Source organism: Varibaculum cambriense DSM 15806 (assembly GCF_000420065.1).
GTDB classification, from domain to species: domain Bacteria; phylum Actinomycetota; class Actinomycetes; order Actinomycetales; family Actinomycetaceae; genus Varibaculum; species Varibaculum cambriense.
This window is the reverse complement of the sequence record NZ_ATUF01000002.1, coordinates 1035992-1093662: the sequence shown is the minus strand read 5'-3', so window position 1 is coordinate 1093662 and position 57671 is coordinate 1035992. Positions and strand designations below refer to the sequence as shown.

Genomic DNA, 57671 nt, shown 5'->3' with positions numbered 1-57671 from the left:
TTGCCGCCGCGGCAAAACAATCACCACCGCGTAACCTCGCCAATCCTCACCAAACAGCGTCAACAGCACGCTGCCTCGCAACCGCGCAAAGCAACTCCGCGTTACTACTGATCGACTATCCCGTATAAACGATCGCCGGCATCACCCAGACCCGGGCGGATATAAGCCTGCGGGGTAAGCCCCTCATCCAGAGCCGCCACCACCACGGTAACGTCCGCCCGCTGGCCGATATGCTCTTCTACGTGCTTAACCCCTTCCGGAGCTGCCACCAGACAGATACAGGTAACGTCCCGAGCGCCTCTCTCCAGCGCGTAATCTATGGCCGCCACCAGGGTGCCGCCGGTCGCCAGCATGGGATCAACCAGGAACACTTGCCGATCAGTTAAATCCTGAGGCAGACGATTCGCATAGGTTTCGATTGCCAAAGTTTCTTCGTCCCTTTTCATTCCCAGGAAACCGACCTCTGCGGTGGGCAGCAAGGAAGTCATGCCGGACAGCATCCCCAGACCGGCTCGCAGAATCGGAATCACAATCGGACGAGGTGTCGAGATTACCTCGCCTTCCATGGGCTGAATCGGGGTTTCGATCTGTTTGGGAGTTACCCGCACATGCCGAGTGGCTTCATAAGCGAGCAGGGTAACTAGTTCATCAACCAGTTGCCGAAACACCGAAGAGGGGGTGTCTTTATCTCTAAGAATGGTCAGTTTATGTTTCACCAGCGGATGGTCAATGACTTTAAATTCCATACTTTAAAACTAGCTTGTTTTCCCTTCGCCTGCCTACTCTTTACCACTCCTTCCTCAAAATATCTTTCCCGTTTCACCCCCACATAGCGTGACCCTGATCTACGCTAAGGATTACCGCCGAACCAGGAGATACCGATGAAGCAAAGCGAACATGGGATCAGTGAAGCTGACGAAATCAAAGTGCAGAAAATCCCCAATAAAGTTTATGAGGCCGAGCTCTACCGTTTACAGGGCGAATTAGGCAAGCTGCAAACCTGGGTGAAAGCTACCGGAGCCCGGATCGTAGTTATTTTTGAAGGACGCGATGCCGCTGGTAAAGGCGGCACTATTAAACGGATGACCGAATATCTTTCTCCGCGAGTTGCCCGGATCGTGGCGCTACCTAAACCGACGGAGCGGCAAGAAACTCAGTGGTATTTCCAGCGCTATATCGAACATCTGCCCGCAGCCGGCGAAATCGTCCTCTTCGATCGTTCCTGGTACAACCGGGCTGGGGTAGAAAAAGTGATGGGATTTGCCCGCCCTGACCAGGTGCAATTGTTCATGCGCCAATGCCCCATCTTCGAACAAATGTTAGTCGAAGACGGTATTTACCTGCGTAAATATTGGTTTAGTGTGTCAGATAAAGTGCAGTACAAGCGTTTCAAGTCTCGCCTGGGTGATCCTTTACGTCAGTGGAAACTCTCCCCCATGGATTTAGAATCCATCACTCGCTGGGAAGATTATTCGCGTGCCAAGGACGACATGATGGTCCATACGGACACTTCGGTGGCGCCTTGGCATCACGTGCTTTCTGACTCGAAGAAGCAGGCGCGGTTGAATATGATTCATCATTTCCTTAGCTCGATTCCCTATACGGAGATTCAAAGCGATGAGGAGCCGATCCAGCTGCCTCCGCGTCCTAACTCCAGTGGTTATGTCCGCCCCTCGGTGGCAGTGTCCAAATACGTGCCGGACTTTGCCGGAGAAGCGGCGCGTATGCACAAGAAGAAGAAGCTGGCAGGTACTGAGGAAGATTTAAAGCAGTACCGCGATAACGAGAATTGATTTCCGGGCAATAGCCGCTAGGGTGACGGCATGGACAAAGTAGCATTGGTAACTGGCGGTTCGCGCGGAATCGGCGCCGCCATCTGTAAGGAACTATCTCGTGACCACCACGTTTTGGTGGGGGCAACTACTGAAGAGGGAGCACGGGCAGTAGCCGACTCCCTCCCCTCCGCCGAGCCTTGGGTGGTTGATATTTGCGACGAGGACGCCCTCGCCGCGAAAGCCGCCCAGCTTAGTCACCTGGATGTACTGGTGAATAATGCCGGGCGGCTGCGCAATGGAAATGTTGCTGATGCCTGCCGTCAGGATTGGCGCGATGACCTGGAGCTAAACCTGGTAGCTCCGATGGATTTAACCCGCCTATGTATTCCTTTGCTGCGCGCCCGCAAGGGGCAGGTTATTTTCATGAACTCGGGTTCGGGATTTGATTCCCGCCTAGGTTCCGCGATTTATGGAGCTAGCAAGTTCGGTTTGCGCGCCCTCGCCGATCGTCTGCGTGAGGAAGAGCGCGGCAAGATCCGGGTCACCTCTATCCACCCCGGGCGAGTCGATACCGATATGCAACACGTTTTGCAAGAGGACGCTGGCTACTATGATCCCGCCGATCACATGACCGTGGAATCTATCGCCAGAGCGGTTCGTTTCGCTATTGATTCTCCCGAAAACGCGATGGTGGAAATGGTATCGATTCGCCCGGTGCGGCAGGTGCGGCGCTAGGCGCTCTGCGCGGCGATCAGGTTTTCTGCCCCGAGGCGGATGCCTTCTAGCTGGTCGTAGGCGGCATCCTCGTGCTCGATGTTGATGTTCATTTCCGGATCGATCTTGGCGATCGCGGCTAGGAACTCGCTCCACCAAGGCACGTCGTGACCTTCGCCGATGGCAACGAAGCGCCAGGCGGGATCAGAGGGCCAGGAGGAGCAGTAGTGATCCATCCCTACGGGGGTGCGCGCGGATTCGTCCTCGGGAACCGGCCCGAAGGAAGGATCTAGTACCCCGCGAGTGGCTACCCCGGGCTCGATCTTGGTGTCTTTGGCGTGCACGTGCACGATCTTGTCACCGAGCAGTTCGATCGACTTCATAATGTCCATCCCCTGCCACATCAGGTGGGAGGGATCCATGTTTACCCCAATGTTCTTGAAGCCGCCGACCCGTTCGTCGAACTCTAGGAACTGGGTGGGGGTGAACACGGTGTTGGTGGGGTGCAGTTCCCAAGCCAGTTTCACGCCTGCATCTTGGGCGCGTAGATCCATTTCTTTCCAGAATTTCTCTAGCACCGAGTACTGGTATTCCAGGACTTCTAGCTGTTCACCGTTCCAGGGGTTAACTACCCAGGCGGGATATTTGGCGTCTGGGTCGGTGCCGGGCAGCCCGGACATACATACAATTTCCCCCACCCCGAGTTTTCCGGCCAGTTCAATGGCACGTTTGAGGTCATAGGTGTGGCGCGGCCCCACATCGGACAGCGGGTCGGCGACGTTACCGGAGGTGTTCAGGCCAGCAAGACGCATTCCTTTTTCTTCGAAAATCCCCAGATAGTCTTCGCGAGCGGTTTTCGAACCGATCAGCAGGTCAACCGGGCAGTGCGGGGAGGGAATGAAGCCCCCCACGTTTACTTCCGCGCCGGTCAGCCCGAAGGATTTCAAATGATCGAGCGCTTCGGACAGGGTGAAGTTGTGTAGACAAGCGGTGTAAGCGCCTAGATTCATAGCCATGATTTTTCTCCTTTTCGTTATTTTGGTTATTTGATTTCCGTTTCGGCGCCACCGTTGGCTGCGCACTTAGCAACAGTGTCGAGGATCCGCATGGAGCGGTATCCATAGGCAAAGTCCGGGGTGGGAGGCAATCCGTCTTTAACCCCGGCCACCTGCTCTAAGAAGGCGTGTGCCTGGTAAACGAACTGCTGGATTTGGGTAACGCCCACTCCCCCAAAGTCCATCGAGGATCCGCCCTTGAAGTAAGGGAAGTCGGGGTTGACGAGGACGCGGCGCGGCCCGCCCAGTCCGGCCGGAGCGCTTTGGTCATCAACCATGATTTCGCCGGCACGCGCCATATCGAAGGAGACCATTCCTTTGGTACCGTTCACGGTTATTTGCATCGAGTTGGGAGAGTTGAACGCTACCCGCGATACCGAGAAGGTTCCGATGATCCCGTTTTCAAATTTCAGGGTGCAGGTGGCAACGTCATCGTTTTCTACGATTTCGGTCGCTTCTGCCTGCGAGGAGGCACCGCGTCCGCCTGCTACTCCTTCTAGAGCTGGGGGACGCTTCTTAATCACGGTGGAAAGCTGGGCGCCCGCAATTGACTTTAGGGGACCGCAAACGAATTCGGCAGCGTCAACCAGGTGGCTGCCCACATCACCTAAAGCGCCGGAACCCATCGGGCCTTTATAGCGCCAGGCGATCGGGGTGTTGGGGTCGCAGCCATAGTCGCACCAGTAACGCGCGTCAAAATGGGTGATTTCTCCCAGCTGCCCGCTTTGTACCATTTCTGCGATTTTTGCTAGACCGGGGTTACGGCGGTAGCAGTAACCCAGACCGGTAACTACTTTATCGGTTGCCCCAAACTCGGCCATCGCTTTGGCGTCCTCTAGGTTATCGGTCAGAGGCTTTTCGCATAGGACGTGTTTGCCAGCTTTGACTAGTGCCTCGGCCATTTCGCGGTGTAGCTTGTTGCCCACCACAATGGAAACAATGTCGATATCGGGATCATCGACAATGTCTTTCCAGTTGTCGGTGGCTTTCTCATAACCGTAATCGCGAGCAGCCGCCTGGGCAAAAGGCAGATAGGCGTCAGCGATAGTGGCTAGGCGCAGCCGGGGTAGCTCTGACGCGAATACCGTGTTGGCCTGGCGCCAACCATCCGCATGGGTACGTCCAGCCATACCTGCGCCGATCACCGCTACTGACAGGGTTTCTTTAGTCATTTTTTCTCCTCTTTGAGCTTTAGTAGTGCCTTGATTCCTGGCGAAAGCGTCCCCGCAAACCAGTGTTAACACGCGTTAACTACTGTCCATACTAAAGGACTTTTTTCCACCAATCAAGGCCTATTTCAATTTTTTTCTGAATATTTTATTGTTTGCGTTTCCACGCTGCTGGGAAGGCAATAGGGACAGACATCATCAGTCTCCTAGTCCCGTAGCTCCCTGGTGATTTTAGAGCCGCTTTGCGGCCTCTTGGCTGAGAGGCCTACGAGTAACGCTCTTCAAATTCTTCTTCCAGTTCCTCTAGTGATTTCCCAGAGGTTTCCGGCATGATTTTCCACAAGATAATACCGACCAGCAGATTAATCACTGCGAATACCCCATAGGTACCAGCTCCCCCCAAGGACTCCATCATCTTTGGGAAAGAAACCGTAATAATCGCGTTTGCAATCCACAAGGTACAGATAGCAGCACCCGAGGCAACACCGCGAACTTTCTGTGGAAACATTTCGCCCATAACAGTGAACATCACGGGACTAGATCCGGTCTGCATCACCAACATGAACACTGCCATCAGCGCCAAGATCACCAGTGCTGACCACACGGGTGGATTAACTTTTGCTGCCATAGCTGGCTCGATAAATATAGCGAACATGATGGCAACTGTTCCCAAAATCAAGAAGATTAGGAACTCTGTGGTGATGTAAATCTTCCGGCGAGTAAATTTCATAATGATAAAAACTGCAATAGAACACCCTATTACGCTCATCACCCCATTAGCGATTTGAGCGGTAATTGCCGCCTGTGTGCTCATACCCGCATACTGCAGCACTTTCGGCGCGTAATACATAATGGTATTTACGCCGGTCAGCTGATTAGCTATGGCAATAAAACAACCAATAAATAGCAGTTTACGAATCCATGGGGTGCGGAACACATCACCTAAGGTTCCCTTTTCCTGCTTTTCTGCTTTCCGATTATTCGCCATCATTTCGTCGATTTCTTCGGCAAGATCACCATCTTTTTCCGGAATTCGCACGCGCTTAAGGGCAGCTATCGCCTCGTAATAGCGATAGTTTGCAGCGTACCAACGTGGCGACTCCGGCATGAGCCGCATCCCAATCCACAAAGCGATTGCAGGAATGGAGCAAATAAGCAGCATGTAACGCCAGGCCATTCCATTGCCTCCAGATACCTGAATGGTCTGGTCGACGAACCGATACCACTCACTTGAGCTTAGGCACCCGCCTTTGGATTTATTAAGGCCGTCGATTACATCCCATTTAACAGTTTCGCCGCCCTTAAGGGTTAAGCCACAGACACTATAGGTTTTTGCCAAGGTCAACTGCGGACCACCATGTAGAGCCGAAATAATCGAATTAAAGACGAACGCCATTAGCTGTCCAGTTACGATCATCACCTGGTCGACGGCAACGATCGAACCTCGGATACGTTTGGGGGCAGTTTCGGACAGATAAACCGGAACCGTTGCTGAGGCGGCCCCGACCGCGAAACCTAAAACAAAACGAAATGGGTACATCATCCACACGTTAATCGCGAACGCTGTACCTAGTGAACCGACGAAAAACACTACTGCCAGCAATAAAATGTTATGCCGTCGACCCCAGCGATCAGAGAGCCAGCCACCCAATACTGCGCCCAGCGCTGCTCCAATTAGTAAGGTTCCCCCTACCCAGCCTTCCTCAACAGCCGTAAGTTGCAAGCCTTGCGCCCCGTACGGCATATACATGAAGGGGAGGGCACCTGAGATCACTCCCGTGTCATAGCCGAATAGAAAAGACCCCAGGGTTGCCACGAAAGCAACAAATCCGATGCCCCGCTTCTTCCCGGAGGAAGGAATTCTAGTTATCTCTGCGCGTAGCTCTGCAATTTCCATACCGGGGTGAATGGCTTGCTGAGCTTTGCCACCATTTTTTTGATTCATTGACTACCTTGTCCTTGTCATAAGTACCTACAGAAGCCCATCTCCGAACTACCCGCATCGCTGCATATCACCATCTTTGGTGAGTGACACAGGCAACAATGGCTTCCGATTTTGTAATTTAACACGTGTTAATAAAGCCGTCAAGAGCGGAATGTCATTTCCAATAGCGATTTTTTAGGCGGCCACTCCTCCAACGTCAGCAAGAAGTGCCCGCAATATTTGTGCGCGTTATTTTATACTTGGGCTATGAGTTTTCGCCCTACGCAAGCAGATGTAGCCCGCAAGGCGGGAGTGTCACGCGGGTTAGTTTCCCTGGCGTTATCTGATTCCCCGCGGGTTAATGCGGAAACTAAAGCCAACATTCTGCGCGTTGCCTCTGATATGGGATACGTGCGCAATCAAAACGCTGCATTCTTATCGACCTCCGGAACCGACCTCCTCGGGGTAATCCTGCCCGACCTGCAAAATCCGTTTTTCGAAGAGGTCGAGGACGCGCTGCGGCTTTCAGCAGAAGAAAACAAATTTTTATCTCTGGTTTCAACTGCACGTCAGGATCCAGAAAAAGAATGGAACCTAATAAACCGCTACCAGGAAATGCAGACTATCGGGGTCATCCTCATCTCTCCTGCCTCCTCCCAAGAGCGCCTGGCACACCTATCGGAAACCTTCCCCCTGGCGGTGCTGGGGTTAAAGTACGTCGCAGGAAAAATAGACTCTATCCATATGGACGAGGAAGCAGCAGCCCGGCTAGCGATCACTCACCTAGCCGAGTGTGGATACGACCGTATCTTTTCTTTATCCAGTCCGGAAAGCGTTGATCAAGCAGTAGTGACCCGCCGCAAAGTGCAGCGGACTGCTTTTGAAGCTTTACGAAAAAAGCATAAAAGTTTCCCGGGATTCCAAGCCCTGCTGCCTGACTTGGAACCGGGTGAACAGATCCGGCAGTGCCTAGAGGGATCGGTGGCCAAGCGACCGGCATTCATTGCCCACAACAATCTGATAGCGATCGAAGCCTGTACCGCGCTGCGCGCCCTGGGGATGGAACCAGGTAAAGACTGCGGATTAATTACCTACGACGACACCTACTTGGGGCAGTTAGAGGAGTTTTCGATTACCTCGATCGACCAACATGCAAATCAGTTGGGGGCGCAAGCCGTGAAAGCTGTAGCTAAGCGCTACGCCGCTCCGGGCGCTCCCGGGCAGGAAATAACTATTCGTCCCTCGCTGCTGCAGCGCGCCACCACCTGCAAAAAGCCGCGCTAAAAGACTGTGAATACCGCGCACTCAAGCTCCCCCTCTCCGGTAACAGAGAGAAACTTACCCTGCTAAGCGCACCCCTCGCCCCGCTCCCGCGAGAATCTAGCTTTCGTTACCTAACCGTGCAAGTGCCGCACCGATCCCCCACCCCCAAAAGAACCTCGCGCTCGCCCTCGTAAATTTGAAAATAAATCCGGATACCAAAAACCCTGGCCTGTCAGCGAACTAACGAATAGTTCACTGGCAGGCCAGGGTGATAGCTGGGTATATAGCTATTACTTGGAGTACTTAGCCTCCAGGTTCTGTTCCACCTCTTCCAAGGTGTAGATCTTGGTTTCCGGAACGAACTTAATGTAGAAGCACAACGCAATCACGTTGATGAGTCCGAAGACCAAGTAGGTACCGGAACCACCCAGGTTCTCGATCATCCAGGGGAAAGTCCCCGCAACAATGGCGTTGAAAATCCACAGCGCGCAAACCGAGATTCCCTGCGAGACCCCGCGGATCTTAGCCGGGAAGATTTCGGAGAGCAGCACCCAGTGAATGGTTCCCGACTGTTTGATGAACAGGAATACCGACACCAAAATCAGTACCAGCCACGGCAAGAAATTGGGAATATCGCTGGCCACGTTGCCGTGGGCATCCATATGGGGCTCAATACCCCAGTAGAACACTCCGGCCAGTACCAAGAGGGAAATCGCGACCCCGGTTTCTTGGTAGATACCTACGGTACGGCGGTAGAGTTTCGCAATCAGCAAGAAGCCTACTGCGGAACCAACTGCGGAGAAAGTACCGGTTACCACGTTTAACATAATGCCCTGGCCAGTATCGAAACCGGCGGCGGTTAGAATCTTGGGCATGTACCACATAGCGGTGTTAATCCCGGTAGTCTGGTCGAAGATTCCCAGGAACACCCCGATGATTAGCACTTTACGTGTCCAGGGGGTACTCCAAATCCGGGAGAAGTTCCACTGTTCTTCTTCCTCTTCTTTACGGTGGAGTTCGATCATTTCGTTGGTTTCGAACTCTACTTCTTCGTCGGTGTCACGCACGCGTTTCAAAGCGCCAATGGCTTCATAGTAACGCTGGTTAGCGGCGTACCAACGCGGGGATTCCGGCATGACCCGCATACCTACCCAGAGGCAGACGGCGGGGATAGTGGCGATTACCAGCATCCAACGCCAGGCGTTACCGTTACCACCAGAAAGCACCATGGTTTCGCGGACGGTATCGGAGAGGCCAGATAGACAGTCCCAAGTGTAGGTACCACCGGCCTGCACGGCCTTACCGGCATCCGGGGAGCCTTTAGGACAAATAACGCCGGCACTAATGGCTTTCACGGTTGCTTCGGGAGCGTTATGCGCCTGCGAGAGGGCAGCGTTACAAATATAGGCAACTAGCTGCCCAAACACGATCATGAACTGGTCTACTGCTACCAGCGGACCGCGGATTCGTTTCGGCGCAGTTTCCGCTAGATAGAGCGGAACCGAGGAGGACGCGCCGCCTACTGCCCAACCAAGAATGAAGCGGAAGGGGTAAATCACCCACACGTTGGGGCTGAAAGTACAACCCAAGGTACCGACCAGGAAGATGACCGCCAAGACCATAATGTTGGTGCGACGCCCGATCCGGTCAGTGAGCCAGCCACCGATCAACGCACCGAAGGCTGCCCCGATGGCGAGCATGGCATTTACCCAACCCTCGTGCAGGGCATCCAGTCCCAGCCCTCCGGCTATATTGTCCATATACATATAGGGCAAAGCGCCGGCGATTACTCCGGTGTCGTACCCGAATAGCAGCGAGCCAAAAGTGGCGGTAGCAGCCAAAATTACGGTGCCGCGATGCGGCCCCGACATGGGGGTCTTGGCCACCATCTCTTTAACTTTTGCGGGAGAGGGCGGGGTTGCCAGCTTCTCCTTATAAGCATCATTGCTCATATTATGTTTTCTCCTTTAATGGGGATCCGGGTTATTTGTAGAACTCGGGCTGTTCAATTAATTCCACGGAGACCAGTTTGGACTCGCGTGATTCCAAGGATTCTAGGGCGGCATCCACTACGCAGGTGGCCGCATAGCCGTCCCAAGAGCTGGAGCCGGTGTGGCGATCCTCGCTGGCGGCGTTAATCCACTGCTGCACCTCGCGGTTGAAGGCACCATGGAAACGGTCGATATGGGACTGGCAGATGGCGTTGGTACGTTCTTGACTAGAGCGCACATACACTTTTTCCTGATCCCCCAGGTAAGCGGTGCCCTGTTCCATTACCGCTTCGCACTGAATGTCGTAGCCGTAGCCAATGTTGACGTTTACTTCGTCATCGATGCGGATCCCGGATTCGGTGTACATGACCACTACGATCGGGTCGGTCAGGTGCTCAAACTTGTAGCTGGTGGAGCGGGGAATATCTACCCGCACCTTCACGATTTCTTCCCCGGTTAGCCAGCGGCAAGTATCGATTTCGTGAATGGCGGTGTCATCAATCGCCATGGAAGACAGGTAGTTTTCCGGAACGGTGGGGTTACGGTGACGGCAATGCACCATGGTGGTTTCGCCCAGCTCTTTGGAGTCCATCTTGGCTTTCAAGATGCCATAAGACTGGTCGAAGCGACGCATAAACCCGACGGTTACTAGCTTCTTCCCCGCCTTTTGTTCGGCCTCCATAATTTCGCGGCAATCTTCCGCCGTGGTTGCCAGCGGCTTTTCACAAAGCACGTATTTTCCGGCCTCAATCGCCCGGATTACATCGGGCTTGTGTACCCGGCCGAAGGTGGCGATCAAGACGGCATCTACGTTCGGATCGGCGATTAGCTCTTCGCCGGAGCCGTAGGCTTTGCCGCCAACTTTTTCCGCTACTTCTTTCGCGGCATCTAGGTTTAGATCGGCGACCGCTACAATCTTGCCGCCGGTCAACTCATTTTCGATCCGTTCTACGTGAGCACGTCCCATGCCCCCCGCACCGATCAATCCAATATTTAATGTCATTTTTCTCCCCTATGAGTGATTTGCCCGGTGGCCTCAATGCGACCAGGCGCGACTTCGCAGCCGCTGAATGGAGATGCCGGCGGGAGCGGAATAATCACTCCGCTCCCGCGGCATCAGGTAAGTGGTGGATAGTTACTTCAATCCCAGTCCGCAGCTGGCCAAGTATTCACGCATGTTAATGGCATTCTGCTTCGGGAATGAGGGCTCGCACGGGTAGCAGTCCTGCTCGCAGATGCAGTAGATTTCGCGATCTAGTTCCGCGAGGGCGTTCACGAACTCATGCATTTCCGGCAGTCCCGCAGGCGGACATACCGATGCCCCCTTAGCCACGGCCTCGCCGAAGGGCCAGTCCTTTTCGTGCGCCTCTTTGGTGATGACTTCATCGAAAGCCTTGATGTGTACGTAGGTGATCCGCTCCGGGTATTTCTTGATTAGTTCTACCGGGTCGCCGCCGCCGTAAACTACGTGGCCGGAATCGAGGCAGAGGTTTACGTACTTGGGATCAGTGGCGTCAAAGATACGCGCGATTTCCTCGGGGGTTTCGATATGGGAATCGCCGTGGGGGTGCAGCACCATCTTCAGGCCGTATTCATCCAGCAGCATTTGCCCGAGGGCGTTGGCGTGTTCTACATAGAGCTTCCAGGCATCATCGGATAGGACGCGGTCATCTGTCCATTCCCAGGTCTTGTCATCGCGGTACAGCGGAGGTAGATGCACGATATATTCGGCGCCGACTGCCGCGTGGGTTTCGGCGATGGCGCGGAAAGTTTTCAAAGTTTCCGGCCAGGCTTCGGCCTTGTGGAGAATCCCCCAGCCAGTGCCGGCAACAACTTTCATTCCGAATTCATCGCACCATTTTTGTAGTTCTTTGGGATCGGTGGGGAAATAGCCGAACGGCCCAGTTTCGATGATTTCGAAGCCGGCTTCTGCCATTTCTTCCCAGGCTTGCCGGGGATCCATCTGCTTTTCGTCCTCGGGGAACCATACGCCCCACTGGTCGGGGCAGACCCCGATGGACAATTTGGAATATTTAGGATCGTTGGTATTTATTGCTTTGCTCTGCGCCATCGCAGTGTCCTTTCCTCTGCCTTACCAGCTGCTCCGCCGGCGTATTTGGCTGCAGGATCCCCGATAGTGCTACCGGTTACCCCGCTATCTACTCATTTAGCAAAAACCTTACCGAATCGGTTCGGTATTGCTACGATAGCCGACAAAAACGTTTCGGTCAAGAGGCTTGACAAAATTGTTACAACAATTGTTTGAGCAGTTGAACTGACATTAGAACACCTTTGTGAGCTTCCGCAGGTAGCGAGGCGTGGATTAGGAGCGGTTGGTGGTTACCTCTGCAAGGGCTAAACGTAAGAGGGCGGGGGCTAGTAACTTCAGAGGTTCCTGCCCGAGCGGTAGACCCAATAGTGCATGATCGGCAGATTCCAGGCGGTAGTCATTGCTGCCGCCACGATTTTCCCAACGTAATACAGCTGCCAAAGGTTTTGGAAAAGCTCCACAGTCAGGGAAGTGAATAGGGTGTTGAATCCCAATAAGATCAGGTATCGCAAAATAGATCCCCCGAAGTCACCTTTGGCGGAAAAAGTAATATATTTTTGCGCCAGATAGGCGTAAATCGTGGAGATAATAAAGGCGATTGCCGCCGATATTCCCGCATTTAGATGCGCAAATTGCACCAGGACAACCAGGAGGGCGAAATCTAAAACGAATGCGGATCCACCGGAGAAGAGATACTTCCCCAGCTTTACCCATTTGGCTTTATTCATTGGCGTTAGCTGTTCTCGCTGGGCTGCTGAGGTACGTTATCACCGCTGACGCGGGTAACGGCTTCAGTAGGGTTACCAGTTACAGCGGAGATAACTCGTTTCTCGTCCTCCCCGAGAACGGTGTGGGTGATTGCTACTTCCCGGGCGAGTTTTGTAAGGCGGCGCTCCGCGGCATTGCGCTGCTTGGCCTGCATCAACATATTGTAAAGAACCACTATTACCAGCCCATAGAGCAGAAGATCAGCTCCGCGTCCAACCCCTACAAAGCGTGCAACCGTAGTGGTAATCCCGGGAAAAATCACCACTACTACCGCAGCAACCGCAAAAGCTAGTATTCCCAGGCGGCGCCAGGCGGTCTGTTTTGCCCCCAAGTTGGCCTTAAACATATAGAGGGAAAGAAGCAACACCAAAACAATCAGTAGGATTTTTATTAGCATCATTCGCCCCTATTTGATCAACAACTCGGTGAGGATATTTATGGAGTTAAGCAGGGATTGCCCCTTAGCTTTGGAGTAATCGGTGTAGCGGATATACACACTATGCTCTGCCCAGGGCAGTCCGGTTTTCGCCAGTTGCGCCACTATTTCAGAGGCATGCGCCATCCGATTTTGCAGCAGGTTTACTTGCTCGAAGGCATCTCGGCGGAGTACCCGCAACCCATTATGAGCATCGGTGAGCTGCAATCCGGTACGGCGGGCAGTCACCCGCGCCGCAGTTTTTAGCACCAGGCGTTTCATCCACCCCACCTGGGTTTGCGAAGATAAAAACCGCGACCCGAAAACTATCGCCAGATCCTCTTTCTCGGCCTGCTCCACCATCGCCAGTCCGTCCTCTACCCGGTGTTGCCCATCTGCATCAAAAGTCAGCAAATACTTTGCCGGGGTAAAACCCCGCACGTATTCGATCCCAGTTTGCAGTCCCGCACCTTGCCCCAGGTTCACCGGGTGGCGGATAACCGTGGCACCGGCAGCCGCCGCGACCGCGGCTGATCTATCCCGGGAACCATCATCTATGCAGACCACATGGGGAAAGGTGGATATCAGGTCTTTAACTACTTGTCCGATCACCTGGTCTTCGTTATATACGGGAATGATGACCCAGGTGTCATCTCTAGCTGTCATAGTCTGCTGCTACCTTTTCCGCGAGAATTCCTTACTTTTCCTAGAATAACAAGCATTCAGGACTTTTCTTATAGGCGCCAGGTGCGCTCGCCCTTATAATAAGAACCGACAAAGGGAAGTCATCTGAAAATAATCAGGATTATAAGGGCTGCCCCGCATTAGACCCAGGAGGTTACTTATTCTTATGGCTGCAGAGTTTATTCCCGCCGCGAAACCGATTATTGGTGATAAAGAGCGTGCCGCCGTGGACGCGGTTCTAAAATCCGGCATGGTGGCGCAAGGCCCGCGGGTTGCGGAGTTCGAAGAAAAGTTTACTGCCCAAATGGCTAGCGGCGATGGCCAGCAGTCAGTAATGGTTAACTCCGGGACTTCCGCTTTGCACGTGGGACAGCTGGCTGCCGGGATTAAACCTGGTGACGAAGTAATCGTCCCCTCCTTTACTTTTGCTGCCACCGGGAACTCGGTAGCCATCATCGGTGCTACCCCAGTGTTCGCCGATATTGAGGACGACTACTTCTGCCTGGATCCCGAATCGATTGAAGCCTCCATTACCCCGAAGACCCGCGCTATCCTGCCGGTTCACCTTTACGGACATCCGGCAAATATGACCGCCATTATGGATATTGCTAAGCGTCACGACCTCCTAGTATTCGAGGACGCCTGCCAGGCGCATGGCGCTACCTGGAACGGCAGGCAGGTAGGCACTTTCGGGGCTTTCGGAGCTTTCAGCTTCTACCCCACCAAGAATATGACCGCCGGCGAGGGCGGGGCGATAACCACCGGGGACGCGGAACTCGCCCGTGAAGCCCGAATGATTCGTAACCAAGGTATGGAAAAGCGCTACGCGAATGAGCTAGTGGGGCTTAACAACCGGATGACCGACATTAATGCCGCCATCGGCCTGGCGCAGCTGTCTCAGGTTGCAGGTTGGATGGAAAAGCGCCGCGCGAACGCCAAGTTCTTAAACGAAAATCTGCAGGGAGTTACGGTTCCGCCAGTAGCCCCAGAAGCTGAGCACGTATATCACCAGTACACTATCCGGGTAAGCGAAGATCGCGACGGTTTTGCGGCCGCCCTCAAGGATGAATACCAGGTTGGTTCCGGCGTGTACTACCCGATTCCTAACCACCGCCTGCCCTCCTTGGCTCCCTACGCCAAAGGTCTGGAACTGCCGCACACCGAAAAGGCCGCGAAAGAATGCCTGTCCCTGCCGGTTCACCCCTCCCTCTCGCAAAGCGATTTGGAGCGGATTGTGGAAGCGGTAAACAAACTAGCCAAGGCGGGTGCATAAAGCATGGCGAACCTGCGATACGGGATTATCGGTATCGGCTCGATGGGCCGGCACCATGTACGTAATATCCGCGAGCTGCCCGGCGTTGACCTGGTAGCGATGGCGGACCCAGCTGGGGACAAGTTTGGGGTTTCCAAGGGGATGGAAGTCCTCCCCGACATTGATGCCCTGATTGAGCAAGGTTTGGATGCTTGCGTAGTAGCGGTCCCGACTGTTTTCCACGAGGAAACCGCGTTGAAACTAGCCGAAGCCGGGGTACATACTCTGGTAGAAAAGCCGCTTTCTACCGACGCAGAATCCGGGGCACGGATTGTGAAAGCGTTCGCGGATGCTTCTTTGGTAGGAGCCGTCGGGTATGTGGAGCGCTGCAACCCTGCCCTCCTGGAAATGAAGAAACGCATTTCTGCCGGGCAGCTGGGTGAGGTTTACCAGATTTCTACCCGCCGCCAGTCTCCATTCCCGGCCCGGATTTCGGACGTGGGGGTAGTCAAAGATTTAGCTACCCACGACGTCGATTTAACTGCTTGGGTAGCCGGATCAAACTATGCGTCCGTGTCAGCGGTAACCGCTTACCGGTCAGGCCGCGAAAATGAGGACATGGTCAATGTGGTTGGCAAACTGGAAAACGGGGTGCTGGTAAACAACCTGGTGAACTGGCTTTGTCCTTTCAAAGATCGCAAGACTATTGTGATTGGTGAAAAGGGTGCCCTGGTGGCCGACACTATGATGGGCGACCTCACCTTCTACCGGAACGGATCAATTCCGGTGGAATGGACCCAGGTTGCTAACTTCCGGGGAGTTTCCGAAGGTGAAATGACCCGCTACGAGCTCACGAAACGGGAGCCACTACGAGTTGAACACGAGCATTTCCGCGACGCTATTTTAGGTAAAGGCAGCGAGCACGTCTCCATGTCCGAGGCCCTGCAAGCCCTGAAAGTGGTAGAAGAAATTCTGGATTCTGCCATAAAGATTTAGGAGTAACGTATCTTTTACGGTGTATGAATCATCTTGCATAGATTATTAGAGGCACTTCTCCGACCGGTGAGGCGCAGCAAGTTTATTAGCCAGGTTCTTACCCTGGTCACTGGAACAGCTTTGGCTCAGGCGGTAGGAATCGCGCTGTCTATTCCCCTGGCACGTCTTTACACCCCTGATGATTTTGGACATTTTGCTATATTTACCGCTATCACTAGCTTTGCGGCGGCCTTTGCTGCCTTGCGCTATGACCTGGCAATCGTTCTGCCAAAATCAGATGCAGTGGCGAAACAAGTTCACCGCCTGGCCCGCAGATGCATTTTCGTAATCTCGGTTCTGACTTCGCTGCTATGCATCGCCGGCTCGGGATGGCTTGGTAGCACCTACCACTCCCAGCAGTTGACAATTTGTCTCTTCTTTTCTGGTATTTCAGTCTATGAGGTAGCAGAACTTGCCAATGTGCAGTATTGGCTCACCCGTAAAACTGACTACAAGTTAATAGCCCAAAACCGGGTCATCCAAACTACTGGGGTGGCTGTACTACAGCTGGTCTTCTTTTTCATCTTCCCCTCGGTGGTGGGATTATTCCTTGGAACAATCACTGGACAGGCTCTGGCGCTGTTCATACTACTCTGGAAAACTCGCAAAGAACTGCGTCGTGCTCCTTCAGAAGATATCCCGTCTATGCGCAGCCTCGCGGTTCGCTATCGAAAAATGCCGTTACTAAATGGCCCCAATGCGCTCGTGGAAGGTATTCGCAACAATGGAATGAGTCTTATAGTTGGTCTAGCAGGTGCTGGGATTTTGGGGCAATTCACCAAAGCGCAGGGAATCTTGCAAGTCCCAATGGGGTTTATAACCGCTTCAGTTACTCAGGTGTTTTACCAACGTTTATCTACTGCCAAGCCTGGAGAAATGACACCTCTGGTAAGGGCAGTCAGTAAAAAACTAATACTGTTTGCTATTCCGATTTTTGCCCTCGTTTTTCTACTGGCACCGTGGCTATTCGTGTTTCTCTTCGGTCCGCAATGGGATCAAGCCGGATACTATGCACGTGCCCTTACCCCTTGGATCTTGGTAACAGTAGTTACTTCTCCTGTCTCTAATATCTATTTAGCAACAGAAACTCAGGGACGAATGTTAGTTTTCTCCATAGTTTATTGCACTATTCCCTTGTTAATTTTAGCTTTCTCTCCTCTCCCCATGCTGCAAACCGTAACCATCATGAGCCTAACTATGGCCGCGATGTTGCTCTTTATGCTGGGAATGGCGTTTGACGTTGCTAAGAAGTTTGATCGCGGTCTGTTGAAAACTAAACCCGCCACCTAGTCTAGATTCTCTCCTGGTACAGTTAAACATAGAATGGCCCTATGAAGGTTCTGTCTATAGTTGGTGCACGCCCTCAGTTCGTTAAACTTGCCCCCATCGCGAAGGCGATGGAAAAGCAGGGGGTGGAACATATCATTGTCCACACCGGACAGCATTATGACCCGATGCTATCGGACGTGTTCTTCCGTGACCTGGGTATCCCCTCCCCAGATGAGCATTTGGGGATAGGCAGTGGAAACCACGGTGAGCAAACCGGAAAAATGTTGATCGCAATCGAACCGGTCTTGCAGAAATATCAACCGGATTGGGTGTTAGTTTACGGGGACACGAACTCTACCCTGGCAGCAGCGGTGGCAGCGGTGAAACTACATCTACCGTTAGCCCACTTGGAGGCCGGGCTACGCTCTTTTAATCGCCGAATGCCTGAAGAACACAACCGGGTTTTAACCGACCACGCCGCTGACCTGTTACTGGCTCCCACTACTGTCGCAGCCGAGCATTTACGTAACGAAGGTCTAGCGGAGCGCACCGTAGTCGTCGGAGACGTAATGACCGATGTGGTTTTGCAGGTTAAGGAACAGGTCAAGGATAAACCATCCCCGATTATGGAAGAGTTTGGTTTTTCTGAGGGCGCCTATAGGCTGGCCACGATTCACCGCCCTGATAACACTGACTATAAAGAGCGCCTCGAACGGATTCTTGATTCCTTGGCTGACCTGGATCTACCGACAGTTATTTTGGCGCATCCGCGGCTGGTGGCGAAGTGTAAAGAACATGGCATTGAACTGGGACGCAGGAATCTACTTGCACATCGTCCTCTCGCCTATCCGGAACTGGTAGCCTCCGCCCTTCATTCGGCGGGAGTAGTAACAGATTCGGGGGGGCTACAAAAGGAGGCATTCCTACTGGGAACCATGTGTACCACGGTGCGTCCGGAAACCGAGTGGGTAGAAACCGTAGAACTTGGGTGGAACCAGCTAGTTGAGCCCGGTGCTCCCCTGATAGAGGCCGCACAACGGCCTCAAGCTGAAACTACAAGTGCAACTCCCTACGGGGATGGTAAAGCCGCTGAGAAAGTTGTGGATATGCTGTTTAATAGTTACTCTGCATGAGAAGCCCCCCCATCACGGGGAACGTGTCCTTAGCTATAATTAGGCGCAGGAATGTGCGCCTAATTATTTTTAAGAGATAGCTTTGTTATGGAATTGTAGAATGGGGAATCCCCTACTGCGGAGAAACAGGGAAGAACGTGATTATCCGCCAACCAATAAGTTCTAGCCTGCATCTTATAAGGTAGGCAATACAAGAATTCCTAAGTGCAACACGCGATCCGACTGGAAGAAAAGTGCGAAACACCGAACTGATATTAAAATCTCCACATTGGCACACTACAAACGCTGGCAAACGACATGTTTGGTCGATGATTGCTCCTACCCCGCAGCAAGTTGCAGCGCTCCCCGCGGAACTGACCGAAGATTCTTTAGTTGGTTTACCAGGGCATTGGACAATCATCGATGAGCACGATGGGAAAATAGTGATAGCAACCGACCGCACCCGCTCCCACCCTCTATGTTTCACCTACCAAGATGGGCGTTGGCTGATTACCGACGACATAGAAACTTTGCGTTACCAGATTCTTTGGGAAAGCGACCGTGAGCAAAATACTGTCTTTGAGTGCACCGGTTTCACTCTAGGATCGTCAACTCTTGTGGCTAATGTTTCAGCTACCCAGGCAGCCGAATGTTTATCTCTCTCCTCAGATGGGCAGGTAACGCGCAGGCCTTTATTCTCCTATAACTACTCAGAACATCCGGTATCCACTCCTGCAGAGTTGGAGAAGATATTTTCTGATTCTCTGGATACAGTTTTAACTCGGTTACTTGAAAATTCTAAAGGACGCCAACTAGTTATTCCCCTATCTGGTGGACTTGACTCGAGACTATTAGCAGCATGGCTGAAAAAGTTAGAAGCCCCAAACATAAAAACCTTTACCTACGGCAAGCCTGACTCCCCCGAAACCTCTATTTCTGAACAGGTAGCTCGGGCTCTAGAACTTGAGTGGTTCAACGTGACGCTTAATCCGCAGAGAGTTCGCCAGGCTTGGCGCAGCCACTCAGGTGATTTCTTACGTGCCACCTGGAGGGGCACTTCACTCCCCCACGTTCAGGACTGGTACGCCCTATCGGTTATGCGTCAAAACGGATTAGTCGACGAGGACGCAATCTTCCTACCTGGGCATACCATAGTGGGGAATACCCACAATGAAGAGTTGATTACCAATCACGCTGATTTTTCCCAAATTCAGCAGGCGTTGCTGGCTCATCACACCTTTCTTCAAGGACGCAGCTCTAAGGTAGGCAAGACTAGTGCTTGGAGAGATGCCTTACAGGAAGCAATTGAGTATGTAAATTACCCAAAGGGCGCACGCAGCACTCAGGAACTCATTGAATGGTTCAACATTAAAGAACGGCAAGCCAAATATATAAACAATTCAATGTGCAGTTACGAGTATTTCAATTATTCCTGGGCTCTGCCCATGCTAGAACCCGAAGTTTGGAATGCGCTTTTACAGGGAAGCGAGACCCTAACCATTGACCGCAAATGGTATGCCGACTTCACCAGTAGGATTTATGCCGAGCAATCGGGTAAGGAAGTGAACTACTTTCACGCTTCTGAAACCCAGATGAATGCCCGTTTAAAAGATGTTCTATTGAAAATTATGCGCTACAGCCACGCAGATAAAGTTCTTAACCGATACCGCTCTATTCAGGTAATGCTTGATCACCCAATGGCTTTTGAAGCCCTCACTCCCTCTCGAAAAACCGGGCAGCTATGCAAGATGCTAAGTGGTGCTTCCACCTTAGGCCTGTGGACAAAAGCATTTACTAGCGGAAACTGGGGGGAAGACACCCTCATCCCGCCAAGATGTAATGGGTAATTCATTATTAACTGTTTCTTCCAACAGCAAATGTAGCGGCAGGATTGCTGTTAACAGCTATCTAATACCTAATAAGCATATTGGTTCGATATATTTGAAGATATGAGCGAAAAACAAATACTGGTGATTTCCTTTTCGAACATTGCCAAGGATGCTCGGGTGCTACGGGAACTAAGCGCAATCAGCCCTTTCGGTCACGTGACCTCTATTGGTTATGGATCGAAACCAGCCTTTGTAGATGAGCATTTACAGATAGCTGACCAGTATCCCTCGCTGCCGCAAACGCCGCTAGGCGTTTTAAAATTGGCGTTGCATATGCATAAAGCGGCCGAATTAGCGGCTCCCGGCAATAAAGAAGCGATCCGTCTTTTAGGGGATCGCACGTTTGATGCTGTAGTCGCCAATGACGCTCGCGCGCTACCTCTAGCCTTTCACGTGGCTCGCGGAAAGCCTATTTGGGCGGATATGCATGAGTGGGCGCCCGCAGAACGCACACACGTTACCTCTTGGCGGTTGTTAGTTGCTCCCTTAATGACTCATATTTGCAAGAAATATCTTCCCAAGTGCCAGGCAGTTAGCACTGTTGGACGCGAGATCGTTAAGTTATATGACAAAAATTTCGGAGTACGTCCGACCTTAATTCGAAACGCGGCACCTTTTGCAGACCTAACTCCCTCACAAAACCCGAGCGATGGTCCGATTCGGCTGGTTCACTCAGGTGGTGCGGTTCCAGGGCGGGCTCTAGAAACCACTATTAACGCTGTTGCTGCTGCCGGAAAACGCTTTACCCTGGATCTTTATTTGGTGCCCGCAAATGATGGAGGAAAATATTTACGCAAGCTGAAAACTCTTGCGCAAGAATCTGACAATATCTTTTTTCGTGATCCGGTGAAACCTGCAGAGCTTCCTCAAGTTCTAAATCGATATGATGTTGGGGTGTTCTGGATTCCGCCCTTTAATATGAATGCACGTTACACCTTGCCTAATAAGATTTTTGACTTCATTCAGGCACGTCTAGCTATTGCAGTAGGCCCGACAAAAGAGATGGCAGATATCGTAGAGGAATTCCAGGTAGGCGTAGTATCCTCTGGGTTCTCAAAAGAAAATATTGTCGAAACACTTCGCTCGCTTGAGCGAGAACAGATTATTAGGTTTAAACATAATACGAATGCTGCTGCCCGGGCTCTCTGTTTCGAAAATGAAGCGAAAAACATTGAACAGATTATGGAATCGCTACTCTAGGCATATCTAAGGATATTTATATATGACTTTGCAAACCTTAACCCAAAAAGATGTACTCACGACGGCGGTTTTCACCTATTCGCTAACTTCTAGCCCCGACCCAGATTTTTCACGTCACCAACCAATATCCGATAAAGCAATCCTAAATTACACACCGAATACTTCGGTATTGACTGGTGCGGATGAAAAAAACGGAACAGAGGTTTTCATCGTCGGGTTATGTATTGATTCGCGTGCTCAGCTAACACGTGAAGAAATCCCCAATTATCTTGCGAATATTTCCCCCGAAAAAACAGTAGAAAAAATATATGCTGCGGCGGGACGCTTCGCCGGTAAATACATTGTTATCGTAAAAATTAACGACAGGCTGTGGCTGTGGGGAGATGCCTCCTGTACGCTGGCAACCTACTATGCAACTGATCGCAACTCTTTAGCTGTTGCTGTCACTAAACCATTAGTAGAGCGACAAGTGGTGGCATTAACTGATGAAAGATGGAATAAACTTTCTGCTGGTGTTCCATCTGGTCAACCCTATCCTGCGGATTCCACCGCTGCGAAGAATATCAGGATGCTGTTGCCAAACCATCTACTAGATTTACAAACTATGCGAGCAATTCGCCAACCCTGGCCGTACAAGCCACACCAGAATAACGCGGAAGAAATAATTGAAGACACCTTTATAACCGCACAGAATATATTCAAGGAATATTCTCACCACTACGACCTGGTATGTCCCTTGACTGCTGGCTATGATAGTCGACTAAACATGGCGATAGGGAAAACGGTAAATCCAGAGCTTCCATGCTTCACTTTTCGTCATGAAGGATTCAGCGCAGATACTCCAGATTTGCTTAGGCCACAACATCTATGCGCTCAATACAGGCTATCGCACAAGGTGATACAAGATCTTGAAATGCCACTTGAAGAACGAAAGATTCTTCGAAGCTTAGCTGGCGAAGATGCAACTGACTATGCCTTTTCTCTGGCATACACGTACAGACAAAGTTTCGGTTCCAGCGCTTGGCTCAACGGCAATATCATTGATCAAGTTGGTAAAAGCGTAACCGGCAACGCCATTCCTACTCGTTTAGCAGGACCTCGTTTTATTCGTGCGCGCCTTTACAATTCGAGCAACACTAGTCTACAAATTCTTAAAAACTACCTTAACGGTATTCCCCAGTCGATGCGTAAATATACTTTCGATTTAGTAGCTCTGGAGAATGATTGCTGCCGCTGGGGAGTGCAAAGTGATATTGCCTACGGTCTAGCCGGGGTCAATATGCTAAATATTTTTAACTGCCGTGATCTAATCGCATCGTGGTCGGGTATTCCCCGGAAAATGCGGATAACTAAAGTGATACACACCGGAGTATTAGCTCGAATAGATAAACAACTGCTGACTATTCCTTTCACTCCCGAAACCACTGCGAAACGCATGGTACGGACGCATTGGCCGCTGTTTTATGTGGCTTCCTTCGCGTATGCCCGTTATAAGCGACATAGGTAGATATTTGAAGTGCCTAAGAGGGAATATAAAACTAGAGAAAGAACCTAGCTAATGTCGAAAGTTATGATTTTTCACGCTCCCTATCCCATGGAAACGAACCCGACTTCGGCCTCGCGTTTGCGTCCTTTGCGGATGAGAGAAGCATTTAAGACCCTCGGCTATGATGTCATCGACGTTTCTGGAACCACGCCGCAAAGGAGGCAGGCCTTAAAGTCCTTGCGGAAAACATTGCGGTCAGGGTTGCGCCCAGATTTTCTTTATTCTGAAAACTCCACCCAACCAAACCTCTTTGCTACCAGTATTAAAGATGGCTTTGCGCCAACTCTGGATTATCAAATAATGCGTCAGGCTCACCGGCACAATATCCCTATAGGGGTCTTTTATAGAGATATTTATTGGCGTTTCCCCCAGTTCGCGGCAAAAGATCTAATCGGTCGAATTTCGCCGCTATTACACCGCCTAGATATGTGTGGATATCAACGAAATAACGCTCACTTATTCTTGCCATCTCTAAAAATGGCGGAGGTAATGGGGCTGGATGCGTCCGACTCATTCAGTGCTCTACCGCCAGCAGGAGACGATGACAGCGTCCTCCCTCTTCCCGAGCCACTTCACCCATTGCGTCTGTTTTATGTGGGCGGGATAGGAGGTCACTACCGCCTAGATAAATTAATAAAAGCCGTAGTGGACAGCCATACTATTCAAATGGATTTAGTTACTAAAGAGCTACAATGGCAGACAGCTATCCAGGCTGATTTGAACCTGAAATCAGAAAATATCCATCCACATCACTTGGATTCTTGGCAACTGGCACCCCTGTATGCACAATCTCATATTGCGGTGTTATTGGTTGAGCCTACCACCTATTGGGACTTTGCAGCCCCAGTAAAGTTATTTGAATACATTTCCCGAGGACGCCCTATTCTGGTCAGTGCCGGAACCGAAGCGGCTCGGATAGTCAGTAAATACGATGCCGGCTGGGTAGTTGACTATGAGGACGAAGCTATTGCCAACATTTTGAGACATTTGCAAGAACATCCAGAAAAAATAGCAGAAAAAGCAACTAAAGCAGCTGCGGCAGCCCAGGAAAACACTTGGACAACCCGTGCTCATCTGGTTGCACAAACCTTATGTCCTCCTGGGGCTGCTGAATATGTAGGCGCGAAAACAGGAATCGACTGATGGCTATCAATATCACCAGAATTAGGGAAAAACTTATCTCAAAACTTCCGGCCTCATTTATATATGAGGTTGTTAAAGCCGCTGGCCCCGGCTCCTACTTATTCCCGCTGGCTACAAGGTTGCGTGGTTATCGCGCTGAACAGAACCCAAAAACTGTTACTGTCCCTAAAGCTCCAACCCGTGTCCTCATTGCCCCTTTTAATATCGCTGGGCAAGGATGGGAGCTGGCGCGAGCGTTAGAAGCCAACCTTAGTGATGTGGCGGCTCATGCGATGACCGTTGATTTTGGAGGAGTCTTTAGTTTCACTGCAGATAGCAAGGTAAGTTACGGAACCTACGCGCTGTCTAAAGAATGGGCTAAGAAACAGTTTGAGCGAGTATGCGGGTTTACTCATGTATTAATCGAGGCAGAGAATTCGCTATTTGGGCGGTTATTCAATTTCGACGTACGCCGGGAAGTACGTGCGTTGCAGGAACAAGGCATAGCGGTTGCCTTTCTATCTCACGGATCTGACACTCGCAGCCCGATTGGTCACGCCAAACGCCACGAATGGTCGCCTTTCGCAAATACAAATCAACAAACCGTTTTGCTGCAACGCAAAGCAGATGCCAATCGCGAATTAATCGAGTCCCTAGGGCTACCGATTTTTGTGACTACTCCCGATTTGTTGGACGATCTCCCAAATGCTCACTGGTGTCCCCTAGTAGTAAAACCAGAACAATGGATAACTAGGCAAGCCGTTCCCACAGTGCACTCACCCCTCAGAGTTGGGCACATCCCCAGCAGACGATGGTTGAAGGGCACCGAGTATATTCGTCCTATTTTTGATGAACTTTCAGGCTCTGGGTTAATTGAGTCAAAGCTGCTTGAGGGAATTCCACGAGCAGCTATGCCCAAGATTCTCTCAGGTTTAGATGTCTTGGTTGAGCAATTAACTTTAGGCTCCTATGGGGTAACCGCACTGGAAGCTATATGTTCAGGATGCCTAGCAGTTGCAAATGTTAGTCCGCATGTGCGAAAAGTTATTAAGCAACAAACTGGCATTGAATCAGCTATCGTCCAAGCAGATCCAGATACTCTTGTCGAAGTATTAAAGTCACTCGCGGATGATTCCATGCGAGAAAACTTGCTGAAAGCCCAGAAAGAATACGTTGCCAAGGTTCACACTGGGACTATGAGTGCTAAAGTATTGGAAACTGAGTGGCTGAAGCGCAGATAGGTTTTAACCAAAATTACTTGACAGAGTTATTTTTTAAAACTTGAGCAACTTTCTGGCTACTCTTAGCTAAAGATTTGTTTTCTAGCACCCATTTTCTCAGTTGTACGGGACTTACAATACTAGAGCTTGAATTAATGATTTCCTGAAAGGTCCTTGCCACGCTGATAGCAGAGTAATTTGCGCAAATTCCGAGGCTATGAGCCTCAATATCTTCGCGTGCCGGTCCCGGTCCCGCATAAATCACTGGAGTTCCACACGCTAAGGTAGAGAGCACTTTCGTGGGGTAAGCATGGTCATATCCAGCTCCGGCTTTAATGGAAACCAACCCAGCGTCCGCACCCGCGATCCAGCGCGCAGTTTCACCTGGAGGCAGCGTTTCCAGGACATGCGCCCGTCCATTTAGTTCCGGTTTTGCTGCCTGTTCTCTTAGTAAATCCCAGTCACTGCCTTTACCGAGGAACACCAGATGGTGAGGAATTTTGTCGATGACCTGAGCTAGAGCAGATATAAAGATGCTAGCACCTTGCCATTCGGAGGCGGTGCCCGTGTAAATAAAATAGGGTGCGTCCCCTAAACCATTATCTTCTCTCTCGACACGGGATAACGGCTCAACTTCATTGGTAAAGGTATCGGTATCTATTCCATTAGGAATCAGATGAACCGATTTTGCACCCATTGCTCGCGCAGTCTCAGCGATCTCTTCATTAACTGCGATGACAGCCACTGCTCCCCGCACCGCAAAAGCCTCCAGAGCTTTTACTGCTTTCACAACTATCTTCGGGGCGAAAGACGCACTGGCTGCTCCCCATAGATCTGGCAGATAATACACATAGGGAACACCCAGGAGTTTACTGGCAATCCGCATGAAAAACCCTGTGGTAGGCGGAGGTTCCACTAAGGTCACGGTAGCGCGAGGTGAAAATAAGACTCGAAAAAATGCGGGAATATCGAAACTAAGGTACTGCAGGTATCCACGTACGTAACCTTCTTTATCGCGCAGTACCGGGAAACGCCGTACCCGGTCGTGATCGGCAACTTGCAGACCCGATGGCGCTGTAGTGGTCACTACCTCGACTTCTATGCCCTTTTCCCGTAGAGCCTTGGCTACCCCCGCCAAGCGAAACGAGGCCGCTGCTGCTTCCGGCAAATAAATCCGAGAAACTATCCGAATGAAGTTACAACGTCTATTCACCATAACACTCTCTCATATTTTCCTTTGCGGCTAACTATTATGCGTCCCACTCTCCATAGTTTTAGAATTAAGAATTACTGGATATCCGAAATATTATCCAAATGGAAGTAGCCCGCTAATTTTTACCTAATGAGGCAATATTCTAAATGAATATTTTTGCGTTTCCCCCTTGAGATAGGTTCCCCCATGGCTTGTCATTGTACGTCATCCATTAAACAAATTGGTAGAGAGTTCATCATGCTCTATACAGGCATTAGACCATTAGCGTAACTACGAAGCCCATAGAGAACGATGTCTCTCCATTGTAGACTGATTAACAAACGAATTTCTTAAATGATAAGTGGAGCGGATGGCAATACGCCTATTTAAAAAATTTCCTTAGGAATAACAATGACTGACGATTCTTCAAACCGGTTAATCTGGGCTGATGCCCTCAAGGTATTTGCGTGTTTGTTTGTTGCCTGTTTACACAGTAGCGCATTGGCACTCACCGCTTTTTCAGCAGCTCCTCCCCTAGTAGGAACCGCCAACTGGTGGATGCTAGTAATCCTCAACTCAATCTCTAGGTTTGCTGTACCCGTTTTCTTGATGGTAACTGGAGTTTTTCTCCTTTCCCCAAAAAGAAAAATTGCTGGGAAAAAACTGTTTTCCTATATTCGCCGGATCTCCTTTGCACTCATTGTTACCTCCCTAGCCTGGGCAACAATTGAACTCAGCTGTGGACTACCAAATCAAGAACAAACATTTCATTCATTTCTGCGCATTACGCTCGAAACTCCTTATCATATGTGGTATTTGTGGGCGCTTCTTGGCATATATGTAATAACACCCGTCTTGAGGCAGATAGTAAAAGACAAAGTCGCCTTGATGACCTCGCTAATTGTAGGAGGCGTAATTGTTTTTGGCCACGGACTTGCGAACCAATTGGGTAACGAGGGCGCGCAGTTACTGAATCATAAAGCTATATCTTTATTAGAGCTGATTGATTCAAAGGTTTCCATCAGTCTTGCTGTAACCTTTCCTTGCATCTATGTGTTGTTAGGATACTGGTTGGCTAACACTGAATTTGATAAACGCTTCCGCAGAACCGTTTACGGCTTTTGCTTGTTTGGTTTTCTTGTAGCTGGGTGGTTAATTTGGCGAACTGATAATTTAAGTGGTTCGCACACTGCTGATGTGGGAAACAGTAACATCTTTGTTGCAGTTTATTCTGCGGCGCTGTTCACCTATTTTAAGGGAAAACAAAAATTCAGTTCACTGGTGATACTTGTAACTCGCTCGGTAAGTCCCTATCTCTTGTGGACCTACGCGATTCACGCGGTCGTGTTAGAAATGCTCCGGTTGCTAACCCCCTTAGACGCCTTCTACCGATATACAGGGATAGCCGGAGCCGGGGGTGTCGGCATACTTGTATTCGTTATAAGCGTGTTTCTAGCAAGAGTTATCAAACTGTCAAAATTTGTTCTAGGTAAATGTTTCGACAAATTGAAATAGGAATAATCCACCGTCCGTTTAAGATGGTTACTAAATAAAACTCTACAGATTAAATTTCCTGTAGCTTATTTTCGGAGACTTCACGGAAACGCCTTCCGGACTGGGGACACTCATATACGCCGTCTTCGCCCGCAACTGGCTGTAGCTTTACTCCTGCTGGCCCTACCCAGCCAATGCGGCGCGCAGGAACCCCGGCTACCAGGGCATATTCGGGAACATCTTTGGTGACTACTGAACCTGCCGCCACCAGTGACCAGGCGCCGATGGTTACCGGTGCTACGCAAACTGAGCGGGCACCAATCGCCGCTCCCCGCTTAATAGTGACCCCCACCTGTTCCCAGTCAGAAGCAGACTTAATTGAGCCGTCCTCGTTAATCGCACGCGGGAAGTGATCATTGGTCAGTACCACTGCCGGCCCGATAAACACTCCGTCCTCTAGAGAAGCCGGCTCATAAACCAGGGCATAGTTTTGCACTTTGCAGTTATCACCCATATGCACGCCCTCGCCGATATAGGCGCCGCGCCCAATGATGCAATTTCTCCCCAGCTGCGCATTTTCGCGCACCTGCGCCAAATGCCAGACGCTGGAGCCCTCCCCAATCCGGGCTTCGGGAGAAACATCTGCACTATCAACTATGCGGGTCATATAGTTACCTTTCAGTGGTTTTTTATAGGTAGTTTATCTACAAAAGTAAGCGAGCATAAAACTTCCTATCCATAGAGAACTGGCCAGGTGGGCATACACCAACTGACTTGATCCAACAGTTTATCTAGCTGCTCTGACTTCTTAACATACTCTGGGTTTTGTTCGGGAGTTTTACCTTCTTCAAGCTGCCGTTGCGCCGCCGGCCCATCGGTATATTCAGGAACCTTCCCCGAAATCAGCTGCGGTTCCAAGTCAACAATCTCGCGCATATTCTTTATTGCCTTGTTGGCTGCGTCATCTTTCCCTGCCGCTTTTTCAAACTCCGTGTAATGCTTCGGAAGAATCTGGAGAAACTTCGCCCACTCAGGTCCAGCGTTTACAGTTCCAGAGTCCGGGTCTTTTTGCTGAGACTGTATCTGGGCTACACGCCCTGTGAACGCTTTACCCTCCGGCGTTTGCTGCAATAGATTACTCAAAACCTTATCCAGGGCAGCGCACCCCTGCGAGCCGGCTCGTATATCCGGCAAGTTGGCGTTAGGTCCCACAGATGCTTTAATCTGCGGTCCGGTTGCCTGGGGAAGGGAATCGTCTGATCGAGACCACAAATACCATGCCGTTAAGAGCACCACCAACGTGAGGATGGCAGCTGCGGCGAGGACAAGACGTTTTTTACCTTGCATTGCTAGCAATAACAGCCTCCAAAAACTAACTAGGGCTGGGAATTAAACTTAGCTTGCCAACGGCCGTACAACGTAGGGAGCGATGCTACCCCAATTGTACAAACCTCGTTGCCGGGCATAACCGTAGTTAGACTCGATGATTTGGTTCGATCCTAGATAGATAGCTACGTGATAAATACCGCCACGTCCTTGCCAAAAGATCAGATCTCCTGGCTGGCGGGAGCCAAACCTGACCTTCTGCAAACGCGGGTGCGCATATAATTCTTTGGAACTGCGATAGGTAGGCGCTGCATGGGCAATGACGTTAATAGGTTGCGGATCAAGTCCTGCCCGGTAAATCGCTTGGAGAGCCAACCCGGAACAGTCGTAGCCATCTCCGTAACCACCAGCACCTCCCCAAGTATAGGGGCTTCCAACTTGGTACCTGACAAAGGAAAGCATCGCGTTAAGTCGTTGACTACGGTTGGCGTTTAAAGGCATTGGCGGCATACGGAAATTATCCATAGTCCAAGAGCGTGAAGTCATCCTTACCCAAGTCCGATAATCGACAATTCCGTTAGCTCCTACTCTAATCCGTCGCTGAAAACGCTTGACCGCATTTTCGGTACGTCCATCAAAAGTCATTCCAGCATTCAGAGGTACCCCCACGCCCATACGAGCCCGCACTTCGCGCACTTTGGTGCCGTTCCAGCCGCGGCGCGGTACCACCGTTGTTCCCGGAGCGCGAATTGCGCTGACAGGTTGCAAATACCGAGCCGGGGGACGCCAGCCGACGGCGGACGATGAAACCCTTAGAGGATACCGATACATTAGGCCAGACTGATCGACAGCAATAATCCCACCGCCAAGGGACATATCAATTGTTTGAATCTGGGACATCATGTTCCACCCAACGCCGACCATCGCAGACGAAAAAGAGGTTCCGATACTACTCGCGCGATATAAATACAAATATCCTGCGGAATCAGTCGCCAAGAAATCTGATTTACCGTTGCCATCAACATCACCCGGGCTCATGACTCTGGTGCAACTATCCCATCCATACCCAAGCCTTACTGGGGAAGAGAACTGTCCTCGAACATTTGCAAAAGGATAGATATGCATACGCCCGGTATCATCAACCGCTAAAATTCCTGGTTTATTACCGACGGTACGAGACACAAAGGTTAGGGAACGAAAACCATTCCAACCAACACCAACCTTGACACCGGCGTTGAAAGTATGCGAATTATTACGTGCCGCATAAAAGTATAAATCACCCTCTGGAGTTCGGGCTATAAGATCGGTTTTCCCATCTAGATTGACGTCCCCGGCAATAACTAAGTCAAACATTCCCCAACCGTTACCGACATCACCTACGGTGCGAAGTCCACCACTGGGAGTACCGGCGTAAAGGCGAATGATAATGTCACTATCGCGCTCAAGGAAATATAGTACGTCAGCGCGGCCGTTTCTCATGAAATTATTCATCATGAGAACCCCGTTTTTCTCCCAACCAACCCCTATCGGCTTGGGATTCCCAATCTTAAATCCGTTATAGGATGTTTTTGTCAATGGGCCTTTATCGTTCGGTGGCAAAGAGCCTGGCATTACAGTTGATCCTGTGTACGGAATCTGCAGTGGACTTCCCGCCGCCTGGGGAGTGGAGGGGTCTGAGCCAGAATCCTGCACTTCGAGACCACGGTTATCGTTATTATCGGTCGCACTGTTCGCACCTTGGGATGGATCTGGCGTGTTTACACCGTCCGTACTAGCACTTTCTGTAGATGCAGGAGGTTGCGGAGCTGGCGGAGTCGTTACTTCCGCACCGTAGGCGGGTACTGCCGCCAAGGCTAAACTTGCAGCTGCAGTAAAACACGTCAGCCCTCTAATCATTCTGCTTTTACCAGTCATAACCGAGACCTCAATCCACTACCTGTATGGGGACAATATGCAGTACATACGGTTTAGATTATATATTTTACATCATCAAGTAAAAAGGGGTACCTTATACATATTGAACACAAGATTGGATTGGTGCCTCGCGTAGTTTGTACGCATAAATTTTTGTGTTGAAGCGTCCTGGACTTCCTTTTGAGTATGTGGATTGGAAGGATCATGGTTATGCCAAAGAATTCTGATCAGGAAACCAAAGATTGGATGCTGGGCTTGGCAGAGACGCATATTTCCCCTGATGGAGAATCCTTGCGGGCTGCGCGCCAAGAGATTTCGCTTAAGCTGGAACATCGTGACGTTCAGCTCGACACTGGCTTCACTTATCGCGCCGACAAGGCAAGAGGCATGAAAATAGCGAGGAGGGTGGTCTGGCAGAGAATGATAGATTGCGTACCGAGGTTGCCGAACTACAATATATTAACCAACTTCTTTGACGCGTCGACTTTTTCGCAGCAGAACTCACCCTGAGCGTCGGAAATAAGTGTTTTTATCGATGACACAGGGATCGTTGCAGTGCCGCATTCGTTTGCGCGACGTTATTCCGGGAACGTGAAGTGTATCCCTTAGTTCGAGAGGTTATCGAGATAACACACACCGTGGTCTTCACGCAAGCACCTTACGCGATATTGTACTGGTTCAGCGCATCAAAGAAATCCTCACAAACCGAAGCCTGGCTCCTGTTAGCATTAAATCAGGCGCTTGCTCGAGCCTGTAAAACCTGGCAGTTCGTGCACCACTTAGATCCTGGTTTCCAATACGTAAATATCATCTATAGCGAAAAACTCAAAGATAAAAAGATTACATCATCAACAGTTAGTATCGGAGATTCTTACGATACTGCGCGGTGGAAAATGCTAGTGGCTCCTACAAGAACGAGCTCACTCACACTCAAAGCTGGGATGATCTTCTACCAGTCGAAATTGTAATGTATGAACGGGGTACAAGGCGGAATGAGCATCGACTCCACGAAGCATTAGTGCGCAGGACACCCTCAGAAGCCAAGACCGCGTATCGGGATCAACAGAAACACCCGCCAATAATAGAAAACAAAAGAAACGACTGAAAGCAAAGCCTAGGACAGTTCAGAGTATTACTGACCGGTTTTTATCGAACCTGAGAAGACTAACAATCCTACTGTGACTTAACCTTATCGAACTCGTGTATCACCCGTCTGCTGATTATACTGCCGAATTGTTTCATTTCGACATGGGAACCGTCGAATCGAATAAACTTTCCATCAATAGAGTCGTCACACAAGCTATCCGACCGCTGAAGTTGCTTTTTACTGCAGAATAACGAGTCTCCATCAATGGTTAAAACATCATCTCGCGTTGAAGCTACTTCTTTAACTATGCTATTGAAGTGTCGTCTATATTCGTCGTGGTAAACCATATTGACAAGGATCGGTGCTTCAAGTTCAGCTTTGCTGCGCTCGCGAGTCTTTAACCCCGGTCTTTCGGTTAAAATAACAACCACCTTAGAACCATTTTTCGTCATCCTGTCCACAGTCGCCACAAAATCTTTTTTCTGCACTTGCCAAAACAACTCAGTGTCTGGCGAAATAATTTGTCCACCGTAATATCTGTCAAGAATTTCGTAGCGCGACCACCAAAGCACATAACCTGGGTTGTAAGTGCTGATAGTTTTATCTTGAATCTCTTTCACTGAAGGGCACTCGCTATGTGTTGGTTTATCTGGATGGTAGACAAGATCAATTCCCATAGGCGAGCAAGATCCCCGCGCGGCACTGACCACTGATAGACCTTGCTCTTGCGCTTCTACTGTCAAAGTCGGCATTAGCCTCAATGGGACTGAATCGCCTACTACCATAACCATGTTAGGATCCGCTGTAGTTCCGTATAACAAGTTAAATATAGGCTTTGATATAGGTGTTCCCCCTGTAGCGCCCGCAAACACGGCTACGACTATCATTGATGCAATTCCGCTAAGTATTGTTCTCGTATCTGTCAACAACCTAGAAACCGCGCCCTCTCGAATGGGCATTTCAAGAAAGTGGAAAGAGATCGATGCAGTAGTTAACGTTAGAGAAGCAACAATGAGCGCCTTACAAGGTTCAAAACCGTTCTCCGGATTCAGAATCCAAACCGCGTAGGGCCAATGCCACAGATAAAGCCCATAAGATATCCGTCCCAGGTAACTTATTGGGGTCCAGGCTAGAATCTTCGCTTCAAAGTTATCTAGACCATATCTAATTCCCAGAATCAACGCTAGTGCAGACAAACTAAATAGCGCTGCCCCTCCTTGAAAATACAGTGTTGATGGACCATCCATGAATGAAAACAGCAGAATCATGGCTATACCGCCAATCCAAACCATGAGACGAGAATGTTTAGAAAAGACATCTTTTAATTCGGGATTGTGAGCTAATACCGAGCCCAGAGCACCGAGCATGGGCTCAAAGGCTTTTGCATCGGTACCCATGTATGCCCGATCAACCGAACTCTGTGAAAATATCGCTAACAGAATTATAGAAATAGCTATCGCTAAACATGCGAAAATACCCAATCGAAAACGGAAAACCCGCAACTGGTGATGCTCCGACTGCTGCCTGACAGCCCAAAAAACAGCTACAATTATCAAGGGCCAAATAAAATAAAACTGCTCTTCTACGGCAAGAGACCACATATGAAGTAATGGAGAGGAGGTACCATCCGATTCAAAATATGATCCGGATCCCATAAAATGCCAATTAGCCAAATAAAAAATCGTATACCAGGCATCATTGCCGATCTCAGCTTTTACATACAATAGGCCGCTTGCCCAAGACATAACAAGAACAGCGATGATAGTTAACAACGCTGCGGGCATTAATCGGGCTATACGTCTACTCCAAAAACGTTTGAGCCTCACCTTATTATGTTTACCGATATCGGATAACAGACTACTCGTGATTAAGAATCCGGACAAAACAAAAAATATATCCACGCCTATGTAACCAGCTGCCATTCGTGGTGCTGAAACATGAAATGCAATCACAAGAATGACGGCTACCGTGCGGATTCCATCCAGAGCGTCGATACGTGGTCGAGTTACCGCAGATTTTTGCATATTTGACAGTATAAACGGGAAATGAAATCCACTGGAACTCAGTAGATAACTTGCAAAATTTCCAACAAATTGAATTATCGCTATGCGGACATAGAATAATGATAATAATCCGGTTACTTAGAAGGGCTCTTGAAATGCGCGTAGCGGTTGTAGCAATGGGAAAAATCGGCTTGCCCCTGGCGGTACAGTTTGCCTCTAGTGGACAGGACGTGATTGGGGTTGATGTTAACGAGAAGACCGTTGACCTGATTAACCAAGCTAAAGAGCCCTTCCCGGGGGAAACTCACCTACAAGAAAAACTCTCTGAGCTAGTGCCTGCGGGGAAACTGCGCGCCACTACCGACTACGCGGAAGCTATTCCTAATGCAGATGCCATCGTTTTGGTGGTTCCGCTCTTTGTTAATGACGAAACCTGGCAGCCAGATTTCGGGTGGATGGATCAAGCCACCCGTTCCTTGGCGGAGCACCTGACCCCAGGAACTCTGATCTCCTACGAAACCACCCTGCCGGTGGGCACTACCCGGAACCGCTGGAAGCCCCTGATTGAAGAGATCTCTGGTTTGAAAGAGGGCGACAATTTCCACCTGGTGTTCTCTCCCGAACGGGTACTAACTGGGCGAGTATTCCAAGATTTGCGCCGCTACCCCAAGCTCGTAGGTGGACTAACTGAGGCGGGTACCCAGGCAGCCATCAAGTTCTATGAAAGCGTGCTGCAATTTGATGAGCGCCCCGACCTGCCTCGCGAAAACGGGGTTTGGGACATGGGCAACGCCGAGGCCGCAGAGATGGCAAAACTGGCAGAAACCACCTATCGTGACGTTAATATTGGGCTTGCCAACCAGTTCGCCGTCTACGCAGACAAAGTCGGTATTGACGTGCAAAAAGTAATTGATGCCTGCAACTCGCAACCATATTCCCACATTCACCGCCCCGGGATTGCGGTTGGCGGACACTGCATTCCGGTTTACCCTCGCCTGTACCTATCTACCGATCCCGATGCCTCCGTGGTTCGTACCGCGCGTACCTATAACGCCAGGATGCCCGAATATGTAGTTTCCCGCGTAGAGGAAGTGCTAGGGGATCTCAAGGGTGTCAAAGTGGTGGTACTGGGAGCTTCCTACCGGGGAGCAGTTAAAGAAACCGCATTCTCCGGAGTGTTCGCTACCGTTGACTCCTTGCGCAAGCGGGGGGCGAAGGTACTGGTTCATGACCCCATGTTTAGTGATGAGGAACTAGCGGGCTTCGGTTGGGATGCCTACCACTTTGGCGAGGAAGTTACCGCAGCTATAGTGCAGGCTGACCATGCCGAATACAAAACCATTAGCGCGAAGGATCTGCCCGGCATCAAGTTGTTATTTGATGGCCGCCGGATAACCGATCCGCAGCTGTGGAAAGGTACTCCGCGCATGGTTATTGGGGATCAGATCTCTAACTAGCTCTGTTCCTAACATCCTCGATATTTAAGCAGACGAGCTTTACCAACCGATTTTACCGGGGTTAGTAGGTCGGGATCTATTTGATCAAAGGATGGGTATTGTTTCTCAATTCCCGTAGTCCCCTCTGCTCCTGAATATGCATCACGGAGATTTAAAACATATACGTTTTTAGTTTTCAGGAAAGAACATATCTGTTTTCTTTCGCTATTCAGGTATAGCTTATTGGCTAAGAATGCTCTGCTCGGTTCCGGTGAAGTAGCATATCTCAATGTTGGGAATATTGTCCTTCTCTGACCTATTGCCCAAGCAAAGGAAGCTCCTTCCCATGGATTTCCTAGAACCACGCTATCTTTCGGGGTAAGTTTTGGTATCTGTAGAAACAGCTTTAGCTCATCTTTATCCACCAATCCCGAGTAAGTGCTTGTTGCCGTCCGGATTGCAAAAACATCACCTATCCATTCCCAGGAGTATCGAAGGCTACGGGGATTGCCAATGAAAGGCACAGTCGCCACCAGACAGACAGTCACGAGTACAGTTTGTACTTGCTTAGAAGTGCGCGGAGTAATCCATTTCCAAATTTTCTGCGCTACCCAATCAACGCCAATCGATGCAATAAGGATGGAAAACATTGCCACGGGAACATAAATCCTGGGTGAATCCGAATACCAGAGTCCCACTAAGTATTGTCGTAATTCTAGATTCTGCATCGCGTGTCCGACCAATACCAATGCAGCAAATGGTACCCAACAGAAAAATACCTCAAGATATTTTCTGCTTAGCAGCATCACTAACATTCCGATCAAAAATAAGGCAGAAATCGGCAGCATTAGTTCCGGCCGATACACCGTAAAATCAGCGTTTGGTTTACCACCCGTTAATAACAGTAATTCTTTAATTCCTGACCAATACGATCCCTGGGGTAGCCAATAAGGAGTTTGTGTTCTCATCCCTCTTATGGAAGGAACCTGATAGGTTCCCCACTCCCAGAGAGCAAATACAGCTGCACAAGCAAATGCCCACCCACTCGACACAGCAAATCTCTTTACACGAGAGCAGTCTTGATATCTGACTTTCTTCAATATCTTGAGTCTTCCATACCACCACGCAAGAACGACGAAAACAATCGCAAAGGTAAAAATGTTATTTGGCTGGCTTGCAGCTATACTTCCTATTCCCCAAAAAACAGCGACTAACCCCAGCACAAACGAGAAAAGTTTGCCTTTAATCAACCTAATTAGAATCGCGATTACAGATGGTAGAAGCGCACAGCTCAGTAAATTTGGGTAAAGGGGTCCCCAACTTAAAAAAGCGTACGGGAACTGCGGCATTGCTACTGACAAGAAAATTACAGCCAATTGGACTACCCGTGACTTAGAAATTGCGGAGGCAAGACAGAAAATCCCTAGGGGCCAAACTACAAATGCTATTACCAAAGTAACGGCATTGGTGGCGACAGTCACCGCTCCCGAGCAGGTACTAGCTACCAAAGAAACGATTCCATGCCATGCAGCCGGATAGAAACCGCCAGTTCCTGGAGTCCACAGATTAACTTTTAGAGTCGATGCATTGCCAGTCTGGAGGAACATCATCGCAAGGTTAGAGTGAAAAACATTGTCCCATAACTGAGAAAAAGCACCAGGGACTTTCACCGCCCTAGCAAAGCGAATAGTTTGAAAAATAAAGATGATTACTATCGCCACAGGAGGAAGATACAAAACAATCCTGGCTGAGCCAGTGAGGGGTTTTCCAGATTCGTGGAGCGGTGATTCGTTGTTGTTAGGACATATCTGATTATTGATCCATGAAACAAATAAAAAAAGAAAGGTAAAAATAAAACATCCCAGCAACAAAACTGGAAATCCCCAGCTAAATCCTAATTTAGGAGCTACTATTGCGGATAAGACTATTAACCCGACCGAGCCCGCCGGCGCCCAGCCCCAGAGCCAGCGGCCTCTGAGCCCAACTGCAAGTCCTAGCACCAACCCAGGTAAAAAAAGCACTAAGACAGAAAGAGAAAGTGGGATTAGAAACAGTAACCAGGAGCTAAAAAAGTTACTGACCGAAACTATTTCCAACACATCCATACTATTTTATCCCTCATAGATTGTTCTTAGATCAACATATTTACTCGTTTATTCGGGAATCCATTGTTGGTCTACCTGTTTCATTCATGCCTAAAAGGAAGACGCAATTCATTTCTTGGTCAGTCGCCACTCCGTAATTAATCGGTTATACGCTTGCGAATCCTCCAGCAGATTAAATATTTCGCTAGAGGATCCCCGTATCCGCCAGTATTCGGTTAGACTGCTAGCAGGTAAAATACGTTTCGCGATTGCACGTAGCAAGTGAATAGGAGCGAGCTTCCCAAACTTATCAACAGCCAGCAGAGTGTTGGTAGTAGGATTTTCTCTCACTCTCGCAGATAAAATAGCAAGATTTCGCAAATACCTGAAAGGATCTGTTGGGTTCAGCAAATTACGCAGAGCCATTCTAGTGGGCATATCCAGAGGAAGCTTCGTGGGATTTCCAAAGTATTTGCATACCATCTCCTTTAGCTTCTGGAGCGCCTCAACAGAATTTTTTGCGTGGAACGCATCATAGGACACAAACCCCAGGAACCATCCCAATAATTCAGCTTTATATTGAGAAAATAGCCCCATCTGGTTCCAATGTTGAAACACCTTGTCAGCTAGCAGAAGATGTTTCTCAAACATCTCAGAAGCATCTTGTATCTGCCAAAACATGGCAGATCCGGTTCTTTCAGCTCTATAGGTATAGAGCGTTTTTTCGATAGTGGCCGTCAACTCTGCTCTTGCGTATGCGTCTAAATAGAATAACTGATCTTCCCCAATCGCCAACTCCTCGTCAAAGCGTAAAGCATGCTCCTGGATGAATGAACGGGAAAAAGCTGATAGCCAAATATAGGGTCTTTCTCTAGCCTTTTTAAACAAGTTTTTATCAAACCCGTGAACCACCGACTGCTTGGGGGACAGAGCATTCCTTAACCACGGCGAAGGTTGTCCAAAGGTAATCCCGCTGGCAGCAAAGGTTAAAATATCTGGTTTATTATTGGAGAAGGCTTGTGTCACCACTTTGCAGGCACCGGGTACCAAAAAGTCATCAGCATCGACAAACATGATGATTTCACCAGATGCGGTGTCCAAACCTCGGTTACGAGCAGCGGATACACCGCTATTGGGCTGGTTGATAACAATAATGCGTGGATCTAGCTGAGCTGATATCTCTAACAGCGACGATGAAGCGTCTGTAGAACCATCGTTAATACAGATAATCTCTAAATCAGAAAAATCTTGTTTCCGGATAGACTCTAGGCATCGGGGTAGATATTTCTCGACGTTATAAACGGGTACGATTACAGATATTCTTGGCATGTTTTAGAAGCCTCTTCCCCTTATTGAATACTTTTAGCCCACCAGCATAGGCAAAGCCTACAAAGCCGCGATCTTGAATTACTCTACCAACTCGATGGCTTAAGGCTTCCCCCCGATTCCTCTCACGGTGGTATTTTTCCGGAAGAATCATAATTTTTTGCATATCCAGCAACTTCCAGGGCTCGAATAGCCGAATATCCACGTTCCCTCGGGCAAAATCATCCAGGAACATGGCGCGCCCTTTCCGTAGCACCTCTACCTTGTGCTCCTCGGCGACTCTTTCGTAGTTCCAGATCAGCGCATCGTAAAGCATTTTTACTTTTACGGGTGAAAACGTCTTCTGCTTTTCGGGATTGGCCGCCAACCAACGGCTAATCTCCCGGTACTCATTAAACAGAGCGTCTACTTTTCCGGGAGAGTTCACTGACGAATTTTCGTTATCTTGCCGGTAATGCACAAATGCATCATGCAAATAATAGGCCTTATGGGTGGAAGCCCAAACTTTAAAAGTGAAGCTGGTGTCTTGGAAAGAAGCACCGGGAGTTTCCAAAAAAGAAATTTCTTCTTCATCGAGGAAAGACTTTCGATAGATTGCAGACCAAATCGAAGGCTTGGTATAAAAAATAAATGGATCGCTGGCGGGATCAGCTATTTTTTCGCTCTTTCTCCCCGGTATTGCCTCAAAAAAGTCGTTACGCTTTGTGGGAATAGACCAGTACATCCAGAAGTTAGCTTTAACCACATCTGCTCCGGTGCTGCTAATGGCGTGGTGTAGCTTGCTAAGCGTATCTGCTTCCATGAAATCGTCTGATTCTAAAATCGCTATGTAGTCACCCTGCGCTGCTTCCAGCCCCCGGTTCATAGAAGCGCCGTACCCGGAATTCTCTTTATCAATGACTCTAAATCTTGAATCCTTGTTCAAAAATTCCTCGATAATGGTCCGAGAACCGTCTGTTGATCCATCATTAATACAGATAAACTCAGCTTGATTGAAGTCTTGTGCTTCCAAACTTCCCAAACATTCCGGCAAATATTTCTCTACGTTGTAGATAGGAATCAATACCGATAGTAGCGGTTTCATAGAGACTCCCTCCAATCCTTTCCATTTTTGGTGGACAGCATTATAAGAATCAAGACTGCTTCCCAGCGTCCGTGCTAGCCAAAGTCTTCTATTCAAGCGGTTAACACTGCAACTTTTTTACTGAATACTCCTTTAAACAATATCCAGTTTTAAATTATTTAAAAAGCACCCTGTCTATGTTTCACTCTAGATATTCCGCAACTCGGCTTCGGGTGGGGAAGATTTTAATTTTTTACGCCTAACGTATCCCAGTATCATAAGCGCAAGGATAGAGCTCATGGATATCGCGAAACCAGGCATCAGTCCCGAAGTGTGGTAGGAGCAATCAAAATTATTTTCTCCATCCATGGGGACAGTTAATAGACCATGGTAGGAGGAATGTTTAATCTCTCTACCGTTAACAGAGCACTTCCAGTTTGCAAAGGCAGTAGTCGTTACCAGGACGCTATCTACCGGTTTATTAAATTTCGCGCTTATACGGCCAGGAGCAGCCATTATGTCAGGAATTTTTATATTTCTAGTGAGCATCTTGAACTTTTTCAAGTCGGTGCACGCAATTGGAACATTTAACGTTCCAGGATCTTCGGGTCGTAAGCGCACTTTCTGGGGTTTGCCAGCACTAGATTGATTTAACAACTCAGTACTAGCTGACTGCTCCTGGAATTTACTTGCTTCTAACTGTGAGCTACCGCGATACTTACGGAAATCCATCGTCGCATGCAATCCCTGCGGACAAGTAAATGTCAAATCATACTCGCTTAACTCTCCATTATTCCCCGCAGTAGGTTCAATGGAAACATCCGAAGCAGGGGTGTACACTGCATCGCCGATAACATCGTTGCGATTCTTGAAAACCTCAGGCACACCAGGAGTAGATTCCACCTTTCCCGGTTTCTCACGCACCACCGGGAAAGCCGAAAAAGTTTTTTCCTCGCTCGGCCGATAATAGTACCTTACCGAGGCGATGCCTTGCGCAACCGGATCATTCCCCACCGGGGTGGCGATCCTTGGCCTATAAGCTCCAGTCAAGGCTAATTGGTTTTGTAAAAGATCAGAAGTCTCGGTCGGCATCAGGCTCGAATAGTAATTGGACGTTGGCGCGGACATAATGGCTCCCCCGTTAGCCATTACAAAGTTATCAATATCTAGAACATCAGCTCTAAAATTCGGCCATTGACTATTGGCATAAAAAGCATCCATATCGGACGGGAAAGCAGTCGACAAGTGATTCGGAAGCGTCCCCAAAGTAGTAGTTTTATGACGATTGAGCCACATAGCCTGTCCTGTGATCTGTATTACCAAACATGCAGCAATTAAGTAAACGACTATTTGTTTTCGAGGACCTTTCATTAAATACGACAATAAAACTACCAGTAAGGCTAGACCTAGACTAAGTTTCAACCCGAAACCTGACCATGCCCGAAGGTTATTTCCAGTACGCGCGTGATAAGTAACAGTCATTAGCGCCACACAAATTACCGCAGTACTAAACAAACCAAATATGCCCGCGGATTCCACATGCTGTACACCATGCCAAGCCATGACAACGATCATGGCGCCAACCACAAATCCACAACGCCAAGGTGAACCATTGGGGGCATCAAATAGATTCCAGGCAATAATTGCCGGCGCAAAAGACATGGAGGCAATAGTTGCCGTTAGCAACACACCCCAGATGACTCTATCCGACAGAGAATATTTCTTTTGGAATAAAAACAGTATTGCAAATACCAAAGCCACGGTTCCCACCGAAAAACTGGGAACTAGCGATATCCCTTCCACAAAACCATAAAAATTAGCAAACATAATAGAAATTGGAGCATCATATAAATGGGATTCTCCATCAGCTGGTACTTGTTTTACCTGGAGATACGTTGGTATCAGTAAAACAGCGGTCATACCCGAACCAATTGCGCCTCGCAAAAGAAATCTCGCCGCCGCAAAGATCGCGTCCTTAGCAGGAAGTTTCTTGGTGTATAAAATAGCAAAGAATATTAATGCAGCACCCATAATTGCCATTACAGCCGTGTAATAGTTTGACCAAACCACCAAGAACACCGTTATAACAGAAAGCCAAAACCGCCTATTCTCGATCGCCCAGATACCAACCAACACAAGCAAAGGCAACCCCGCGAGCCCGGAAATCCACATCGGTACATAGTCACCTTCCCCAATCGCCCACGAGCCCAGAGCGTAGCTTGCAGCGAGCAATATCACCATCACCGAATTGCCAACCGGAAATAATTTTCGCAAAAGTAAAAGCATTGCCACAGCAGCAAAGGCAAGTAACACCACGGTTATAACCCAGATAGCCAGTTGCATATGATTTTCCGGAAAAAGACAAACCAGCAGAAAAAATGGATTGGAAAAATAAGTCGCATAGTTCCCTAGATTTGGGACTCCCATACCCATGGTCCAAGTAAAAGTTAACGAGGACAACCCGCTATGGCCTGCCACGATATCACGAAACATCCCAGCAAAAGGAGTGAACTGCCCACCCAGGTCGTTAACTTGGTTAGAACGTTCACCAAATGGAAACACCCCGTTTAACGCTGCCTGCAACGAATAAACCAGAACAACCAACCCAGCAGTAAACAACGACTCACAAGCAACACGTCCGCGGGTATTACCTATCCGGATCCTCAAAAGGCTACCTCTACTCACAGTGGGCATGCACATTCACTCCCCCAGCATTCAAATCAGCGGTTTTGAAACTAAAAATGACATTATTGAGACCAAGATTAAAGCTCACAAGTTTTCTTCACTAGCCACGATGTAGTGCGGGCGACGCTTCACTTCCGTATAGATACGTCCCACATACTCACCAACGATCCCTATAGAGGCCAGCTGCACTCCTCCAAACGCAATAATCGCGGCAATAGTAGTGATATAGCCGGGCGCGCTCACCCCACTAATTAGCCAGCTTACAAACAGATAGATAAAGTAAAGGACCCCCAAGGCGAATACCCCTCCCCCGAGCCAGATCACCGCTCTTAACGGACGAGAGTTAAAGGACAACACTGAATCAATCGCATAGTTGAAAAGCTTCCGGGTACTCCAGGAGGATTCCCCGCCCTCACGCTGCACATTCCGGTAAGTTATTTCTGCTGTCGGGAACCCAATCCAGGAAAATAATCCTTTCGAGAAGCGTTGAGCCTCCGGCATAGACAAAATCGCCCTCACGGCACGCCGTGAAAGCACGCGAAAATCCCCGGCACCGTCTGCTAATTGCACATCCATCATGGAGTTAACAAACCGATAGTAAAGACGAGAAAGCCCAGTGCGCACCGCCGGATCCCCAGTCCGATCCCGGCGGGCAATAACTTGATCCGCGTCCTCCTCGTCCATTTTCTTTAGCATTTCCGGGATTAACGAGGGTGGATGCTGGAGATCACCATCCATAATCACTACCCGTTGTCCGCTGGAATATTCCAAGCCCGCCAACATCGCGGCCTCTTTACCGAAATTACGGGAAAAGCCAATAACCTTAACCCGCCGATCTTGCTTTGCTAAATCCTTTGCTACCTGCAGAGTCTTGTCGGGCGAACCATCGTCAACCAGCACTAATTCCCAATCAATAACTTGACCCAAAGCCGCCTCAACCGCAGTATGCAAGTCGTTTAGATTCGCCTCTTCCCGATAACAAGGCACCACCAAGCTAAGAGCGGGGCCAATGCGCTTAGTACTACTCACGTGCCTATTGTATAGGGGTATACATTCACATATAGCTAAGCAACGGTAAAACCACACCCGCCTAGTGCCCCCGCAATGTTTCTGCACCTGAGCCCCGAAACTAGTATCATGTCAATTGACAGTACAATTACTTTTGGAGGAGATAATGTACCAGGTTAAGGGCACTGAACTTTCCGTTTTTGAACTGGCTTTAGGTGCAAATACTTTCGGTTGGACTAGCGATAAGGCTGATTCCTTTTCGGTAATTGATGCTTACCGGGAAGCAGGCGGGAACTTCATTGATACTGCCGATGTTTATTCTGCCTGGGGCGAAGGGCTAAAAGGCGGAGAATCCGAGACCGTAATTGGGGAATGGCTGCGCGAGTGCAACGCACGTGACCAGGTAGTTATCGCTACTAAGGTTAGCCAACACCCCGACTTTCCTGGCCTGTCCCCCGCAAATATTCAGGCTGCCTGCGAGGCTTCCCTCAAACGGCTACAGACCGACTACATCGACCTGTATTACGCGCATTTCGATGATAATAAGACCCCTATCGCCGAGATGGCGAGGGCGTTCGATGCGCTAGTAAAAGCGGGCAAGATCCGTTACGTGGCCATGTCGAACTTTTCCCCTGCCCGGATGCGCGAATGGTTCCAGGTTGCTAAAGAGGAGAACCTGTCAGCACCAGTCGCGATCCAAAATCAATACAACCTGCTCTACCGTAAAGAATTTGAAGACAACTACCAGCCTATTTGTAAAGAATTCGGGGTTGCCGAGTTCAGCTACTTCTCGCTGGCTTCCGGCTTCCTAACCGGAAAATACCGTAAAGCAGAAGACCTGGCCGGCAAAGACCGCAGCGATTTCCTATCGGAATACAACCGCCCCGAATCTTTTGCACTGGTAGATACCCTGGTGAAGGTGGCTGCAGAACTCGAATCTACCCCCACCGCGGTGTCTCTCGCCTGGCTACGTGCCAAGGGCGTGGCCGCCCCGATTGCCTCTGCACGTAATCCCCAGCAGCTAAAGGATCTGGTGGCTTCCGCCAGCCTGAGTCTACCGGCAGCAGCGATTGCGACCCTAGACGAAAAATCACGACCTTTCGCCTAAATACATAAAAGTAAATAATTAAACTACCGGCTTGGGTGGGGGTACACCTCACCCAAGCCGTTTTTTATGTGACAGTAGATTGCATATATTTCGCGTGCTGCAATAGCATCCTTAAGAAGCTACCTACCGAAAGAACACCGCAATGAGCTCCCCACTAGTACCGACTGCCGCTAAAAAGCGGCGCTTCCGCCCGGAAATTCAAGGATTGCGCGCCCTCTGCGCCTTGCAAATCATAGTGTTCCACGCCTGGCAGGTTGGCTCTCCCATTGGGGTGGATGTATTCATTATGGTCTCTGCTTTCCTCTTAGCAGATTCCTTTATTCGCGGATCCGATGCTGGTAAGAGCTATTCAGTAATCAAACGGTGGATTCAAACATTCCGGCGGCTGCTTCCTCCCTTGGTGGTCACCATCCTCTCTGCGATTGCGTTAACCATCAAGTATCTACCAAAGACTAGATGGAACGAGATTATCAACCAGTCCTGGCCATCCTTGTTTTACTACCAAAACTGGTATTTACAGTCAGAGTTAGTCGACTATTTTGCTGCCGACCATTCCCTGTCCTCTCCGCTAATGCATATGTGGTGCATCGCAGTCCAAGGACAAATCTTTTTGATCTTCCCGCTAGTTTTCGCGGTAACTGCCCTGATCTGTCGCAAATTAAATATCTCCGTCCGCAAAGGGATTTTCACTGTTTTTTCTCTCTCCGCCCTGATCTCCTTTGTCTGGTTACTACTAAAGTTTTTCGACGGCACCGCTTCGCAATACTATTTCGACACGCGCATTCGATTTTGGGAGTTCGCGATCGGAGTCCTAGCTGCACTCGCTGTCAAAAAAGTTAAAGTGGGATCTAAATGGCATGATGCTCTAGGGTGGATTTCTATTGCAATCGTGATAGTTTTTGGCCTCCTCTCAGTGGGCACCTATCCTGGCCCCGTCTGTGTCCTACCCATTGTGGCAGCGTGCCTGGTGATGTTATTTGTTCGCAGTGACTCTAACTCCACTTCCGCCCGGCTACTATCCTGGCGTCCTCTGGTCTATATCGGTGACAACTCCTATGCGCTCTACCTGGTGCACTGGCCAATTTTCGCGACGTATATGGGTGCGCGTCAGCAGGCTAACCTTTCTCTTTTCGAGGGCGGATTCCTATTCCTAGTTTCCTTAGGGCTAGCAGTCCTTCTAACTGAGCTGGTTGATAACCCCGTACGTTCCCTGAAACTATTCAACAAGACCTGGCTGCATAAAGTCAGCGTTATTGTCTTGGCTTTGGCGGTAGGTGCAGGTGGCATTGCTACTGCCTCTTGGCAGATAAACAAGCGAATCTCTCCCGCCAAGCACGTCACTGTTTCTAGTCACCCCGGCGCGCGAATCCTCCTACAGAAAAATCCGCCCACCAGTTTTAAAGAAGATCCCTTGCCCGCTCCCGGAGAGTTAGGTAAACAGTGGGCTAGCCTGCCGTACCAATGTGACGGCGCATTTGCCGGGGCACCAGATTTTGGCGAAGCCGCCGGTCATAACAATTCTTGTCGTCAGCTTCACCAGGAAGGTACTAACGGCGCTAATGTCCTGGTATTCGGTGATTCCCATGCCGAGCAATACTTGCCCGCCATCAAAAAAACGGCGCAGAAACGAAACTGGAATTTAGCCGCACTGCTAATGGGAGGCTGCAAGATCTCCCGGGAGTTCAACGGCCATGACGATACCTGCAAAAAATGGGTACAGGCAGGATTGGATTGGGCGTTAAATAAGGCAAAACCCGATGCGGTGATTATGGTTTCCACGCTTACGCAACCTGGTAGCCCCGATCAAGTATTACCGGGTCACCCAGATGTAGTGTCCGAGTTCCTGGCAAAGGGGATCAAGGTAATCGGGATGCGAGACACCCCCAATTTTTCTCAAAATATCTATGAGTGCGCTGTGTCAGCTCCTAATCCCCAATCCTGTGGCGTCCCCTATGGACAGGTATATTCGAAGACTCTTAACGGTCTACCTGTAGAAAACCCTGGTTTCCATTTCGTGGATTTATCTCCCCAGATATGTCCCAACGATGCGTGCAGTCCCCTGGTCGGTAATCTTTACGTCTATATGGATCATGACCACCTGACAAAGTATTACTCCCAGACCTTAGAAGATTTCTTCGCTAAGCAGACCAAAGGGTTCCTGGAACCCTAGCACTGCGAAAACCGCATCTTTAGCCAGACTGAACTCGATAAATAGATACCAGTCCCGATAGCGGCTAATAAACCCAGCCCATATAAATACTCCCGAGGCGGGGAGCTTTTGGGGGTTATCCCAAAAGGCTCTCTGCCCCGGGAGTTTCGGGCGTTAGCCCGACTCATTCACTATCAGATTTGCCAGAGACTATTGGCTACTGCTTCCAGTAGTGACGCTGATCCACTAGTGCTTCCTCGTATTCTTTACGAGCCTGCTGCGTGGATTCAATGCGAGAAACTTCCGGCACCGCCACGTCCCAGTAGGAGCAGTTCGGCGGGTTCGGACCAAACAGGTTGGTCTCGATATGAATCATCACTGCCCGCTCAGATTTCTCTGCCTGGCGATAGGCATCCCGGAACTCTTCGATAGTGTGCACCTTCAGCACCTTAATTCCCCAAGATTCCGCGTTCTTGGCGATATCTACCGGCAGCAGCTCCCCGTCCTCGTTATGGGGGTTACCTGCCCCCATCCGGTAACGGGTACCGAAACGCTGAGAGCCGCGTGACTCCGAAAGCGCGCCAATCGAAGAGAACCCGTAGTTTTGCAGCAAAACATAGATAACCTTGATGTTTTCCTGCACCACGGTAGCCAATTCCATCGGCAACATCTGGTAGGTACCGTCACCGACAATCGCCACCACTTCCGAATCCGGCAACGCCATCTTGACACCCATAGCCGCCGGGATCTCGTATCCCATACAGCTAAAGGCATACTCTACGTGGTATTGCACCGGAGTCTTCGCTTGCCACAGGCACTGCAAATCGCCCGGCATCGACCCGGCGGCGTTAATCACCACATCGTTGTCGCCCATCATGTCGTTGAGCGCCCCGAATACCTCGGTTTGCGCCGGTAGCTCTTGGTCGTGCGCACCGTAGCATTCCGCGGTCTTTTCAAACCAGTCCTCACGCTCGCTGGCAATCTCGCGGCTGTAATCTTCAGAGACCCGGTAATCTCCAAGTGCCTCTTTCAAAGCAGCCAGCGCCAACTTGGCGTCAGCCACCACCATTTCACCCGCGTGTTTAGCCGCATCGAAGGCTTTCACGTTGATGTTTACAAAGCGTACATCCGGGTTCTTGAACTGGGTGTGGGAAGCAGTAGTGAAGTCCGAGTAGCGAGTACCCACCCCGATCACCACATCTGCTTTATCTGCCAAATGGTTTGCGCTATTAGCACCGGTAGAGCCCACGCCCCCCACGGCGCATTCATGGTCATAGTTGATGGCGCCTTTACCGGCCTGGGTATCGGATACCGGAATCCCGGTAGCATTCGCCAAATCGCGTAGCTCCTGGGAGGCTTCCGCGTAGATTGTGCCGCCACCGGAAACAATCAGAGGACGCTTCGCTGACTTAATAATCGCTGCCGCCCGCGCCATCTCGGTCTCAGATACTGCCGGGCGGCGTACATGCCAAACCCGCTTTTCAAACATTTCTACCGGCCAATCGAAGGCTTCGGCCTGTACGTCTTGCGGCATTGCCAGCACTACTGCGCCGGTTTCGGCCGGGTCAGTCAGTACCCGCATCGCGTTCATCAAGGACGGCATTAGCTGTTCAGGCCGGTTGATCCGGTCGAAGAAACGCGATACGCAACGGAACGCATCGTTAACGGTTACGTCCAAAGAACGCGGATCCTCTAGCTGCTGGAGCACCGGATCCGGGTAGCGGGTAGCGAACTGGTCAGAAGGCAGCAGCAATACCGGCACCCGGTTAGTGGTGGCCAGCGCCGCGCCAGTCACCATATTCAAGGCGCCCGGACCAATCGAAGTGGTAACTGCCAGCGTCTGCAGCCGGTTCTTGGCCTTCGCATAAGCCGCGGCCGCATGGACTGCGCCCTGCTCGTTACGCGGCATGTAGTATTCCATTACTCCCCCATCGGGGGTGGAATCTAGTTCGTTTTGCAGCAGCGCCTGACCGATGCCACACACGTTTCCGTGTCCGAAAATCCCGAAAGTACCGGGAATCAGACGGTATTCTTTGCCGTCACGCTCGGAATACTGATTGATTAAGAAGCGGATTGTCGCCTGCGCGGTGGTTAGGCGAACGGTCTCAAATTTTGCCATCCTTAGTCCTCCTTGATGGTGGCGTTGGTCATGGGCAGACGGGGGTCGACTTCGCCGCCACCCCAATCTTCGGTGAGCCAGACATAGTCGGGATCAACAGTTACCAGCCAGGTGGCGTCTTCAGCCGGGCCGGCCATTACATTCAAATAATACAGGTGGTATCCGGGCGCGGCTACGGACGGGCCGTGCCAACCGTGCGGCATTACTACTACGTCCCCGCTGTGTACCTCGGCACAGACATCAATAGTGTGTCCTTTAGAGGGGTAGATCCGCTGCAACGCCATTCCGGTAGTGCCATTGGCAGCCGGCTTTACCTGGTAGTAATAGATTTCTTCCAAAATCCGTTCAGTTTCGGAATGCTCATCATGTTTGTGAGGAGGATACGAAGACCAGTTACCACCGGGAGTAATCACTTCGGTGACCAGCACATGGTCAACCTCTACCGGATTGCCCATGGTGTAGTTGTGGACTTCCCGGGTGCAGTCGCCCTTACCGCGAATCATGGAGATGACTTCATCCTGGGGGCAGTAGCGCAGCGGTTTTTCGTTCTTGGCTACCGAACTGGGCAGCGCGAACCGCCCACCTTTTTCGCTGCTCACCGTAAAGGTGGTGTTAATCGGTACGTACAGGTAATCGGTGATTTCACTCCAGATATCCTTACGTCCCTTGATTTCGAAAGTTTCACCGCCAACCTTAACTGTGCAGCCGCCCTCGAGAGGTAAAACCAGCAGTTCGGAGTTACCGGAGGTGACCTCTTGGCTGGCTCCCGCCGGCAGATTCAAGACCTTCAGTCCCGAGAACTCCCAACCGGCTTTTTCCGGAGTTAAATCCAACTCGAACTGGCCATTTTTTAGCTGACCGTCGCGGAATAAATAATTTTCGTTATCACTCATAGCAAACCTACCGTCTCGTCTACGGCCCGCGCCACATCGCCGCTGGCCGGGAATAATAGTGAACGACCGATGACCAACCCTAAGACATTGGGCAGCCGCAAAGCTTTACCCCATGACTCCCTGGCGGCATCGGGATCCTTAGATACTTCTCCCCCTAGGATCAAAGAGGGAAGTGTAGTGGCTTCCATGACGCGTTCCATCTCGGCAACGCAGGGAAGTTTCAACCAGGTATAGGCACTGGTTCGTCCCAGCCCAGCCGCAATCGCCATCGACTTGATAACAGCTTCGGGGGTGAGGACGTTGCTAACCTTTTCCGCGGGGCCTTCCGAAATAAACGGCTCGACCATCGCCATCAGTTTCCGCTCTGCTAGTTCATCAATGGCGCGGGCAGTCGCCTGCAAAGTAGAGACGGTACCGGCATCTGCATAGTTGATCCGGGTTAGCATTTTCCCCCCGGCCAAACCGGCATCTTCCACGCCTTGGGCGTCGTAGCAGTTGAAGCGGTCATCCATTCCGAAAGTAGCCCCTGCTAGTCCGGCGCGGTTCATAGATCCGAAAACCACTTTATTATCGAGGGCGCCCAGCAGCGCCAAGTCCTCGATCATATCGGCGGTTCCAAGGAAACCGTTTACCCCGGGCCGCGAGAGCGCTTCTACACAGCGCGCCAGCAATTCTTCTCGGTCGGCCATGGCGGAGGGATCATCTCCTGCTGCCAGCGCCCCCCGTGCCGGGTGGTCGCAAGCAATGACCATCAGTTTTTCCGGTTTACCGTCTTTTCCTTGCAGCGCTTCTTTCAGACTGGGACGAGGACGATTTTCCAGAGTTTTCGCTATCCGTTCCGGTTCAAAGGTCCGGATTTCTGCCAGTTTTGAGATTAGCTTTCCCATCGTCTTACCTCTTAGTAACAATCGGAGCGGACTGCGGGTTCTTGGAAATCATGTCTAAGATTTCCGGTTCAGAAGGCATCGCCGTGGAACATTCCAAACGGGAGCTTACAATCGCCCCGGCAGTGGAGGCCGCCGAAATAATCTGCGGGAGATCCCAGCCGGAGAGCAATCCGTGGCACAGCGACCCTCCAAAGGAATCGCCCGCACCCAGTCCATTGGTGACTTTCACCGGAGTTACCGGTACTTCAATCCGTTCTTCCCGGGTCTTGCACAGGGTTCCCAGGGGGCCCTGCTTAACTACCGCGATTTCTACTCCCCGCTCTAAGAGGGCGTCGGCGGCGCGATCCGGCTCGGTTTCTCCCACTGCAATGCGGCATTCTTCTTTATTGCCCACTGCGACTGAAACTTTCTCTAGCATCCGCTCCACTTCGCGGTGAGCGGTTTCTTCATCGCTCCAGAAAGTAGAGCGGTAATCTAGGTCGGCAATCGTCCATTTATCCTTGTCTCCTAAATCCCGTAGGTCTAGGGCGTGGTGGTGGGCACTGCGCGAGGGTTCTTCCGAGAGGCCGGTAACGGAAATCCAGAAAATCTTGGCGTTTTTCACGGCGTCCTCGGGGATATCTGCTTCCGTTAACTCCAGGTCAGGGGTGGAAGGCTCCCGGTAGAAGTAGAGGGGGAAATCGTCAGGCGGGAAAATCTCGCAAAACGTTACCGGGGTGGCAAAGTTGGGATTATCCACCACATAGGTGTCATACACCCCCAAAGAGCGCATCTCGGAACGCACGAACTTACCGAAAGGATCTTTGCCCACTCCGGTGATGATCGCGGAAGAGTGGCGCAGCTTCGCGGCTGCTACCGCGACGTTCATGGGACTGCCGCCCAAGAATTTTCCGAACTGTTCCACCTTTTCGAGCCCTACTCCGGTCTGCAGCGGATAAATATCTATCCCCGAGCGCCCGATGGTGAGCACATCTACGGCCGGCACTTTAAAACTGTTCATACCAGCGATCCCCTTTTTACATCGTTGTTGACTACATCGTCAGCGCCGCTCGCGACGGCTATCACAAACTTGCAGCGCTTTGTAATGACATTCTAGCAAAGATCTAAGAGGAGGGGAAGCCTTCAAAACAAATTACCCAACCGGCGGCTGCCCGGTCGGCGGCAAAACAAATTACATATAGCTAACGAAAGTTGTCACAAATATTAATTTTAGGTGTATTCTGCATTAATGTAAGAACTATCTAACATTTGGCGCTATTGTAGCTTAACGCCCCACAAGGAGGGACCCCATGGCCACGCTCAAAACCTACGTAACCGACATTGAGCTTGACCACTCTTCGCCCGTTCCCCTGTATCACCAGATTTCTGAACCCATAAAGAATCTAATCCTGGACGGCACTATCCCACCCGGCGCGAAACTGGAGGACGAGCTATCAATGGCCTCTCGCCTGGGAGTATCGCGCCCCACTGCTCGCCGCGCCCTACAATCTTTAGTCGACTTGCGCCTGGTGGTGCGCAAACGCGCAGTAGGAACCATTGTTGCCCCCAAAGAAATTCATCGCCAAGTGAAACTATCTTCCCTCTACGACGACTTGCGAGAGTCAGGGCAAAAGCCCACCACCAAAGTTATTTCTTACGAGGAGGTCGCAGCCGACAAGGAAATAGCGGAGGATCTGCGACTTAGCGAAGGGCAAGCAGTTATCAAGGTCGTGCGCTTACGTCTGGCCAATGGGGAACCGCTAGCGATTATGACTAACTATCTCCCGTTGCAGGTAGCCCCCTCTGAAAAGGAACTACGCTCCAGCGGCCTCTACGACGCCATGCGCAGCCATGGACATGAAGTAGTTAGCGCCTCGCAAACCATTTCCGCCCGTAAAGCCAGCACCGAGGAAGCAGAAACCCTACAAGAGTCACGCGGAGCCGCAATTTTGAGTATGCGACGCATTGCTTACGACCAGTCCGGGGTTCCCATTGAAATTGGCGACCACGTTTACCGCGCCTCTCGATACCGTTTCACCATTAGCCTTTAACACTCAAAGTGACTAAGGTCACTACCCATTTGCTCTATTGTCCTGTCAAAGTCTTGACGTTGTAGCTTTTTCCCTTTAACCTGGAAGGGAACCGGCACCGAGGGCGGTGCCCGTTGTAGAACGAAGGAGACTCAATGACCGAGATTAAAATGACCCCCGGTCCCCTGCTAGATGCAGCCAAGAATTCGAAGACCGCGCTGTGGAATGACTCTTCCGATCTGGAAGAACTACGTCAGTCGATCTCTTGGGGCGGAGTAGGTGCGACCTGTAACCCGACCATCGCTTACACTACTATTTCCAAGCACCTAGACATCTGGGCTCCTCGCATCAAAAAGATTGCCGAGAGCATGCCCACCGCCACCGAATCCGAAATCGGTTGGCAGGCTGTTAAAGACATGTCCATTGAAGCTGCCAAGCTGCTAGAACCGGCATTCGAAGCTTCCAATGGCCGCAACGGTCGCCTCTCGGTGCAGACGGATCCGGCTAACTACCGCAACGCCAAGGCTCTAGCCGACCAGGCAGTAGAGTTCTCCGAAATGGCCCCCAACATCGTGGTGAAAGTACCCGCCACCAAGACCGGGATTGAAGCCATCGAAGATGCCACCTACCGCGGCGTATCCATGAACGTAACCGTGTCCTTCTCCGTGCCCCAGGCAGTAGCCTCAGGTGAAGCCATTGAGCGCGGCCTGAAACGGCGCGAAGCTGAAGGCAAAGACATTTCCAAGATGGGTCCGGTAGTGACCTTGATGGTAGGCCGTCTCGATGACTGGCTGAAGATCTGCGCCAACCGCGACAAGCTGGTTCTGAATCCGGGACACCTGGAATGGGGCGGAATCGCCGCCGTCAAGAAGGCTGCTGCCGAGTTCGAAAAACGGGGCTTGCGTTCCCGCATGCTAGTTGCAGCTTTCCGCAATACCATGCAGTACACCGAGCTAGTCGGTGGCGACATCGTGATTTCTCCGCCTTTCGCTTGGTCCAAGCGAATCCAGGAGTCCGACTACCAGTACGAGCCGCGCTTTGACGTACCGGTAGCAGACGAAATCATGGAAACCTTGATCAAGGTGGAAGATTTCCGCCGCGCTTACGAGGTCGACGGTATGAGCGAAGAAGAGTTCGACACCTTCGGGCCTACCGTGCGTACGCTACGCGGGTTCCTCAAGTCCAACACCGATCTGCAGGAACTGGTACGCGACGTGATTTTGCCGGCGCCGAAAGAAAAGTAGTGCAGCGCCGCTAACTAACAACTAAATAGCTTTAAAGTCGGGAGCGAGGTTTTCTCGCTCCCGACTTTTTTCACCGCTGGCCCCGCGGACAGAGACGGCGCGGGGATACACAAAAGATAGAGATATACAAAAGGTGGGGTCGGAATATCTCCGACCCCACCTTTTGCTTTACGGCTAGTTAAATGGCGAGTTACCCCACCCAGCCAGCGCTAATAGCTAGCGCTCTACCTTAGCCAAAATGTCACGCGCGGAAAGAATCAAGTATTCTTCCCCGCCGTATTTAACCTCGGTACCGCCATACTTGGAGTAAATCACGCTGTCGCCCTCGGCAACGTCCATCGGAACCCGGTTACCCTGGTCATCAACACGACCCGGTCCCACCGCGATTACTTTGCCTTCCTGCGGTTTTTCCTTGGCAGCGTCGGGGATAACCAGACCCGAAGCGGTCTTTTGCTCCGCCTCTGCCTGCTGAATCACGACGCGATCTTCTAACGGCTTAATGGAGACTGACACTGCAGACCTCCCTTTCTTTTTCCAAAAAACTTTTCGGTTTTAGTACCGGAACTTTGACGTCGCGGGTTGCCAGCCTTCCGGTGCCAGTCTGGAGTCTTACAACTCCAAATGCACTATTTAGCTTAGGGGTATTCTGGCACTCAATCAAGCTGAGTGCTAGGTTTCCCTTACGCCCTGGGCGAATCTAGATATTTCCCCTTCAACGCGACAATAAAACAACATCGCCAGCTCGGCTAAACTAAAAATGTCAGAGGGGAGGAAACCATGGTTACTGCCAAAACGCCGCTAAGTTTTACGCAGCTACGGCAGTTAATCGCTCATTTCCCGCCGGTTGAAGATCCGATGGTAGCGGCACTTATCACCCAAACCGGTTGGCAGCTATTACAAGATCATCCCTGCCCAGACCCCATAGAGGCTGCAAATATCGCTAAGCACCTGCGCCAGCACTACCCGCCAAACCTGGTTGCGTCTTTGCAAAACCAATGGAAACTGCGGGAGAAAGCCCAAGAAAAAATAGGAACCGCGGCGGCAAGTAATTGTCTCTTTACTCGCGATGGGCTCGAACAGGCCACCCGGGGAATTGTGGCCCGCCAGCGCGCCAAACGTTTTGCCGCCGCCGCAGTCACCAGCCTGATAGACCTGGGGTGCGGAATTGGTGCCGATTCCCGGGAGCTGGCGCGCTCCTGTCCAGATTTTCAGGCAATTGATATTAGCCCGGCGGCCGCGACCTGTGCGGCAATTAACCTATCCCACCTACCAGGGGCAAAAGTTATGTGCGCCAGCGCCGAACAGGTTGTTGCGCAGAAAACTCTACCCGCCCTATTTGTAGATCCGGCACGCCGCGCCGCTACCGGGCGCGTCCTCTCCCCTGCGTCCTGGTCCCCACCCCTAGGGAAAGTGCTGGAATGGGGAAAGCGCGCGCCCTATCTGGCAGTAAAAATGGCACCTGGCATTGATTTAGCTAACCTGCCAGCGGGGTATCACGCCCAGTGGGTGAGCGTAGCAGGAGACCTGGTAGAGTGCGCCCTATATTCGCCCGGGCTAGCCCCGGAAGGCGCCGGGCGCTCCGCACTAGTCATTCACGGCGACCAGGTAACGCAGTACCGCTGTACTTCTGCCCGCAATCCCGCGGAGAGCCACGTGCAGGTCCCGCAGGCAGCTAGGTTAGGGAATTATCTTTTCGATCCGGATCCCGCCATCATTCGCGCCGGAATCTTACCTGACCTTTGCGAACGCCTAGAAGCCGCGCCAGTATCTACCGGTATCGCCTACCTGACCGGAAATACTCGTCCCACCGGCCAAGACGCCTTGGCACTGCGCTGCTACCAAATATTGGAAACTCTACCTTTAAAAACGAAAACGGTTAGCTCTTACTTGCGCTCTCTCCAGGCCACCCGGTTGGACGTACTAAAGCGCGGAGTCGCCCTCGATATTGCTAGCTGGCGAAAAAAGGTGATGCCCAAAAAGCAGCGGGAGTGGATCCCGCACACCGTAACCGTAGCGCTAACTCGGGTAGGTGGGGCGCACCGTTGTCTAGTCTTAGAAGAGGCTGGGGACGCCTAGGGGACAATCACCCCCAGGGGCTTCCCGCTGACTGCCTGGTAAAGCCACGCTAGGTTTACCGGCGGGGCTCCACATCATCGGGCGGCTCTACCGTCACCGACGGCTCCTCCGGATCCGATTTTTTCGCCTGCGAACGCTCTTGCAGTCGCTGCTGTGCTTGCTTGGCGTATTCGCGCCCCTTTTCTACTGCCTGCTCAGCGTATTCGCGCCCGCGTTCAGCGGCCTGTTCCATGTAGGGACGAGACTTTTCTACCGCCTGCTCGGCGTATTCGCGTCCCTTTTCGGCCGCTTGCTCTACATAGGGGCGTGCTTTCTCCATAGTTTCTTCGGCATACTCCCGGCTTTTCTCGGCGGCCTGTTCCACGTAGGGACGAGACTTTTCTACCGCCTGCTCCACGTAGGGACGCGCCTTCTCCACCGTCTCTTCGGCATATTCGCGTCCCTGCTCTACCAAGGGTTTAATCCGGTCAGCAGCCTTTTCCAACCCGGGACGCATCTGGTCAAATGACTTCGCCATATTTTCTTTCACCTTCCGATAGATGCTGTCTACATCTACCTGTTTATCCTGGGAAATGTGGGTTTTGCCCGAGGGTTTTTCCGTATCCTCTGGGCTAGGAGCCATATAAATCTGGGTGAGCGGCATCTGGGAATCGGGTCCAAAATTCGAGGGCGAGGGCGGCATTCCTGCTTTCACTAGCACTTCCCCGAGGGCGGCGATCTGCGCCCCATTATCAGTACAAAAACGAATCGGAGGTATCCGCACGGTAATCCCCGCCGATGCGGCGCGCTGGGCTAAGAGCTCGCGCAGACGCGAGTTCGCGGAAAAACCGCCGCCCACTACGATCTCCCGGCAATCAAAATCCTGAGCCGCCTGTACTGCTTTCTTAGTTAGCGAATCGTTGACGGCCTCAGAGAAACCGGCGCAAATATTTTCTCGGTTAACGGTTTCCCCGGCGGCCTCTAACCCTTCTATATAGCGGGCAACCGCAGTTTTTAGCCCGGAAAACGAGAAGTCGTAGCGGTGGCGTTCCTTGTCTTTACCGGCCGCTAGTCCCCGCGGGAAGCGGATAGCTTTCTTGTCCCCCGCCTGCGCGAGGCGATCGACATGCGGACCT

General features: G+C 50.7%; 45 protein-coding genes and 1 pseudogene (1 of these 46 cut by a window edge). 20 read left to right on the top strand and 26 right to left on the bottom strand.

Going from position 1 to position 57671, the window contains the following annotated elements:
- Nucleotides 1–104: 104 nt before the first annotated feature.
- A complete protein-coding gene (upp, locus tag F605_RS0104885) occupies nt 105–746 on the bottom strand; it encodes a uracil phosphoribosyltransferase (protein ID WP_022864786.1) in 642 nt (213 codons plus the stop codon).
- 135 nt (nt 747–881) lie between these two features.
- On the opposite strand from upp, the gene ppk2 reads away from it, so the two are divergent.
- Together ppk2 and F605_RS0104875 are read left to right on the top strand one after the other, a co-directional pair.
- Nucleotides 882–1793, top strand: coding sequence for a polyphosphate kinase 2 (gene ppk2 / locus F605_RS09970; RefSeq protein WP_022864785.1), 912 nt, complete (start codon nt 882–884; stop codon nt 1791–1793).
- 30 nt (nt 1794–1823) lie between these two features.
- Entirely contained in the window at nt 1824–2510 is a 687-nt protein-coding gene (locus F605_RS0104875; protein ID WP_022864784.1) for an SDR family oxidoreductase, read from the top strand.
- Here the strand turns inward: F605_RS0104875 and F605_RS0104870 are convergent.
- From F605_RS0104870 to F605_RS0104860, 3 genes are all read right to left on the bottom strand, one after another.
- Complete coding sequence (locus F605_RS0104870; protein WP_022864783.1) at nt 2507–3505, bottom strand: sugar phosphate isomerase/epimerase family protein; 999 nt, start codon at nt 3503–3505, stop codon at nt 2507–2509. The two genes, F605_RS0104875 and F605_RS0104870, sit on opposite strands and share 4 nt — an antisense overlap.
- 26 nt (nt 3506–3531) lie before the next feature.
- The gene (locus F605_RS0104865) at nt 3532–4716 is read right to left on the bottom strand and encodes a Gfo/Idh/MocA family protein (RefSeq protein ID WP_022864782.1); all 1185 of its coding nucleotides are present in this window, start codon (nt 4714–4716) and stop codon (nt 3532–3534) included.
- A 262-nt stretch (nt 4717–4978) separates the two neighbouring features.
- A complete protein-coding gene (locus F605_RS0104860) occupies nt 4979–6658 on the bottom strand; it encodes an MFS transporter (protein WP_022864781.1) in 1680 nt (559 codons plus the stop codon).
- A gap of 246 nt (nt 6659–6904) precedes the next feature.
- Here F605_RS0104860 and F605_RS0104855 point away from each other — a divergent pair, with 246 nt between their 5' ends.
- A complete protein-coding gene (locus F605_RS0104855) occupies nt 6905–7921 on the top strand; it encodes a LacI family DNA-binding transcriptional regulator (RefSeq protein WP_156005268.1) in 1017 nt (338 codons plus the stop codon).
- Between the two features lie 269 nt (nt 7922–8190).
- Here the strand turns inward: F605_RS0104855 and F605_RS0104850 are convergent, their stop codons facing one another.
- The 6 genes from F605_RS0104850 to F605_RS0104825 all read right to left on the bottom strand — a co-directional run bounded on the left by F605_RS0104850 (nt 8191) and on the right by F605_RS0104825 (nt 13790).
- Nucleotides 8191–9852 carry an MFS transporter gene (locus F605_RS0104850; RefSeq protein ID WP_022864779.1) on the bottom strand — a complete coding sequence of 554 codons (1662 nt, stop codon included), beginning with the start codon at nt 9850–9852 and terminating at the stop codon, nt 8191–8193.
- Nucleotides 9853–9883: 31 nt separating this feature from the next.
- Complete coding sequence (locus tag F605_RS0104845) at nt 9884–10894, bottom strand: Gfo/Idh/MocA family protein (RefSeq protein ID WP_022864778.1); 1011 nt, start codon at nt 10892–10894, stop codon at nt 9884–9886.
- Nucleotides 10895–11026: 132 nt separating this feature from the next.
- Nucleotides 11027–11962 carry a sugar phosphate isomerase/epimerase family protein gene (locus F605_RS0104840; protein WP_022864777.1) on the bottom strand — a complete coding sequence of 312 codons (936 nt, stop codon included), beginning with the start codon at nt 11960–11962 and terminating at the stop codon, nt 11027–11029.
- 314 nt (nt 11963–12276) lie between these two features.
- Nucleotides 12277–12669: a GtrA family protein gene (locus F605_RS0104835; protein WP_022864776.1), complete on the bottom strand. Its 393-nt coding sequence runs from the start codon at nt 12667–12669 to the stop codon at nt 12277–12279.
- Between the two features lie 5 nt (nt 12670–12674).
- Nucleotides 12675–13109: a DUF2304 domain-containing protein gene (locus F605_RS09965; protein WP_081639117.1), complete on the bottom strand. Its 435-nt coding sequence runs from the start codon at nt 13107–13109 to the stop codon at nt 12675–12677.
- A 6-nt stretch (nt 13110–13115) separates the two neighbouring features.
- Nucleotides 13116–13790 carry a glycosyltransferase family 2 protein gene (locus F605_RS0104825; RefSeq protein WP_022864774.1) on the bottom strand — a complete coding sequence of 225 codons (675 nt, stop codon included), beginning with the start codon at nt 13788–13790 and terminating at the stop codon, nt 13116–13118.
- 184 nt (nt 13791–13974) lie between these two features.
- Here F605_RS0104825 and F605_RS0104820 point away from each other — a divergent pair, with 184 nt between their 5' ends.
- The 9 genes from F605_RS0104820 (at nt 13975) to F605_RS0104780 (ending at nt 25474) form a co-directional block, all read left to right on the top strand.
- On the top strand, nt 13975–15081 hold the full coding sequence (locus F605_RS0104820) for a DegT/DnrJ/EryC1/StrS family aminotransferase (protein WP_022864773.1): 1107 nt from the start codon (nt 13975–13977) through the stop codon (nt 15079–15081).
- Between the two features lie 3 nt (nt 15082–15084).
- Nucleotides 15085–16056: a Gfo/Idh/MocA family protein gene (locus F605_RS0104815; RefSeq protein ID WP_022864772.1), complete on the top strand. Its 972-nt coding sequence runs from the start codon at nt 15085–15087 to the stop codon at nt 16054–16056.
- Between the two features lie 66 nt (nt 16057–16122).
- Nucleotides 16123–17385: an oligosaccharide flippase family protein gene (locus F605_RS09960; RefSeq protein WP_022864771.1), complete on the top strand. Its 1263-nt coding sequence runs from the start codon at nt 16123–16125 to the stop codon at nt 17383–17385.
- 41 nt (nt 17386–17426) lie between these two features.
- Complete coding sequence (gene wecB, locus F605_RS0104805) at nt 17427–18497, top strand: non-hydrolyzing UDP-N-acetylglucosamine 2-epimerase (RefSeq protein ID WP_022864770.1); 1071 nt, start codon at nt 17427–17429, stop codon at nt 18495–18497.
- A gap of 233 nt (nt 18498–18730) precedes the next feature.
- Entirely contained in the window at nt 18731–20323 is a 1593-nt protein-coding gene (locus tag F605_RS0104800; RefSeq protein ID WP_156005265.1) for an asparagine synthase-related protein, read from the top strand.
- 102 nt (nt 20324–20425) lie between these two features.
- Nucleotides 20426–21565 carry a glycosyltransferase family protein gene (locus F605_RS0104795; RefSeq protein ID WP_022864768.1) on the top strand — a complete coding sequence of 380 codons (1140 nt, stop codon included), beginning with the start codon at nt 20426–20428 and terminating at the stop codon, nt 21563–21565.
- 22 nt (nt 21566–21587) lie between these two features.
- Entirely contained in the window at nt 21588–23072 is a 1485-nt protein-coding gene (locus F605_RS0104790) for a hypothetical protein (RefSeq protein WP_022864767.1), read from the top strand.
- Between the two features lie 51 nt (nt 23073–23123).
- Nucleotides 23124–24254 carry a glycosyltransferase family protein gene (locus tag F605_RS09955; protein ID WP_022864766.1) on the top strand — a complete coding sequence of 377 codons (1131 nt, stop codon included), beginning with the start codon at nt 23124–23126 and terminating at the stop codon, nt 24252–24254.
- On the top strand, nt 24254–25474 hold the full coding sequence (locus tag F605_RS0104780) for a glycosyltransferase family protein (RefSeq protein ID WP_022864765.1): 1221 nt from the start codon (nt 24254–24256) through the stop codon (nt 25472–25474). The genes F605_RS09955 and F605_RS0104780 overlap by 1 nt, the downstream gene beginning before the upstream one ends.
- Nucleotides 25475–25487: 13 nt before the next feature.
- Here the strand turns inward: F605_RS0104780 and F605_RS0104775 are convergent, their stop codons facing one another.
- Complete coding sequence (locus F605_RS0104775) at nt 25488–26669, bottom strand: glycosyltransferase family 4 protein (RefSeq protein WP_022864764.1); 1182 nt, start codon at nt 26667–26669, stop codon at nt 25488–25490.
- Nucleotides 26670–27056: 387 nt separating this feature from the next.
- On the opposite strand from F605_RS0104775, the gene F605_RS0104770 reads away from it, so the two are divergent.
- On the top strand, nt 27057–28160 hold the full coding sequence (locus tag F605_RS0104770) for an acyltransferase (RefSeq protein ID WP_022864763.1): 1104 nt from the start codon (nt 27057–27059) through the stop codon (nt 28158–28160).
- Between the two features lie 49 nt (nt 28161–28209).
- Here the strand turns inward: F605_RS0104770 and F605_RS0104765 are convergent, their stop codons facing one another.
- From F605_RS0104765 to F605_RS11300, 3 genes are all read right to left on the bottom strand, one after another.
- Nucleotides 28210–28806, bottom strand: a complete 597-nt coding sequence (locus tag F605_RS0104765; protein ID WP_022864762.1) for an acyltransferase — start codon at nt 28804–28806, stop codon at nt 28210–28212.
- A 65-nt stretch (nt 28807–28871) separates the two neighbouring features.
- Nucleotides 28872–29486 carry a hypothetical protein gene (locus tag F605_RS0104760; protein WP_022864761.1) on the bottom strand — a complete coding sequence of 205 codons (615 nt, stop codon included), beginning with the start codon at nt 29484–29486 and terminating at the stop codon, nt 28872–28874.
- A 48-nt stretch (nt 29487–29534) separates the two neighbouring features.
- The gene (locus tag F605_RS11300; protein ID WP_244865160.1) at nt 29535–30944 is read right to left on the bottom strand and encodes an NlpC/P60 family protein; all 1410 of its coding nucleotides are present in this window, start codon (nt 30942–30944) and stop codon (nt 29535–29537) included.
- A gap of 645 nt (nt 30945–31589) precedes the next feature.
- Between F605_RS11300 and F605_RS0104750 the strand changes: the two genes are divergently transcribed.
- Complete coding sequence (locus F605_RS0104750) at nt 31590–31889, top strand: hypothetical protein (RefSeq protein ID WP_156005262.1); 300 nt, start codon at nt 31590–31592, stop codon at nt 31887–31889.
- Nucleotides 31890–32552: 663 nt separating this feature from the next.
- Here F605_RS0104750 and F605_RS0104740 read toward each other — a convergent pair.
- The gene (locus F605_RS0104740; RefSeq protein WP_022864758.1) at nt 32553–34490 is read right to left on the bottom strand and encodes an acyltransferase family protein; all 1938 of its coding nucleotides are present in this window, start codon (nt 34488–34490) and stop codon (nt 32553–32555) included.
- A gap of 134 nt (nt 34491–34624) precedes the next feature.
- Between F605_RS0104740 and F605_RS0104735 the strand changes: the two genes are divergently transcribed.
- The gene (locus tag F605_RS0104735) at nt 34625–35926 is read left to right on the top strand and encodes a nucleotide sugar dehydrogenase (RefSeq protein WP_022864757.1); all 1302 of its coding nucleotides are present in this window, start codon (nt 34625–34627) and stop codon (nt 35924–35926) included.
- An 8-nt stretch (nt 35927–35934) separates the two neighbouring features.
- On the opposite strand, the gene F605_RS0104730 is transcribed toward F605_RS0104735, so the two are convergent.
- The 5 genes from F605_RS0104730 to F605_RS0104710 all read right to left on the bottom strand — a co-directional run bounded on the left by F605_RS0104730 (nt 35935) and on the right by F605_RS0104710 (nt 44092).
- Nucleotides 35935–38010: a DUF6541 family protein gene (locus F605_RS0104730; RefSeq protein ID WP_022864756.1), complete on the bottom strand. Its 2076-nt coding sequence runs from the start codon at nt 38008–38010 to the stop codon at nt 35935–35937.
- A 108-nt stretch (nt 38011–38118) separates the two neighbouring features.
- Complete coding sequence (locus F605_RS0104725; RefSeq protein WP_081639115.1) at nt 38119–39318, bottom strand: glycosyltransferase family 2 protein; 1200 nt, start codon at nt 39316–39318, stop codon at nt 38119–38121.
- Nucleotides 39284–40399: a glycosyltransferase family 2 protein gene (locus tag F605_RS09940; protein WP_051132090.1), complete on the bottom strand. Its 1116-nt coding sequence runs from the start codon at nt 40397–40399 to the stop codon at nt 39284–39286. The genes F605_RS0104725 and F605_RS09940 overlap by 35 nt, the downstream gene beginning before the upstream one ends.
- 186 nt (nt 40400–40585) lie before the next feature.
- Nucleotides 40586–43045, bottom strand: a complete 2460-nt coding sequence (locus F605_RS0104715; protein WP_162138270.1) for a YfhO family protein — start codon at nt 43043–43045, stop codon at nt 40586–40588.
- Between the two features lie 102 nt (nt 43046–43147).
- Nucleotides 43148–44092 (bottom strand): glycosyltransferase family 2 protein, encoded by a 945-nt coding sequence (locus tag F605_RS0104710; protein ID WP_022864752.1) that lies wholly within the window; start codon nt 44090–44092, stop codon nt 43148–43150.
- Nucleotides 44093–44237: 145 nt separating this feature from the next.
- Between F605_RS0104710 and F605_RS0104705 the strand changes: the two genes are divergently transcribed.
- A complete protein-coding gene (locus tag F605_RS0104705) occupies nt 44238–45179 on the top strand; it encodes an aldo/keto reductase (protein WP_022864751.1) in 942 nt (313 codons plus the stop codon).
- A 142-nt stretch (nt 45180–45321) separates the two neighbouring features.
- On the top strand, nt 45322–47349 hold the full coding sequence (locus F605_RS0104700; protein ID WP_022864750.1) for an acyltransferase family protein: 2028 nt from the start codon (nt 45322–45324) through the stop codon (nt 47347–47349).
- Nucleotides 47350–47545: 196 nt separating this feature from the next.
- Here F605_RS0104700 and iolD read toward each other — a convergent pair whose 3' ends face one another.
- The 4 genes from iolD to iolC are packed head-to-tail and all read right to left on the bottom strand — an operon-like array spanning nt 47546 to nt 52227.
- The gene (gene iolD, locus F605_RS0104695; RefSeq protein WP_022864749.1) at nt 47546–49447 is read right to left on the bottom strand and encodes a 3D-(3,5/4)-trihydroxycyclohexane-1,2-dione acylhydrolase (decyclizing); all 1902 of its coding nucleotides are present in this window, start codon (nt 49445–49447) and stop codon (nt 47546–47548) included.
- Nucleotides 49448–49449: 2 nt separating this feature from the next.
- Nucleotides 49450–50340 (bottom strand): 5-deoxy-glucuronate isomerase, encoded by an 891-nt coding sequence (gene iolB / locus F605_RS0104690; RefSeq protein ID WP_022864748.1) that lies wholly within the window; start codon nt 50338–50340, stop codon nt 49450–49452.
- Entirely contained in the window at nt 50337–51227 is an 891-nt protein-coding gene (locus F605_RS0104685; protein WP_022864747.1) for a Cgl0159 family (beta/alpha)8-fold protein, read from the bottom strand. The genes iolB and F605_RS0104685 overlap by 4 nt, the downstream gene beginning before the upstream one ends.
- 4 nt (nt 51228–51231) lie before the next feature.
- On the bottom strand, nt 51232–52227 hold the full coding sequence (gene iolC, locus F605_RS0104680) for a 5-dehydro-2-deoxygluconokinase (RefSeq protein WP_022864746.1): 996 nt from the start codon (nt 52225–52227) through the stop codon (nt 51232–51234).
- 289 nt (nt 52228–52516) lie between these two features.
- Between iolC and F605_RS0104675 the strand changes: the two genes are divergently transcribed.
- Together F605_RS0104675 and F605_RS0104670 are read left to right on the top strand one after the other, a co-directional pair.
- Nucleotides 52517–53257: a GntR family transcriptional regulator gene (locus F605_RS0104675; RefSeq protein ID WP_022864745.1), complete on the top strand. Its 741-nt coding sequence runs from the start codon at nt 52517–52519 to the stop codon at nt 53255–53257.
- A gap of 134 nt (nt 53258–53391) precedes the next feature.
- On the top strand, nt 53392–54480 hold the full coding sequence (locus F605_RS0104670) for a transaldolase family protein (protein ID WP_022864744.1): 1089 nt from the start codon (nt 53392–53394) through the stop codon (nt 54478–54480).
- 216 nt (nt 54481–54696) lie between these two features.
- On the opposite strand, the gene groES is transcribed toward F605_RS0104670, so the two are convergent.
- Nucleotides 54697–54993, bottom strand: a complete 297-nt coding sequence (groES, locus tag F605_RS0104665) for a co-chaperone GroES (protein WP_022864743.1) — start codon at nt 54991–54993, stop codon at nt 54697–54699.
- A 264-nt stretch (nt 54994–55257) separates the two neighbouring features.
- Here groES and F605_RS09935 point away from each other — a divergent pair, with 264 nt between their 5' ends.
- Nucleotides 55258–56556, top strand: coding sequence for a class I SAM-dependent methyltransferase (locus F605_RS09935; protein ID WP_022864742.1), 1299 nt, complete (start codon nt 55258–55260; stop codon nt 56554–56556).
- Between the two features lie 613 nt (nt 56557–57169).
- Here F605_RS09935 and tsaD read toward each other — a convergent pair.
- A pseudogene (gene tsaD, locus F605_RS09930) lies at nt 57170–57671 on the bottom strand (tRNA (adenosine(37)-N6)-threonylcarbamoyltransferase complex transferase subunit TsaD) (its annotated part continues 545 nt past the right edge of the window); the annotation flags it as partial.

Excerpts from the sequence above, each read along its gene's own strand:
- F605_RS0104740 (WP_022864758.1), bottom strand. The coding sequence starts at position 34,490 with ATGCAAAAATCTGCGGTAACTCGACCACGTATCGACGCTCTGGATGGA.
- F605_RS0104865 (WP_022864782.1), bottom strand. The coding sequence starts at position 4,716 with ATGACTAAAGAAACCCTGTCAGTAGCGGTGATCGGCGCAGGTATGGCT.
- F605_RS11300 (WP_244865160.1), bottom strand. The coding sequence starts at position 30,944 with ATGAGAAACGGCCGCGCTGACGTACTATATTTCCTTGAGCGCGATAGT.
- F605_RS0104750 (WP_156005262.1), top strand. The coding sequence starts at position 31,590 with ATGCCAAAGAATTCTGATCAGGAAACCAAAGATTGGATGCTGGGCTTG.
- F605_RS0104735 (WP_022864757.1), top strand. The coding sequence starts at position 34,625 with ATGCGCGTAGCGGTTGTAGCAATGGGAAAAATCGGCTTGCCCCTGGCG.
- F605_RS0104815 (WP_022864772.1), top strand. The coding sequence starts at position 15,085 with ATGGCGAACCTGCGATACGGGATTATCGGTATCGGCTCGATGGGCCGG.
- F605_RS0104820 (WP_022864773.1), top strand. The coding sequence starts at position 13,975 with ATGGCTGCAGAGTTTATTCCCGCCGCGAAACCGATTATTGGTGATAAA.
- F605_RS09965 (WP_081639117.1), bottom strand. The coding sequence starts at position 13,109 with ATGATGCTAATAAAAATCCTACTGATTGTTTTGGTGTTGCTTCTTTCC.
- F605_RS0104795 (WP_022864768.1), top strand. The coding sequence starts at position 20,426 with ATGAGCGAAAAACAAATACTGGTGATTTCCTTTTCGAACATTGCCAAG.
- F605_RS09935 (WP_022864742.1), top strand. The coding sequence starts at position 55,258 with ATGGTTACTGCCAAAACGCCGCTAAGTTTTACGCAGCTACGGCAGTTA.
- F605_RS0104855 (WP_156005268.1), top strand. The coding sequence starts at position 6,905 with ATGAGTTTTCGCCCTACGCAAGCAGATGTAGCCCGCAAGGCGGGAGTG.
- F605_RS0104725 (WP_081639115.1), bottom strand. The coding sequence starts at position 39,318 with ATGCCAAGAATATCTGTAATCGTACCCGTTTATAACGTCGAGAAATAT.
- F605_RS0104730 (WP_022864756.1), bottom strand. The coding sequence starts at position 38,010 with ATGGATGTGTTGGAAATAGTTTCGGTCAGTAACTTTTTTAGCTCCTGG.
- F605_RS0104825 (WP_022864774.1), bottom strand. The coding sequence starts at position 13,790 with ATGACAGCTAGAGATGACACCTGGGTCATCATTCCCGTATATAACGAA.
- F605_RS0104850 (WP_022864779.1), bottom strand. The coding sequence starts at position 9,852 with ATGAGCAATGATGCTTATAAGGAGAAGCTGGCAACCCCGCCCTCTCCC.
- upp (WP_022864786.1), bottom strand. The coding sequence starts at position 746 with ATGGAATTTAAAGTCATTGACCATCCGCTGGTGAAACATAAACTGACC.
- F605_RS0104845 (WP_022864778.1), bottom strand. The coding sequence starts at position 10,894 with ATGACATTAAATATTGGATTGATCGGTGCGGGGGGCATGGGACGTGCT.
- F605_RS0104860 (WP_022864781.1), bottom strand. The coding sequence starts at position 6,658 with ATGAATCAAAAAAATGGTGGCAAAGCTCAGCAAGCCATTCACCCCGGT.
- F605_RS0104840 (WP_022864777.1), bottom strand. The coding sequence starts at position 11,962 with ATGGCGCAGAGCAAAGCAATAAATACCAACGATCCTAAATATTCCAAA.
- wecB (WP_022864770.1), top strand. The coding sequence starts at position 17,427 with ATGAAGGTTCTGTCTATAGTTGGTGCACGCCCTCAGTTCGTTAAACTT.
- F605_RS0104870 (WP_022864783.1), bottom strand. The coding sequence starts at position 3,505 with ATGGCTATGAATCTAGGCGCTTACACCGCTTGTCTACACAACTTCACC.
- iolD (WP_022864749.1), bottom strand. The coding sequence starts at position 49,447 with ATGGCAAAATTTGAGACCGTTCGCCTAACCACCGCGCAGGCGACAATC.
- F605_RS0104675 (WP_022864745.1), top strand. The coding sequence starts at position 52,517 with ATGGCCACGCTCAAAACCTACGTAACCGACATTGAGCTTGACCACTCT.
- F605_RS0104770 (WP_022864763.1), top strand. The coding sequence starts at position 27,057 with ATGACTGACGATTCTTCAAACCGGTTAATCTGGGCTGATGCCCTCAAG.
- F605_RS0104705 (WP_022864751.1), top strand. The coding sequence starts at position 44,238 with ATGTACCAGGTTAAGGGCACTGAACTTTCCGTTTTTGAACTGGCTTTA.
- F605_RS0104670 (WP_022864744.1), top strand. The coding sequence starts at position 53,392 with ATGACCGAGATTAAAATGACCCCCGGTCCCCTGCTAGATGCAGCCAAG.
- F605_RS09955 (WP_022864766.1), top strand. The coding sequence starts at position 23,124 with ATGTCGAAAGTTATGATTTTTCACGCTCCCTATCCCATGGAAACGAAC.
- F605_RS0104765 (WP_022864762.1), bottom strand. The coding sequence starts at position 28,806 with ATGACCCGCATAGTTGATAGTGCAGATGTTTCTCCCGAAGCCCGGATT.
- iolC (WP_022864746.1), bottom strand. The coding sequence starts at position 52,227 with ATGAACAGTTTTAAAGTGCCGGCCGTAGATGTGCTCACCATCGGGCGC.
- F605_RS0104780 (WP_022864765.1), top strand. The coding sequence starts at position 24,254 with ATGGCTATCAATATCACCAGAATTAGGGAAAAACTTATCTCAAAACTT.
- F605_RS0104685 (WP_022864747.1), bottom strand. The coding sequence starts at position 51,227 with ATGGGAAAGCTAATCTCAAAACTGGCAGAAATCCGGACCTTTGAACCG.
- iolB (WP_022864748.1), bottom strand. The coding sequence starts at position 50,340 with ATGAGTGATAACGAAAATTATTTATTCCGCGACGGTCAGCTAAAAAAT.
- F605_RS0104875 (WP_022864784.1), top strand. The coding sequence starts at position 1,824 with ATGGACAAAGTAGCATTGGTAACTGGCGGTTCGCGCGGAATCGGCGCC.
- F605_RS0104760 (WP_022864761.1), bottom strand. The coding sequence starts at position 29,486 with ATGCAAGGTAAAAAACGTCTTGTCCTCGCCGCAGCTGCCATCCTCACG.
- F605_RS09940 (WP_051132090.1), bottom strand. The coding sequence starts at position 40,399 with ATGAAACCGCTACTATCGGTATTGATTCCTATCTACAACGTAGAGAAA.
- F605_RS0104700 (WP_022864750.1), top strand. The coding sequence starts at position 45,322 with ATGAGCTCCCCACTAGTACCGACTGCCGCTAAAAAGCGGCGCTTCCGC.
- F605_RS0104775 (WP_022864764.1), bottom strand. The coding sequence starts at position 26,669 with ATGGTGAATAGACGTTGTAACTTCATTCGGATAGTTTCTCGGATTTAT.
- F605_RS0104835 (WP_022864776.1), bottom strand. The coding sequence starts at position 12,669 with ATGAATAAAGCCAAATGGGTAAAGCTGGGGAAGTATCTCTTCTCCGGT.
- ppk2 (WP_022864785.1), top strand. The coding sequence starts at position 882 with ATGAAGCAAAGCGAACATGGGATCAGTGAAGCTGACGAAATCAAAGTG.
- F605_RS0104790 (WP_022864767.1), top strand. The coding sequence starts at position 21,588 with ATGACTTTGCAAACCTTAACCCAAAAAGATGTACTCACGACGGCGGTT.